Source organism: Pseudomonas sp. CMR5c, assembly GCF_003850545.1.
Classification (GTDB): Bacteria; Pseudomonadota; Gammaproteobacteria; order Pseudomonadales; family Pseudomonadaceae; genus Aquipseudomonas; species Aquipseudomonas piscis.
On sequence record NZ_CP027705.1, the window covers coordinates 6,721,107 to 6,776,649 of the forward strand.

53 protein-coding genes (2 of these 53 only partly in view) are annotated in these 55,543 nt (G+C 64.9%); 25 read left to right on the forward strand and 28 right to left on the reverse strand.

Going from position 1 to position 55,543, the window contains the following annotated elements; translation table 11 throughout:
- Positions 1 to 207: the 3' end of a LysR family transcriptional regulator gene (locus tag C4K40_RS31100; protein ID WP_053133507.1), read on the forward strand. Its footprint begins 756 nt before the window's first position; 207 of the gene's 963 nt are visible here — the last part of the coding sequence; its start codon lies off the left edge, out of view; the stop codon is at positions 205 to 207.
- On the opposite strand, the gene C4K40_RS31105 is transcribed toward C4K40_RS31100, so the two are convergent.
- Positions 149 to 361 (reverse strand): PA3496 family putative envelope integrity protein, encoded by a 213-nt coding sequence (locus tag C4K40_RS31105; protein WP_053133504.1) that lies wholly within the window; start codon positions 359 to 361, stop codon positions 149 to 151. The genes C4K40_RS31100 and C4K40_RS31105 overlap by 59 nt on opposite strands.
- Before the next feature lie 120 nt (positions 362 to 481).
- A complete protein-coding gene (locus C4K40_RS31110) occupies positions 482 to 2,218 on the reverse strand; it encodes a hypothetical protein (protein ID WP_053133501.1) in 1,737 nt (578 codons plus the stop codon).
- Positions 2,219 to 2,353: 135 nt separating this feature from the next.
- Here C4K40_RS31110 and C4K40_RS31115 point away from each other — a divergent pair, with 135 nt between their 5' ends.
- Positions 2,354 to 2,815 (forward strand): hypothetical protein, encoded by a 462-nt coding sequence (locus C4K40_RS31115; RefSeq protein WP_022641941.1) that lies wholly within the window; start codon positions 2,354 to 2,356, stop codon positions 2,813 to 2,815.
- Positions 2,816 to 2,831: 16 nt separating this feature from the next.
- Here C4K40_RS31115 and hexR read toward each other — a convergent pair whose 3' ends face one another.
- On the reverse strand, positions 2,832 to 3,698 hold the full coding sequence (gene hexR / locus C4K40_RS31120) for a transcriptional regulator HexR (protein ID WP_022641942.1): 867 nt from the start codon (positions 3,696 to 3,698) through the stop codon (positions 2,832 to 2,834).
- 168 nt (positions 3,699 to 3,866) lie between these two features.
- Positions 3,867 to 6,731: a bifunctional diguanylate cyclase/phosphodiesterase gene (locus tag C4K40_RS31125; protein ID WP_053133498.1), complete on the reverse strand. Its 2,865-nt coding sequence runs from the start codon at positions 6,729 to 6,731 to the stop codon at positions 3,867 to 3,869.
- 247 nt (positions 6,732 to 6,978) lie between these two features.
- Here C4K40_RS31125 and uvrD point away from each other — a divergent pair, with 247 nt between their 5' ends.
- The 4 genes from uvrD to C4K40_RS31150 all read left to right on the forward strand — a co-directional run bounded on the left by uvrD (position 6,979) and on the right by C4K40_RS31150 (position 11,452).
- Entirely contained in the window at positions 6,979 to 9,162 is a 2,184-nt protein-coding gene (gene uvrD / locus C4K40_RS31130; RefSeq protein WP_022641943.1) for a DNA helicase II, read from the forward strand.
- Positions 9,163 to 9,412: 250 nt separating this feature from the next.
- Positions 9,413 to 9,853 (forward strand): EamA family transporter, encoded by a 441-nt coding sequence (locus C4K40_RS31140; protein ID WP_053133496.1) that lies wholly within the window; start codon positions 9,413 to 9,415, stop codon positions 9,851 to 9,853.
- 179 nt (positions 9,854 to 10,032) lie between these two features.
- Positions 10,033 to 10,908 (forward strand): Tim44 domain-containing protein, encoded by an 876-nt coding sequence (locus tag C4K40_RS31145; RefSeq protein ID WP_053133493.1) that lies wholly within the window; start codon positions 10,033 to 10,035, stop codon positions 10,906 to 10,908.
- 136 nt (positions 10,909 to 11,044) lie between these two features.
- Complete coding sequence (locus C4K40_RS31150) at positions 11,045 to 11,452, forward strand: SMI1/KNR4 family protein (RefSeq protein ID WP_053133490.1); 408 nt, start codon at positions 11,045 to 11,047, stop codon at positions 11,450 to 11,452.
- A 72-nt stretch (positions 11,453 to 11,524) separates the two neighbouring features.
- Here C4K40_RS31150 and C4K40_RS31155 read toward each other — a convergent pair whose 3' ends face one another.
- A complete protein-coding gene (locus C4K40_RS31155; RefSeq protein ID WP_053133488.1) occupies positions 11,525 to 13,288 on the reverse strand; it encodes a cation:proton antiporter in 1,764 nt (587 codons plus the stop codon).
- A 351-nt stretch (positions 13,289 to 13,639) separates the two neighbouring features.
- Here C4K40_RS31155 and C4K40_RS31160 point away from each other — a divergent pair, with 351 nt between their 5' ends.
- Both C4K40_RS31160 and C4K40_RS31165 read left to right on the forward strand, forming a co-directional pair.
- Positions 13,640 to 14,125: an acyl-CoA thioesterase gene (locus C4K40_RS31160; protein WP_031320745.1), complete on the forward strand. Its 486-nt coding sequence runs from the start codon at positions 13,640 to 13,642 to the stop codon at positions 14,123 to 14,125.
- A 253-nt stretch (positions 14,126 to 14,378) separates the two neighbouring features.
- On the forward strand, positions 14,379 to 15,785 hold the full coding sequence (locus C4K40_RS31165) for an APC family permease (RefSeq protein ID WP_053133485.1): 1,407 nt from the start codon (positions 14,379 to 14,381) through the stop codon (positions 15,783 to 15,785).
- Between the two features lie 12 nt (positions 15,786 to 15,797).
- On the opposite strand, the gene pdxY is transcribed toward C4K40_RS31165, so the two are convergent.
- Positions 15,798 to 16,670, reverse strand: coding sequence for a pyridoxal kinase PdxY (pdxY, locus tag C4K40_RS31170; protein ID WP_053133482.1), 873 nt, complete (start codon positions 16,668 to 16,670; stop codon positions 15,798 to 15,800).
- A 117-nt stretch (positions 16,671 to 16,787) separates the two neighbouring features.
- Here pdxY and C4K40_RS31175 point away from each other — a divergent pair, with 117 nt between their 5' ends.
- On the forward strand, positions 16,788 to 17,177 hold the full coding sequence (locus C4K40_RS31175) for a DUF3301 domain-containing protein (RefSeq protein ID WP_022641948.1): 390 nt from the start codon (positions 16,788 to 16,790) through the stop codon (positions 17,175 to 17,177).
- A gap of 30 nt (positions 17,178 to 17,207) precedes the next feature.
- Here the strand turns inward: C4K40_RS31175 and C4K40_RS31180 are convergent, their stop codons facing one another.
- From C4K40_RS31180 to dksA, 4 genes are all read right to left on the reverse strand, one after another.
- Positions 17,208 to 18,170, reverse strand: coding sequence for a GTP-binding protein (locus C4K40_RS31180; protein ID WP_053133479.1), 963 nt, complete (start codon positions 18,168 to 18,170; stop codon positions 17,208 to 17,210).
- 152 nt (positions 18,171 to 18,322) lie between these two features.
- Entirely contained in the window at positions 18,323 to 19,024 is a 702-nt protein-coding gene (locus C4K40_RS31185) for a DUF1826 domain-containing protein (protein ID WP_022641950.1), read from the reverse strand.
- Positions 19,024 to 20,232 carry a zinc metallochaperone GTPase ZigA gene (zigA, locus tag C4K40_RS31190; protein WP_053133476.1) on the reverse strand — a complete coding sequence of 403 codons (1,209 nt, stop codon included), beginning with the start codon at positions 20,230 to 20,232 and terminating at the stop codon, positions 19,024 to 19,026. Before zigA ends, C4K40_RS31185 begins: the two co-directional genes overlap by 1 nt.
- A 30-nt stretch (positions 20,233 to 20,262) precedes the next feature.
- Entirely contained in the window at positions 20,263 to 20,667 is a 405-nt protein-coding gene (dksA, locus tag C4K40_RS31195; protein ID WP_053133473.1) for an RNA polymerase-binding protein DksA, read from the reverse strand.
- A gap of 120 nt (positions 20,668 to 20,787) precedes the next feature.
- Between dksA and C4K40_RS31200 the strand changes: the two genes are divergently transcribed.
- Entirely contained in the window at positions 20,788 to 21,162 is a 375-nt protein-coding gene (locus tag C4K40_RS31200) for a hypothetical protein (RefSeq protein ID WP_053133470.1), read from the forward strand.
- 7 nt (positions 21,163 to 21,169) lie between these two features.
- On the opposite strand, the gene C4K40_RS31205 is transcribed toward C4K40_RS31200, so the two are convergent.
- Complete coding sequence (locus tag C4K40_RS31205) at positions 21,170 to 22,390, reverse strand: N-acetylmuramoyl-L-alanine amidase (RefSeq protein ID WP_031320747.1); 1,221 nt, start codon at positions 22,388 to 22,390, stop codon at positions 21,170 to 21,172.
- Positions 22,391 to 22,519: 129 nt separating this feature from the next.
- Between C4K40_RS31205 and folE2 the strand changes: the two genes are divergently transcribed.
- The 7 genes from folE2 to C4K40_RS31240 are packed head-to-tail and all read left to right on the forward strand — an operon-like array spanning position 22,520 to position 28,170.
- A complete protein-coding gene (folE2, locus tag C4K40_RS31210) occupies positions 22,520 to 23,413 on the forward strand; it encodes a GTP cyclohydrolase FolE2 (protein ID WP_053133467.1) in 894 nt (297 codons plus the stop codon).
- Entirely contained in the window at positions 23,413 to 24,081 is a 669-nt protein-coding gene (locus C4K40_RS31215) for a metal ABC transporter ATP-binding protein (RefSeq protein ID WP_053133464.1), read from the forward strand. Before folE2 ends, C4K40_RS31215 begins: the two co-directional genes overlap by 1 nt.
- Positions 24,081 to 24,947 (forward strand): metal ABC transporter permease, encoded by an 867-nt coding sequence (locus C4K40_RS31220; RefSeq protein WP_053133461.1) that lies wholly within the window; start codon positions 24,081 to 24,083, stop codon positions 24,945 to 24,947. The genes C4K40_RS31215 and C4K40_RS31220 overlap by 1 nt, the downstream gene beginning before the upstream one ends.
- Positions 24,948 to 24,958: 11 nt before the next feature.
- The gene (locus C4K40_RS31225; RefSeq protein WP_053133458.1) at positions 24,959 to 25,843 is read left to right on the forward strand and encodes a metal ABC transporter substrate-binding protein; all 885 of its coding nucleotides are present in this window, start codon (positions 24,959 to 24,961) and stop codon (positions 25,841 to 25,843) included.
- Positions 25,840 to 26,283: a phosphoribosyl-AMP cyclohydrolase gene (gene hisI / locus C4K40_RS31230; protein WP_053133455.1), complete on the forward strand. Its 444-nt coding sequence runs from the start codon at positions 25,840 to 25,842 to the stop codon at positions 26,281 to 26,283. Before C4K40_RS31225 ends, hisI begins: the two co-directional genes overlap by 4 nt.
- Complete coding sequence (locus C4K40_RS31235) at positions 26,273 to 26,833, forward strand: carbonate dehydratase (RefSeq protein ID WP_022641958.1); 561 nt, start codon at positions 26,273 to 26,275, stop codon at positions 26,831 to 26,833. Before hisI ends, C4K40_RS31235 begins: the two co-directional genes overlap by 11 nt.
- A 2-nt stretch (positions 26,834 to 26,835) precedes the next feature.
- Positions 26,836 to 28,170, forward strand: a complete 1,335-nt coding sequence (locus C4K40_RS31240; protein WP_053133453.1) for a dihydroorotase — start codon at positions 26,836 to 26,838, stop codon at positions 28,168 to 28,170.
- Between the two features lie 16 nt (positions 28,171 to 28,186).
- Here the strand turns inward: C4K40_RS31240 and C4K40_RS31245 are convergent, their stop codons facing one another.
- Positions 28,187 to 28,711 carry a DUF3617 domain-containing protein gene (locus tag C4K40_RS31245; protein ID WP_022641960.1) on the reverse strand — a complete coding sequence of 175 codons (525 nt, stop codon included), beginning with the start codon at positions 28,709 to 28,711 and terminating at the stop codon, positions 28,187 to 28,189.
- Positions 28,712 to 28,853: 142 nt separating this feature from the next.
- On the opposite strand from C4K40_RS31245, the gene cls reads away from it, so the two are divergent.
- Complete coding sequence (cls, locus tag C4K40_RS31250) at positions 28,854 to 30,293, forward strand: cardiolipin synthase (RefSeq protein WP_053133450.1); 1,440 nt, start codon at positions 28,854 to 28,856, stop codon at positions 30,291 to 30,293.
- A 9-nt stretch (positions 30,294 to 30,302) separates the two neighbouring features.
- On the opposite strand, the gene cfaB is transcribed toward cls, so the two are convergent.
- From cfaB to hflK (C4K40_RS31290), 8 genes are all read right to left on the reverse strand, one after another.
- Positions 30,303 to 31,490 carry a C17 cyclopropane fatty acid synthase CfaB gene (gene cfaB / locus C4K40_RS31255; RefSeq protein WP_053133447.1) on the reverse strand — a complete coding sequence of 396 codons (1,188 nt, stop codon included), beginning with the start codon at positions 31,488 to 31,490 and terminating at the stop codon, positions 30,303 to 30,305.
- A 90-nt stretch (positions 31,491 to 31,580) separates the two neighbouring features.
- Positions 31,581 to 32,363, reverse strand: coding sequence for a DUF2063 domain-containing protein (locus tag C4K40_RS31260; protein ID WP_053133444.1), 783 nt, complete (start codon positions 32,361 to 32,363; stop codon positions 31,581 to 31,583).
- The gene (locus C4K40_RS31265; protein ID WP_022641964.1) at positions 32,354 to 33,199 is read right to left on the reverse strand and encodes a DUF692 domain-containing protein; all 846 of its coding nucleotides are present in this window, start codon (positions 33,197 to 33,199) and stop codon (positions 32,354 to 32,356) included. Before C4K40_RS31265 ends, C4K40_RS31260 begins: the two co-directional genes overlap by 10 nt.
- Before the next feature lie 62 nt (positions 33,200 to 33,261).
- Positions 33,262 to 33,513 carry a membrane protein gene (locus C4K40_RS31270; RefSeq protein ID WP_022641965.1) on the reverse strand — a complete coding sequence of 84 codons (252 nt, stop codon included), beginning with the start codon at positions 33,511 to 33,513 and terminating at the stop codon, positions 33,262 to 33,264.
- Positions 33,514 to 33,637: 124 nt separating this feature from the next.
- Positions 33,638 to 35,539 carry a heavy metal translocating P-type ATPase gene (locus C4K40_RS31275; protein WP_124421377.1) on the reverse strand — a complete coding sequence of 634 codons (1,902 nt, stop codon included), beginning with the start codon at positions 35,537 to 35,539 and terminating at the stop codon, positions 33,638 to 33,640.
- A complete protein-coding gene (gene hflK / locus C4K40_RS31280) occupies positions 35,536 to 36,594 on the reverse strand; it encodes a protease modulator HflK (protein WP_053137735.1) in 1,059 nt (352 codons plus the stop codon). The genes C4K40_RS31275 and hflK (C4K40_RS31280) overlap by 4 nt, the downstream gene beginning before the upstream one ends.
- Positions 36,591 to 37,640 carry a protease modulator HflC gene (gene hflC, locus C4K40_RS31285; protein WP_053137738.1) on the reverse strand — a complete coding sequence of 350 codons (1,050 nt, stop codon included), beginning with the start codon at positions 37,638 to 37,640 and terminating at the stop codon, positions 36,591 to 36,593. Before hflC ends, hflK (C4K40_RS31280) begins: the two co-directional genes overlap by 4 nt.
- Positions 37,637 to 39,577, reverse strand: a complete 1,941-nt coding sequence (hflK, locus tag C4K40_RS31290) for a protease modulator HflK (protein WP_053137741.1) — start codon at positions 39,575 to 39,577, stop codon at positions 37,637 to 37,639. Before hflK (C4K40_RS31290) ends, hflC begins: the two co-directional genes overlap by 4 nt.
- Before the next feature lie 246 nt (positions 39,578 to 39,823).
- Here hflK (C4K40_RS31290) and C4K40_RS31295 point away from each other — a divergent pair, with 246 nt between their 5' ends.
- Genes C4K40_RS31295 through C4K40_RS31320 form a run of 6 tightly spaced genes read left to right on the forward strand, consistent with a single transcriptional unit; the run spans position 39,824 to position 45,582 of the window.
- Positions 39,824 to 40,447, forward strand: coding sequence for a CDP-alcohol phosphatidyltransferase family protein (locus C4K40_RS31295; protein ID WP_053137744.1), 624 nt, complete (start codon positions 39,824 to 39,826; stop codon positions 40,445 to 40,447).
- A 10-nt stretch (positions 40,448 to 40,457) separates the two neighbouring features.
- Positions 40,458 to 42,215 carry a bifunctional alpha/beta hydrolase/class I SAM-dependent methyltransferase gene (locus C4K40_RS31300; RefSeq protein ID WP_053137747.1) on the forward strand — a complete coding sequence of 586 codons (1,758 nt, stop codon included), beginning with the start codon at positions 40,458 to 40,460 and terminating at the stop codon, positions 42,213 to 42,215.
- A complete protein-coding gene (locus tag C4K40_RS31305) occupies positions 42,215 to 43,570 on the forward strand; it encodes a phosphatase PAP2/dual specificity phosphatase family protein (RefSeq protein WP_053137955.1) in 1,356 nt (451 codons plus the stop codon). The genes C4K40_RS31300 and C4K40_RS31305 overlap by 1 nt, the downstream gene beginning before the upstream one ends.
- Positions 43,551 to 44,015 (forward strand): hypothetical protein, encoded by a 465-nt coding sequence (locus tag C4K40_RS31310; protein WP_053137750.1) that lies wholly within the window; start codon positions 43,551 to 43,553, stop codon positions 44,013 to 44,015. The genes C4K40_RS31305 and C4K40_RS31310 overlap by 20 nt, the downstream gene beginning before the upstream one ends.
- A gap of 9 nt (positions 44,016 to 44,024) precedes the next feature.
- Complete coding sequence (locus C4K40_RS31315) at positions 44,025 to 44,648, forward strand: 1-acyl-sn-glycerol-3-phosphate acyltransferase (RefSeq protein ID WP_053137752.1); 624 nt, start codon at positions 44,025 to 44,027, stop codon at positions 44,646 to 44,648.
- A 1-nt stretch (position 44,649) separates the two neighbouring features.
- Positions 44,650 to 45,582 (forward strand): phosphatidate cytidylyltransferase, encoded by a 933-nt coding sequence (locus C4K40_RS31320; RefSeq protein ID WP_053137755.1) that lies wholly within the window; start codon positions 44,650 to 44,652, stop codon positions 45,580 to 45,582.
- A gap of 60 nt (positions 45,583 to 45,642) precedes the next feature.
- On the opposite strand, the gene C4K40_RS31325 is transcribed toward C4K40_RS31320, so the two are convergent.
- Positions 45,643 to 46,116 (reverse strand): Lrp/AsnC family transcriptional regulator, encoded by a 474-nt coding sequence (locus tag C4K40_RS31325; protein ID WP_031320754.1) that lies wholly within the window; start codon positions 46,114 to 46,116, stop codon positions 45,643 to 45,645.
- 145 nt (positions 46,117 to 46,261) lie between these two features.
- On the opposite strand from C4K40_RS31325, the gene C4K40_RS31330 reads away from it, so the two are divergent.
- A complete protein-coding gene (locus C4K40_RS31330) occupies positions 46,262 to 46,891 on the forward strand; it encodes a LysE family translocator (protein WP_031320755.1) in 630 nt (209 codons plus the stop codon).
- Between the two features lie 45 nt (positions 46,892 to 46,936).
- Here the strand turns inward: C4K40_RS31330 and C4K40_RS31335 are convergent, their stop codons facing one another.
- From C4K40_RS31335 to glmS, 7 genes are all read right to left on the reverse strand, one after another.
- Positions 46,937 to 49,066 carry a hypothetical protein gene (locus C4K40_RS31335; RefSeq protein WP_053137758.1) on the reverse strand — a complete coding sequence of 710 codons (2,130 nt, stop codon included), beginning with the start codon at positions 49,064 to 49,066 and terminating at the stop codon, positions 46,937 to 46,939.
- Positions 49,053 to 50,255: a DUF3142 domain-containing protein gene (locus tag C4K40_RS31340; protein ID WP_031320759.1), complete on the reverse strand. Its 1,203-nt coding sequence runs from the start codon at positions 50,253 to 50,255 to the stop codon at positions 49,053 to 49,055. The genes C4K40_RS31335 and C4K40_RS31340 overlap by 14 nt, the downstream gene beginning before the upstream one ends.
- Positions 50,256 to 50,415: 160 nt before the next feature.
- On the reverse strand, positions 50,416 to 52,458 hold the full coding sequence (locus tag C4K40_RS31345) for a pyridoxamine 5'-phosphate oxidase family protein (RefSeq protein ID WP_053137761.1): 2,043 nt from the start codon (positions 52,456 to 52,458) through the stop codon (positions 50,416 to 50,418).
- Positions 52,459 to 52,479: 21 nt separating this feature from the next.
- Entirely contained in the window at positions 52,480 to 53,109 is a 630-nt protein-coding gene (locus C4K40_RS31350) for a glutathione S-transferase family protein (protein ID WP_053137764.1), read from the reverse strand.
- Positions 53,110 to 53,235: 126 nt separating this feature from the next.
- Positions 53,236 to 54,138, reverse strand: a complete 903-nt coding sequence (locus C4K40_RS31355; RefSeq protein ID WP_053137766.1) for a LysR family transcriptional regulator — start codon at positions 54,136 to 54,138, stop codon at positions 53,236 to 53,238.
- A 70-nt stretch (positions 54,139 to 54,208) separates the two neighbouring features.
- Positions 54,209 to 54,529: a hypothetical protein gene (locus tag C4K40_RS31360; protein ID WP_022641983.1), complete on the reverse strand. Its 321-nt coding sequence runs from the start codon at positions 54,527 to 54,529 to the stop codon at positions 54,209 to 54,211.
- Positions 54,530 to 54,833: 304 nt separating this feature from the next.
- A protein-coding gene (gene glmS / locus C4K40_RS31365; RefSeq protein ID WP_053137769.1) for a glutamine--fructose-6-phosphate transaminase (isomerizing) crosses the window boundary here: on the reverse strand, positions 54,834 to 55,543 show its 3' end. Its footprint extends 1,123 nt past the window's final position; only the last 710 of its 1,833 coding nucleotides appear in the window; the start codon falls outside the window, past its right edge — the gene reads right to left on this strand; its stop codon occupies positions 54,834 to 54,836.

Here is a 55,543-nt window from a genome sequence, read left to right on the forward strand (position 1 = left end):
CTTGAGTTGGCGACCGGCGGCTTGATCGAGCTGCCGGTCGAAGAGCTGCCATTGCTGCGCAGCTGGTGCCTGGTACAGGCCAAGGCCAAGCGCCTGTCACCGGTAGCGCATGCGTTCCTGGGATTCATCCGCAGCGAACGAGTGCAGATCAGCGGGCTGGTTGAGCGGTTTGACGGGAAGCTGCCGGAGCGGCCTGCCAGTAGTTGACGGCATCCTGCTCGGGATAGTCGTTGATTTCCTGTTGCAGGCGCCGCAGTTCGAAGCGGTGCTCGATCGCACGACGAAATTCCATGCGGCGTTGGTCTTCCTGCTGACGACGGGTCTTGACTGCGCTGTTGCTCTCTTCGTAAGGCCGGGCCATTTCGAGTCTCCCAATGCGAGTACGGAGGCTTCACGATGCGCCAGGCCGATGACAGTTGTACGTCACTGGGGTAACAGAACGATGAAGCTTGCAGCGCCCGACGAGCGGCGCCGCCCAGGCTCAAACGGCCTGTTGCGAGTCTTGCCGGTAACGTTCCGGATTCAGGGCCTGCAGGATGAGTTTCTTGTGGGCGTCCGGTAGCCGGTAGTACGCATGCAAGTAGGGGTTCAGCTGGAAGTACAGCTTGGGACCACCGAACAGCGTTTGCGCGTACAGGCGTTCATCGCGCAGCACTTCATAGGGCGTGGCGGTGTGCATGCTCAATACCGAGCGCACCCTGTCCTTGCTCTTGATCGCCTTGCAGATCAGCTTGCCGAACCGAGCCTCATCGCCCCCCTCTCCAAGCAACTGGAAGAACGCTTCCATGAATCCGTCGAGCTTTTTCAACGGATTGCAGTAAATCTCCCGGGACATCCGCGCCAGTTCCAACATGTCCCGATTGAACTCTCTGATCGAGGAAAACACCGCTCGCACCGGGGCGGGCCATTCAGGCTGCTCATTGAATGGGGTGAAAACCGTCGGCCAGGCCACATGCAATTCAGCGATCTGCGGCTCCGACTCGATCCTGTAGCTGATCAGGGGGTTCTGGTACCCGGGCACCATGGGCGTTTCCTGCATCACTTCCAGCGCGATGGCATAGGACGCGGCATAGAACCCCAGATGCCCCAACTGCTGTTTTTCCGCGTACGGCAAGACGCTCCGATAAAGCTCCAGGGCCTGTGCTGTCTCGCCCTGCTCCAGGGTCAGGGCGGCCCGTGCCTGCACCCCAAACGCCGCAAACAGTGGGTAGTCCGAGTGCCGCTCCAGCCTCGCGAACGCCTGTTCGATCACCACGGGGTCTCTGAGGTCTTCCTCCGAGGCCAGCATGAGTTGGTAGAGAGGCCCGAACCCCTCCACTGATCTTGCGGCGACTTGCCGGGAAAAGATGATGAATATGCAATCAAGATGGGAGTTATCACTGGCATCCGGTAACCCGGTAGCAATGAAGCCATCGAACAACCGGCTATGCGCCATGTAAAGCCGATCGGGTTCCCGGATTCCGCAGACACCCTCGTAGTGATGACGAAAACGCTCTATCAAAGTGCTCTTCGAATCGACCTGGGCAGCGCTGTACATCTCGGAAAAACGGTTGAGCGCAGTCGCCGCCCGGTACGCGCCGCCAATGGTGTCCAGCAGTTCCCGCTGCTGCGCCGCAGTCAGTTTGCTGGATGAAATTTCCGCCCCGAGGCTCTCGATCTCGGCGTTGATCGTGGAGAGTTTCTTATGGGATTTATCGCTGGTCTTATCCAGGGCATAGAAAAAATCCGCAGCTTCCACCGTGGCTGGAACCAGGCTTTTTACGTAGGCCTTCAGGGAGGAAGCCTGCAGGTCGCCAGCCCCGTGGCTGACCAGCAGTGTGTGGAAATGGTGGAGCGTCGTGCGCGGGGAAAGCTTGCCGTTCAACCGATGCAGAAGTATCGCCAGTTGCGGTAGCACCCACGTATCCAGGAACCGAGCGATCCCCGTTGGGTAGTCCTGGTAAGTGATGATCGGACGTGATTTCAGTATCGAGAAGATATGCTCGTATTGGCTCAGATAGTGCTGGAGCCTGGCGGTCAGCGCCTGGTCATCATGCACCAGGTACCTGAGCAAATCCGGTAGCAAACCCTGCTTCACGCCATTCGATTCCCGGTAGTACAGGTGCTGCCGGCCTTCATAGGAGCGAAGCTCGGAAAGGCCATTGGCAGTGGCAGTCACCAGCCCCGCCCCACGGCATAGCGTTTCGAAGACCTGTGCATACGTCGGAATCCTGACCATCTACCACCGCTCCCTGAAAAGTGGACATCGCCTCCGCGTATTTCCGGTAAACCGGAAAAACCGCGCTCTTTATTATCACCCTCGCAGCACTGAGCTGGACAAACCCATCCCTGTTTCCTTTTGGAGAGCACCACCATGGCCACACCCGAACACGAAGAAGCCCCCAACGCAGCATCTGCCGGGCAATCCACGATCTTCAGCCTGGACAAAGACGACGCCCTGGCCGCCCTCGCCGCCGGTCGGAGCCAGGAGCCGGCGCCCGACGCTGCGGCCGACCCTGATGACGTCGACGAAGTCATCGAAGAAATCGTCGAGCAACAGGATCTGCTGGAAAGAATCCATACCAACCTGAGCGCCAAGCAGCGGCGCATCGACGACCTGTCGGACGACGACACTGACTACGAAGGTTATGGCGAGGAGCTGGTACGGCTGGAGGAGGCCAACGAGCAGTTGCTGGCGGCGCAACAGCTGCTGGACTTCCAGCCGGACAATGCGGCCCTGGGCCAGGCCCGCAGCCTCAGCGAAAATGCGGCGGGGACCCTGGCGGAAGTGAAACCGGACGACCTCGACGACCAGGACGATACCTCGTTGCCCTAGGCGGGATGCTGCCGGCTCAGTCGTCCAGGGCTTTGACCGCCTTGGGCGACAGGCGCAGGCTGCGCAAGCTGCGTTTCACGCTCTTGAGGTGGTTGACCAGGCTCGGCCCGCGGGCCATGGCCACGCCCATGGCCAGGACGTCGATCACCACCAGGTGGGCGATGCGCGAGGTCAACGGGGTGTAGATCTCAGTGTCCTCGTGCACGTCGATGGCCAGGTTGACCGTCGACAGCTCGGCCAGCGGCGTCTGGCTCGGGCACAGGGTGATCAGGTTGGCCCCGCTCTCGCGCACCAGGTTGGCGGTGATCAGCAGGTCCTTGGAACGCCCGGACTGGGAAATGCAGATCGCCACGTCGGTGGGCTTCAAGGTCACCGCCGACATCGCCTGCATGTGCGGGTCGGAATAGGCCGCTGCGGTCAGCAGCAGGCGGAAGAACTTGTGCTGGGCATCCGCCGCTACCGCGCCGGAAGCGCCGAAGCCGTAGAACTCCACCCGCTGGGCCTGGGACATCAGGCTCACGGCCCGTTGCAGCTCCACCGGATCGAGCTTCTCGCGAACCTCCATCAGGGTATGCAGGGTGGTGTCGAAGATCTTCAGGCTGTAGTCGGCGACCGAGTCGTCCTCGTGGATCGCGAACTGGCCGAAGCTGGCCCCGGCCGCGAGGCTCTGCGCCAGCTTGAGCTTCAGGTCCTGGAATCCCGAGCAACCGATGGCCCGGCAGAAACGCACGATGGTCGGCTCGCTGATACCCACGCTATGCGCCAGGTCCGCCATGGAGCTGTGCATCACGGCCGCAGGATCGAGGAGCACGTGATCGGCGACCTTGAGCTCCGATTTGCGTAACAGATGACGAGACTGGGCGATGTGCTGCAACAGGTTCAAGGGCTGGGACTCATGGTTATCGGCAGGTGCCGGGAGATGTAGCGAGCTTGTAGTTATACTACAGGAAACGCCTTTTTGCCTGCTCAATGCATCAGGAAATTACCTGCCTACCCCCCATATTCAGCCGGCTACGCCTTATGTAGCCGTTTTTGCGCGTGGCCCCGGCCGCTAGCAGGACTGGGCCTGCAACAGCAGCGCAAGGCCCTGGGCGTCCACCGGGCGGCTGATCAGGTAACCCTGTACTTCGTCGCATTGTTCGGCCCGCAGAAAGGTCAACTGGGCCTGGTCCTCGACGCCCTCGGCCACTACCTTCAGGGACAGCCCGTGGGCCATGGCGATGATCGCCCGGGTGATGGCCGCATCCTCGCCACCTTCGGCCAGGCCACGGATGAACGCTTGGTCGATCTTCACGTAGTCCACCGGGATGCGCTTGAGGTAGCTCAGGGACGAGTACCCGGTGCCGAAGTCATCGATGGCCAGCTTGACCCCCAGGTCGCGCAGTTGCTGGAAGGTCGCGATGATGTGCTCGACACTGTCCAGCAGCTGGCTTTCGGTCAGCTCCAGCTCGAGAAGGTGCGGCTCCAGCCCGGTTTCCTCCAGGACCTGGCGCACCAGGCTCACCAGCTTGCCCTGGCGCAGCTGGTACACCGAAAGGTTCACTGAGACCCGGATCGGCTCCAGGCCCTGCTGCCGCCATTGGCAGGCCTGGCGGCAAGCCTGGCGCAGCACGAACTCGCCAATCGGGCCGATCAGCCCGGTTTCCTCGGCCAGGCCGATGAAGTCCCCCGGCGGCACCCGCCCCAGAACCGGATGTTCCCAGCGCACCAGGGCCTCGGCGGCGTTGAGCCGACCTGTGGCCAGGCACAGCTTGGGTTGGTAGAAGACCATCAACTGGTCATCCTCGATGGCCTTGCGCAGCTGGTTTTCCAGTTGCAGGCGTTCCAGGGTGCTGGCTTGCAGGCTTTCGGTATAGAACTGGAAGTTATTGCCGCCCAGGTGCTTGGCATGGGCCATGGCCATGTTCGCCTGGCTCACCAGCGCGGCGATTTCCCTGGCGCTGTCCGGCAGCATGCTGATGCCCATGGATGCGCTGACCACCAACTCATGGCCTTCGATGGTGATCGGCAGGCGCAGCTTGCTCAGCAGCCGGGTCGCGACCCGGGTCAGGCTCGACAGGCTGCCGTAGGCATCGAACAGCACGGCGAATTCGTCCCCGGACAAACGAGCGATGGTGTCGGCTTCCGGCAGGGCATTGACCAGCCGCCGGGCCATTTTCTGCAGCAGCTGGTCGGCCACTTCATGACCCAGGCTATCGTTGAGCAGCTTGAAGCGATCCAGGTTGATATGCAGCAGCGCCAGGCTGCGTCCGCCCTGGCGCACCCGCTGGTGGGCCTCGCGCAGGCGCTCGCGAAACAGCGAGCGGTTGGCCAAGCCGGTGAGCTCGTCATAGTGGGTGAGGTAGCGCATGCGCTCCTCGGATTCCCGGCGGGCCGAGAGATCGGCGAAGAAGCCCACGATATGTCGGACTTTTCCCCGCTTGTCGCGCACCACGTTCAGTTGCAGCCATTGCGGGTACAGCTCGCCGTTCTTGCGGGTCTCCACCAGTTCGCCCTGCCAGCTGCCATGCTGCTCCAGGGCCTGGTGGATCAGCGGGTAATGGCGCCGGGCATCGCGACTGCAGGACAGCTCCACCACGTTGCGCCCGAGCATGTCCTCGATCTGGAAGCCCGTGACCTGGCTGAAGGCCTGGTTGGCGGCGATCAGCGCATAGTCCGGGTCGAGGATGACGATGCCTTCGCTGGCGGCCTCGAACACCGTGGCCGCCAGGTTGCGCTGGACTTCCTGCTCCTTGTCGGCACTGATATCGCGGCGCGTGCCCACCATGCGCAGGACCCGGCCCTCGGGGCTGCGCTCCACCGCCCGGCCACGGTCCTCGACCCAGACCCAGTGGCCTGCGCCATGCAGCACCCGGTATTCCACCAGGTAATCCTCGCTGCGGCCCTTGAGGTGTTCCACCAGGGCCCGCTTGAGCACCGGCAGGTCCTCGGGATGCAGGCGCGGCTTGAGGTGGCTGAGCATCGCCGTGACTTCACCCGGCTCCAGGCCGAACAACTCCTTGAGCTGCGTGTGGTGGACCTCGTCGGTCTGCAGGTTCCAGTCCCACAGCCCCAGTTCGCTGGCCTCCAGGGCCAGGGCCAGGCGCGCCTCGCTCTTGCCCAGGGCCTGGTTGGCGGCGTCCAGCTCCAGGCTGCGCTGGGCCACCCGCTGCTCCAGCCCGGCCTGGGCCTGGCGCAACCGCTCCTCCACGTTGCGGCGCTGCTCGACCTCCCGGGCCAGCTCGCGATTGAGCTGGCCGCTGCGGTTCTGCGCATCCTGCAGGTGCTCGATCAGCGCCTGGTTCTGAAAGCGCCGCAACAGGCCGCGCTGGATCAGCCGATTGACCTGCCAGGCCACCACGCTCAAGGACGCCAGCAGGATCAGGCCCAGCCAGCCCCAGCCGCGCTGCTGCTCGTCACCGCCCCAGAACAGGTAGGCGATGGCCGGCAACAGGCACGGCAGGGTGAACGACAGGAAGGCCTGCAGGCTGACCGCATAGGCCACGCTGGCGGAAAGGATCGCGGCGCCGATCAGGCCGAAGACCCAGGCCTGCTGCAAGAAGCTGTCGGTGGGCACCAGGGCGATGCCGGCGCAGGCCAGGGTCAGGCCGCTGACCGTGGAGCCCAGCAGGAACATGCGTTGCCACACCGGTTGCGCCTGGCGGCTGGGTATCGCCGAATCGAAGGCCGCCACCTGGATCACCCGCAAGGCCACCAGGGCCAGCAGCCAGACCATCCATACACTCAGCAGCAGGTAGCGTGCGGGGCTCCACAGCAACCAGGTGCAGACCAGGCCGTTGAGCAGCATGAACAGGGTTGGCAGCAACGAGCCCTGGTACAGCAAGCGCGTGCGCTCCACTGCCATCTCCACGGCATAGTGCTGGCGGATGACCCGGGGCTCCATGAAAGGCCCCGACAGGTCGGGAATAGGTGTCATAGGCAGTGTTCTTATAATGGTGAGCCTGAAACGTCGCCGGAGCATACACAAGCAAAGCCGCGAGCCAAACTGCCCCAAGTCATAAAATCGATAAAACCGGCGGTGCCGTAAATGCCCCGCGAGGGTTCGCACCGAGAAGCGCCAGAGGCTGTGGCCCGTGACTGGCCGGTCGTCCCCCAACGGCTGTTTTATCGGCTAATGCGAAGCCGGGTTTGCCCGGGGTGGCGCGCGCCCCTAGAATGCGCCGATGCGCGATGATCTCTCCCTCTTGTTGAATTCCCTCAACGATGCCCAACGCCAGGCCGTAGCGGCCTCCTTGGGTCGTCAGTTGGTCCTGGCCGGCGCTGGTTCCGGCAAAACCCGTGTGCTGGTGCACCGTATCGCCTGGCTGATCCAGGTCGAGAACGCCTCGCCCCACTCGATCCTGTCGGTGACCTTCACCAACAAGGCGGCGGCCGAGATGCGCCACCGTATCGAGCAATTGCTGGGCATCAACCCCGCGGGCATGTGGGTCGGCACCTTCCACGGCTTGGCCCACCGCCTGCTGCGTGCCCACTGGCAGGAAGCCGGGCTGAGCCAGACCTTCCAGATCCTCGACAGTGACGACCAGCAACGCCTGGTCAAGCGGGTGATCCGCGACCTGGGCCTGGATGAACAGCGCTGGCCGGCCCGCCAGGCCCAGTGGTTCATCAACGGCCAGAAGGACGAGGGCCTGCGCCCGCAGCATATCCAGGCCAGCGGCGACCTGTTCCTGGCCACCATGCGCAGCATCTACGAAGCCTACGAGGCCGCCTGCCAGCGCGCGGGGGTCATCGACTTCTCCGAACTGCTGCTGCGCGCCCTGGACCTGTGGCGCGACCACCCGGGCCTGCTGGCGCACTACCAGAAGCGCTTCCGCCATGTGCTGGTGGACGAATTCCAGGACACCAACGCCGTGCAGTACGCCTGGTTGCGCCTGCTGGCCCAGGGCGGCGAGAGCCTGATGGTGGTGGGCGACGACGACCAGTCGATCTACGGCTGGCGTGGCGCAAAGATCGAGAACATCCACCAGTACTCCGACGACTTCCCGGACACCGAGGTGATCCGCCTGGAGCAGAACTATCGCTCCACCGCCGGCATCCTCAAGGCCGCCAACGCCCTGATCGCCAACAACACCGGGCGTCTGGGCAAGGAATTGTGGACCGATGGCGGCGATGGCGAGGCCATCAACCTGTACGCCGCCTTCAACGAACACGATGAAGCCCGCTACGTGGTGGAAACCATCGAGAGCGCGCTCAAGACCGGCCTGGCCCGCAGCGACATCGCCATTCTCTACCGCTCCAACGCCCAGTCCCGGGTGCTGGAGGAAGCCCTGCTGCGCGAACGCATCCCATACCGCATCTATGGCGGCCAGCGCTTCTTCGAGCGCGCCGAGATCAAGAACGCCATGGCCTACCTGCGCTTGCTGGAAGGCCGGGGCAACGACGCCGCCCTGGAGCGGGTGATCAACGTACCGGCCCGGGGCATCGGCGAGAAGACCGTCGAGGCGATCCGCGAGCATGCCCGCCACAGCGATGTATCGATGTGGGAAGCCATGCGCCAACTGGTGGCCAACAAAGGCCTGACCGGTCGCGCCGCCGGCGCCCTGGGGGCCTTCATGGAGCTGATCGAGAACCTGGCGGCCAAGACCCTGGACATGCCGCTGCACCTGATGACCCAGACGGTGATCGAGCAGTCGGGGCTGATCGCCTACCACGAAGCGGAAAAGGGCGAGAAAGGCCAGGCCCGGGTAGAAAACCTCGAGGAACTGGTCAGCGCCGCGCGCAACTTCGAGAACACCGAGGAAGACGAGGACCTGACGCCCCTGGCGGCCTTCCTCGGCCATGCCTCCCTGGAAGCCGGCGACGCCCAGGCGGACGAGCACGAAGACAGCATCCAGCTGATGACCCTGCACAGCGCCAAGGGCCTGGAATTCCCCTATGTGTTCCTGGTGGGCATGGAAGAAGGCCTGTTCCCCCACAAGATGAGCCTGGAAGAGCCTGGCCGTCTCGAGGAAGAACGCCGCCTGGCCTACGTCGGCATCACCCGGGCCATGCAGAACCTGGTCATGACCTATGCCGAGACCCGGCGCTTGTACGGCAGCGAGACCTACAACAAGGTCTCGCGTTTCGTACGCGAAGTACCCAAGGGCCTGATCCAGGAAGTGCGCCTGTCCAACAGCGTCAGCCGGCCTTTCGGCGGCGGTCAGTCCCAGAGCACCAGCAGCCTGTTCAGCGGCAGCGCGATCCCGGAAACCGGCCTGAGCCTGGGCCAGGCGGTACGCCACGCGGTGTTCGGCGACGGGGTGATCCTCAACTTCGAAGGCTCCGGGGCCCAGGCCCGGGTCCAGGTGAACTTCAGCGAAGGCAGCAAGTGGCTGATGCTGGGCTACGCCAAGCTGGAAGCCATCTAACAGGCCGTTGAGAAACTACCTGCGTTGCCATCGCTGCGTTAAAAACAGGCTGGTGCGCCAGCCCGGTCAAAATGCTCATTTACCACTCGTAAACTGCGCTTTTTCGCCTGTTTTTGCCTTGCGCTGGCTGCCTCGCCTACGTTTTTCAAGGGCCTGCTAATCTCCCGACAAGAGCCGGCATGCCGGTGAAGGCGCACTCTGCCCCTTCATCGACAAGCCGGGCCCATACCGCAATAAAGGAAGCACGAGCATGGGTTCAGGCTTTTTTTCATCGTGGACATTCTGGGCCTTGCTATCGGCCGTTTTCGCTGCATTGACGGCGATCTTCGGCAAAATCGGCATCGAGAACGTCAATTCCGACTTCGCTACCCTGCTGCGCACCGGGGTGGTGCTGGTGAGCCTGGCCTTGATTTTGTACGCAACGGGCCAATATCAGTCCCTGGAATCGATTTCTGCCAAGAGCTACCTGTTCCTGCTGCTGTCCGGGCTGGCCACCGGAGCTTCCTGGCTGTGCTATTACCGCGCCCTGAAACTGGGCCCCGCCTCGCTGGTGGCGCCGGTGGACAAGCTCAGCGTGGTGATCGTCGCGGTTATCGGCGTGGCCCTGCTGGGAGAGAAGCTCGATCTGCGGCAGTGGAGCGCCATCGGCCTGATCACCGCCGGCGTGGTGCTGCTGGCGGTCCGTCGCTGAACGGCTGCGGGATGGAACCGGACCGCCCTCGGACGGACAAATCCATATCGGCGAGCATGATTCCAGGCCGGGCCGGAGCAGGCTGGCCAGGCAAAAGCCCGAAACATTATGCCGCTCGCTACTGACACGTCACCTGTGCAATATGGCGCGCGTGACATCCACAAATGGGAATCCCCTTTATGAAACGTTTTCTTAGCATCGCCATGGCGTTGTGCATCGGCCTGACGATGAGCCTCGACGCCAACGCCAAGCGCTTCGGCGGCGGCAAAAGCGCCGGCGCTGCCCCGACCCACCAGACTCGCCAGGCGGCCCCCAGCGCACCGGGCGCTCCTGCCGCTGCAGCCACCGCTGGCGCAGCCGGTGCCGCGGGCGCCGCAGCCAAGGCTGGCGGTGCTTCGCGCTGGCTCGGCCCCCTGGCCGGCATCGCCGCCGGCGGCCTGCTGGCCTCCATGTTCATGGGCGGCGGCTTCCAGGGCATGCAGATCTTCGACATCCTGATCATGGCGGTCATCGCGTTCGTGATCTTCCGCTTCATCGCCGCCCGTCGTCGCAAGCAGCAGGAGCAGTTCGCCCCGGCTGGCCACGCGCCGATGCAGCGCGAAGCCTTCCAGCCCCAGGCGCCTGCCGGCGGCTCGATCTTCGGCGGCTCGGCGGCTCCGGCCGCACGCCCGGTGATCAACGCTCCGGCCTGGTTCAACGAAGAGCGCTTCGTCGAAGCCGCGCGCAACCACTTCCAGTCCCTGCAGCAACACTGGGACGCCAATGAAATGGACAAGATCGCCGAGTTCGTGACCCCGCAGATGCTGCAATTCCTCAAGCAGGAACGTGCCGACCTGGGCGACGGCTTCCAGTCGACCTACATCGACAACCTGCAAGTGCAGCTCGAGGGCGTGGACGACCGTGCCGACAAGACCATCGCCACCCTGACCTTCAGCGGTGTATCGAAGACTTCGCGCTTCGACCAGGGCGAAGCGTTCAGCGAAAGCTGGAACATGGAACGCGCCCAGGGCGACAACCAGCCTTGGCTGGTGGCAGGTATCCGCCAGAACGGCTGATTCATCCTGCTGTCACAGCTGTAATGCAAAACCCCGACTCAGGTCGGGGTTTTGCATTTCCCGATTGCACTTATAGCGAGCTACTGTATAAACCGCCGTCAACCAACCGCGCCATAGAGCTAAGAGGACCCAGGCCGTGGAAGAAGTCATCGAACAACTCCGAGAAGCCAACGAACCGGTACCCGTGCCCCTGGAGCTGCCGGACGAAGACCTGCTGGTGGAAATCGAGGAACAGCTGTTCATCAATATCCCGTTCGTCTTCAAAGAGTTCCTGTTGACGGTCAGCGATGTGGTCTACGGCAGCCTGGAGCCGGTCACCGTCACCGATCCGCAATCGCACACCTACCTGCCCGACGTGGCGGCGAACGCCTGGGACATGGGCGTGCCGCGGGACCTGATCCCGATCTGCCAGGACGGCGATGATTACTACTGCGTAGAAGAAGACGGCACCGTGGTGCTGTGGTCCGGCGAGGAAGAGCTGATCACCGAGGATTCCTGGGAATCGGTGTGGCACTGGGTGCGGGACGTCTGGCTGGAAAGCTGAAACCATGACGCCGTGACCAGCTCGGTCGCGGCTCCGGATCCCTCGCCAGTGCCCTGCTGGCGAGAGGCAGGGTCAATGCCCGCCACCATCCTTGCTCTGGTCGAAGGTCTCGATCAACGCCACCTGCATCCGTGTATGCACGCGGATGAACCAGCGCCACAGCAGCGCCACCACCGCCGCCGCCACGATCGCCACCAGTACCAGCAGCTCCAGGGTCGGCAGGATGCTCGCCGACAACGCCGACAGCAGCAGGAAGATCACCAGCAACGACAAGACCGGGATCACCTCGGCGATCACCCGCCGCACCCGCTGGGTATGCCGCCCGGCCATTTCCGCCTTCACCCCCATCTCCGCCAGCAGCATCGATAGCGCCTTGAGCTTGCGATAGGCGGCGATCAGGAACGGCAGCGACAGCAGCAGCGCACCACCCCAGATCAGCGCCTTCTGCCAGCCCGGATCACTGATCCAGTCCTGCAGGTAAGTGCCGATGCGCCTGGAGAAGTAACTGCCCGAAAAGAAGATTGCCACCACCAGCGCAAGGTTGACCCCTACCTGCAGCAGGATCTTGCGAATCATCGACGCCAACAGCGCGCCCTCGCCCTGGGGCTGGATACTGCGCAACCACTCGCCGTACATTCCCAGCACCCGGCTCAGTCGCTTGGGCAGCACCGCCGACAGCTTCAACGACAGCGGGTCGGCGGCCTTGATCAGGTAGGGGGTGAGCAGGGTGGTAATGGCCGAAACCGCCACCGCCACGGGATAGAGGAAGTCGCTGGTGACCTGCAGGGTCATGCCAAGGGCGGCGATGATGAATGAAAACTCGCCAATCTGTGACAGCCCCATCCCTACTCGCAACGAAGTACGCCCATCGTTACCCGCGATGAAGGCGCCCATGCCGCAGGACAGCATCTTGCCCAATACCACCGCCACGGTGATCACCGCGATTGGCCAGGCGTACTGGAGAAGAATCTGCGGATCGATCATCAGGCCGATGGCCACGAAGAAAATCGCGCTGAACAGGTCGCGAACCGGTTCGATCAAGCGTTCGATCTTCAGCAACTGACGGGACTCGGCCATGATCGCGCCGATCAGGAACGCCCCCAGCACCATGCTGTATTCCAGGCGTACCACCAGCAGGCAGAATCCGAAGCACAAGCCCAGCACGGTGATCAGCAGCATCTCGTTGCTGTCGAACTTCGCCACGTAGGCCAGCAGGCGCGGCACCAGCAGGATGCCGATCACCAGCGCCACCACCATGAACAGCGACAGCTTGCCCACCGTGGAGAACACCTCGCCGGAACTCACCGTGCCGCTGACCGCGATACTCGACAGCAGGGCGATGATGCCGATCCCCAGGATGTCCTCGACGATCAGCACGCCGAAGATCAGCTGGGCGAAGCGTTCGTTCTTCATCTTCAGGTCGTTGAGCGCCTTGACGATGATGGTGGTGGAAGAGATGGCCAGGATCGCCCCGAGGAACAGCGAATCCATGGTGCTCCAGTCGAACCAGCGGCCGATCTCGTAGCCGATCCAGATCATCAGGACGATTTCCAGGAACGCCGCGATGAACGCCGTGGCGCCCACCTTGAACAGCTTGCGCAGGCTGAATTCCAGCCCCAGGCAGAACATCAGGAAGATCACCCCGAGCTCGGCCAGGGTCTTGATGGTCTGCTCGTCGTGGATCAGCCCGAAAGGCGGGGTATGGGGCCCGATGATGAAGCCCGCGGCGATATAGCCCAGCACCACCGGCTGCTTGAATCGATGAAAGAGAACGGTCACCACACCCGCGACCAGCATGATCACGGCCAGGTCCTGAATGAAACTGATGGCATGCATGACCTAGGTTCTCCTTGAATGTTGGACGGGGGCCATCCTCGGGGAGAGCGTTTGAAAAGCCGCCTGCGCTGGCGTCAGTCGCTGCCTTGTCAGTGATCCCTGAAAAAGAAAGGTCCGATCTGTCGAAAGAAAGTGCTCTGCAAGAGCGATGAAAAACCCCTGGAACGGGTGTTTTGCAGGGTAACACTGCGACTTCCAGGCGGAAGGCGGTGCAATATATGGAAACAGATCCACCGGAGCGTGACGGCGCGGCACAGACCGGCGTCCCGTTATCGATGGCTTGAAATCCCTTTGGAGCAAGCGCCCGAGAGAGGTGCTCCAGCAACCCCTGCCCTGACCCGTGAGCGTGCTATGGAACCCGGAAACGCCCAACTGTCGATGACAGTATTGATGACCCCCGACATGGCCAACTTCTCTGGCAATGTCCACGGCGGCACCCTGCTCAAGTACCTCGACGAAGTCGCCTACGCCTGCGCCAGTCGCTATGCCGGCCGCTACGTGGTGACCCTCTCGGTGGACCAGGTGATCTTCCGCGAGCCGGTGCATGTCGGCGAGCTGGTGACCTTCCTGGCCTCGGTCAACTACACCGGCAACACCTCCATGGAGGTGGGCATCAAGGTGGTGACCGAGAATATCCAGGAGCGCTCGGTGCGCCATACCAACAGTTGTTTCTTCACCATGGTGGCGATGGACGATCAGCGCAAACCGGCCCCGGTTCCACCGCTGCAACCACAGACCGCCGACGGCAAGCGCCGCTACATCCAGGCCCAGCAGCGCCGGCAGATCCGCCAGGAACTGGAAAAGCGCTACCAGGAGATCAAGGCCGACGGGCCATGATCGCCAACCGCTGATCCCGCCGGACCACGGACGGTCCCCCTGCCCCCGAACAGCCAGCGCTCTCCCCCCTCGCTCCAGCCCCCATTTCCCCAAGGCCGTATATACGGTCATCCCGAATGGCCATATCGATCCCTTTTTGACCACTTAGAGGGTTATACCGGCCCGATAGCGCTGCCAGAATCATCGTGCAAGGCACAAACGCACTCCCTGCCCCGGGAGCCTTCGAGCCAACGAACGCGTGAGAACAATAACAATGCCCAGCGCCAATCCCCTGCCCAGCAGTCCGTCCTTGTCGTCTGCCAACAACCTCGGCGACTTCACCCACAGTGCCCAAGGCACCGCGCTACGGCGCATCCTCGGCTTGCCGGCCCTGGTGTTCTTCGGCCTGGTGTACATGGTGCCGCTCACCGTCTTCACCACCTACGGCGTGGTCACCCAGATGACCGGCGGGCGTACCGCAGCCGCCTACGTGATCACTCTCCTGGCGATGCTCTTCACCGCCCGCTCCTACAGCGTGATGGTCAAGAAATATCCAATTGCCGGTTCGGCCTACTCCTATGCCAGCTTGAGCTTCGGCCCGGGAATCGGCTTTCTTGCCGGCTGGTCGCTGCTGCTCGACTACCTGTTCCTGCCGATGATCAATTACCTGGTGATCGGTTTGTTTCTCAACCTGGCCTTCCCCGCCGTGCCCGCCTGGGTGTTCGTGGTGGCGACCATCGTCCTGATGACCCTGCTGAACATCCGGGGCATCGGCTCGGTATCGAGCATGAGCAACCTGATCGTCTGCGCCCAGCTGGTATTCGTCGTGGTGTTCCTGGCCCTGGTGGTGCGCCAGTTGGCCGGCGCCCCGGAGCTGGACCTCGGCGCTCCGTGGAGCGGCGATGGCAGCCAGCCCGGGCTGTTGCCATTGATGGCGGGAGCGGCGATGCTGTGCCTGTCGTTCCTGGGCTTCGACGCGGTGTCGACCCTGGCCGAGGAAACCCGCGACCCGCGTCGGGACATCCCCCGGGCCATCCTCATCACCACCCTGGGCGCCGGCCTGCTGTTCATCCTGCTGGCCATGGCCAGCCAGCTGGCATTCTCCGGCAGCCGTTTCGACAACGCCGACTCGGCCGCCAGCGAAGTCATGCTGCGCACCGGCGGACGCTTCCTGGAAATGTTCTTCACCGCCACCTACGTGGCTGGCGCAGCGGGCTCGGCGCTGGCGTCCCAGGCTTCGGTCTCGCGCATCCTGTTCAGCATGGGCCGCGACGGCATCCTGCCGCCACGGGTGTTCGGCACCCTCTCGGAGCGCTACAAGACGCCGGTGACGGCGATCATGCTGATTTCGCTGGTATCGCTGCTGGCAGTGGTGATCGACCTGACCACACTGGCGTCGATGATCAGCTTCGGCGCGCTGGTGGCGTTCTCCGTGGTCAACCTGGCAGTGATCAAGAGCCACCTGGGCCAGGGCCAGCCACGCAGCGCCGAGTACCTGCTGCGCTATGGCTTGCTGCCGTTGATCGGCTTTGGCCTGATCGTCTGGCTCTGGACCAGCCTCTCGGCCCTGACCCTGGGCATCGGCCTGGCCTGGTTCGCCCTGGGCCTGGGTTACCTGGCCGTACATACCCGGGGCTTTCGGCAACCGGCGCCAACGGTGCAATTCTCCGAGCAAGCCTGAGGCAGGGGCCGATCAAATGCCGATCGGCACGGCCTCGAAACGTACCCGGGGATGGGCGATACGGTCCTGGGCGCGCACCAGTTCTAGCTCGTAGCTGGCGCAGGCCTGGGTTTCCAGCAGCACCTCGTGCACAGCCGCGGCGGTGAACTCGAACGCCGCCACCAGGCTGTCGCCCAGCAGCACCCGGGCCAGGAACAGGCCCGAAGTAAAGTCGCCCACCCCCACCGGCTGACGCGGGAAGGCCAGCAGCGGACGCCGCAGGTGCCAGCTGCCGTCGGCGGTCACCAGCAGCATCTCGAAGCCGTCGGCCAGCTTGCCGGGATAGTCCAGATGCTTGACCAGCACGGCCTTGGGCCCCCTTTCCAGCAGCGAGCGAGCCATGGCCAGGCAATCGAACAACGATTGCGGCTTGCGCCCGCAGAAGCTGTCCAGTTCCAGCTGGTTGGGGCAAAGGAAATCTGCCATGGCCGCCGCCTCGTCGAGCAGGAAGTCGCTGACTTCCTCCGGCACGATGCAGCCCTTCTCCGGGTGGCCCATCACCGGGTCGCACAGGTACAAGGCCTTGGGATTGACCGCCTTGATCCGCGCCACGCCGCTGAGGATCGCCCGGCCCTGGGCCGCGCTGCCCAGGTAGCCGGAGAGGATCGCGTCGCAGTTGCCCAGCTCGCCGATGGCGGCGATGCCCTCAACCAACTCGGGAATCTGCCTGGGCGCCAGCACTTCCCCGGCCCATTGGCCATACTGCGTGTGGTTGGAAAACTGCACCGTGTTCAAGGGCCAGACATTCACCCCCACCCGCTGCATGGGAAATACCGCAGCGCTGTTACCGGCGTGGCCGAAAACCACATGGGACTGGATCGCAAGCAGGTGGGGCGTACGTTTCATGCAGGATTTTCCATAGAACCGGGAGAATTCAAGCCGCGCAGTATGCGACTAAACGCAGCCTGTACGACAGACCGGAGACGCAGTTAAGCTGATGTCACTTCGTTGGAGCACACCTTCATGCTGACCCTTGAAAACATCTTTGTCTTGATGTTGCTGGCAACTGGCGCTGCCTGGTTGTGGCACAACCACGGCCTGCGCGAGCGGGCACTGGAGCGGGTCAAGCAGCATTGCGCCCGGCTCGATATCGAACTGCTGGACGGCAACGTGGCCCTCAAGCGCATCGGCTTCGTCAAGGATGCCAAGGGCCGCCGGCGCCTGGCGCGGATCTACAATTTCGAGTTCACGGTGACCGGCGAGACCCGCCATTCGGGGACCATCACCCAGTTCGGCGCCCATAGCGCGCATATCGAGCTGGCGCCCTATCCCTTTGAGGTCAAGGAGCCACTGCCCAGCGCCGAGATCATCGAACTGAGCCAGTGGCGCGAAGAGCACCGCAAGCGTAACTGATCACTTCTTGAACAGCCCTCGTTCGCGCCGCTACAGGCGGCACTGCGCCAGGCTGGCTTGCAGCGCGGTCACATCCTGAGGCTCTGCGAAGATCAGCTCCAGGCGCGAATCCCGCCGCCACTCGCTGGGCAGCCAATTGAATGGCGAATTATCCAGGCCATTGCCCGAACGCCAACCCTCGGTGCTATGGATCACCAGCTTGGCCCGACGCCAATCGAGGTTCTGTAGCCAGTGATCGATCCGCGCCAGGTCGAACTGCTGGCCCGGATGCCAGCGCCAACCGATGCTCCAGCCATCCTCCTGGGCCTGGCTGAGGCAGATCGGCTGCGTCGGATCACTCCACACCGCTGGTAGTTGCGCCAGGCCATGGGGCAGCTCGGGCGGCTCCAGGGCAGCCTGGGCAGTGACGCTCAACCCCGGCAGCTCGGCCAGCGGCAACGCCGCGTGGCGTGTCCAGAACAGCGGCCGCCCCGGCAGCAACTCCAGCACCCGCAGCCGATCGTCGGCGCTGAGCAGTTCATCCTTGTTCAATACCAGCAGGCCCGCTTCGGGCAGCGCTTGCGACTGCGCCGCCGGCAACGGCTGGCCCGCAGCCAGGGCCTGGGCGTCGAGCACCAGCACGCATGGCTGCAAAGCCAGCACGCCTTGCCAGGGCGCCTGCGCCAGCTGCTTGAGCAGTTGCACCGGATGACCGAGGCCGGAGGGTTCGATGAACAGCCGATCGGGCTGGGCCTTGCGCAGCAGACGCCCCAATCCGACCTGGAACGGCGCACCGCTGACGCAGCACAGGCAGCCACCGGCCACCTCACCAAAGGCGATACCGTCGTCATCACGGCTGAGCAAGGCTGCATCCAGGCCGATCTGGCCGAACTCGTTGATCAATATCGCCCAGCGTTCGTTGGCCGGCCGCTGCTCCAGCAGATGGCGAATCAGGCTGGTCTTGCCGGCGCCCAGGGGCCCGGCAATCACGTGGGTGGGGATGTTCTGCAGCATGGGGGAGAAATCCGAAAAAGCCGTGAAGCGATGCTACGCCCTTCCCGGCCCTGGCGAAAATCCGCTCGCCTGTAGCCTTCTGCGCACAAGCGCTACCTGGGGCCCGGGATAGCCCCGGCGCCGAAGCTTGCGCAACCTGCGGCAGCGGCCTGTCAGCCCAGCCAGTCCAGGGTCAGGATCAACCGGCGCTCGCCGGGCGCTGGCTGCGGGGAGCGATGAATCAGGCCGAAGCCTTCGTTGCCATGCCACTTCTCTCCCTTGAACAGCGCGACCGCGCCGCTGGCGATCTGCTGGATCAGCACCGGATCCCGGGGCTCAGCCTCGGGTTGGCCCAGTTGCCGGCGATCCATTGCGCCTTCGCGCAGCCATTGGCTACCAATACCGGCATAGGTGGTGATCAGGCGCATCGGTACATGATCGACGTGGAAACGCGGACACATGGCCTTGTCCAGCACCCGCAAGCGCAAACCTACGCGGCGGGCGCCCAGCAGGCAGGAAAAAGCACTGACCAACCAGGAAACATCGGCGATAAAGCCGTCATATCCCTGCAAATCGCTGAATCCTGACGCCAACCCGCGCAAATTCGGCACCGCGTCCTCGTCGGCCAATTCCAGGCTCAGGGACTCCGCCAGCGGCTCGTTCAACGACAGCAGCAGCTCGCCGAAATCTGCGATATGCGCCGGCAACCGGCGCTGCCAGAGGCCGAGGTTGACCTCATCGGCGAGCACTTCGGCCAGCACCGCCGGGGTCGAGCCGATCGCCGGTCGCCGGGCCGCCCTCGCTCGTCCGGCCAGCAGGGGCCAGGCCGCTGGACGCCTGGCCAACGGCGTCAATGGCACGCCCAAGGCCAGCATCAGGCGGCCTCCTCGTCATGCCAGGGGCCAAACGGATCGGCCAGCAAGCTCCAGGCCTCGACGCCCAGGGCCATTTCCCCGTCATCGAGCAGGCATTGGTCCAGCTCGGCGGTGAGTTGGGCAAAGTCGATGTCCTGGCCGATGAACACCAGCTCCTGGCGGCAGTCGCCGGTGGCGGGAGCCCAGTTGTGCATGATCGCCGCCGTGCCTTCCTCATCCTGGGGCCAGTGCTGCTTGGGCACGAAGCGCCACCAGCGGCCGGCGAAGCCATGGCGCATCAGGCCACCGGCCTGGGACCAGCTGCCCGCCTCCTGGTACTTGCTGGCGAGCCAGAAGAAGCCCTTGGAGCGCAGCAACTTGCCGTTGCTCCAGGGCCGGTTGATGAAATCGAAGAAGCGCTGTGGATGAAACGGTCGCCGGGCCCGATAGGCACTGGAGGCGATACCGTATTCCTCGGTTTCCGGCACGTGTTCGCCCCGCAGTTCCTGCAACCAGCCCGGCGCCTGGGCCGCTCGCTCGAAGTCGAAGCGGCCAGTATTGAGGATCTTCGCCAGCGGTACTTGGCCCATGACCATGGGGATGATCTCTGCCTGGGCATTGAGCCGCGCCAGGATCGCCAGCAGTTCCTGGCGCTCTTGGCTGCTGATCAGGTCGATCTTGCTCACCAGGATCACATCGGCGAACTCCACCTGCTCGATCAGCAGGTCGGTGATCGAGCGCTCGTCTTCCTCGCCCAGGGTTTCCCCCCGCGAGGCCAGGCTGTGCGCGGCCTGGTAATCCACCAGGAAGTTCATGCCGTCGACCACGGTGACCATGGTGTCGAGCCGCGCGATGTCCGCCAGGCTCTGGCCGGACTCATCTCGGAAGGTGAAGGTTTCCGCCACCGGCAACGGTTCGGAAATACCGGTGGACTCGATCAGCAGGTAGTCGAAGCGGCCGTCCCGGGCCAGCTTGCCCACCTCCTCCAGCAGGTCTTCGCGCAGGGTGCAGCAGATGCAACCGTTGCTCATCTCCACCAGTTTTTCTTCGGCGCGATTGAGGCTGACATCACGCTGCACTTCGCTGCCGTCGATGTTGATTTCACTCATGTCGTTGACGATCACCGCCACCCGCAGGTTGTCGCGGTTGCGCAGCACATGATTGAGCAAGGTACTTTTGCCGGCGCCGAGAAAGCCGGACAGCACGGTAACGGGAAGACGTTCGGTCATGGGTGGTTCCTCATCAGGTTCGCGGCTGGCTCAAAGCGCCCGTTGATGGCGTTCGCGCAGCTCTTGGCGTTCTTTGGCTTCGATACACAAGGTGGCGGTGGGCCGTAGCAGCAAGCGCCGCAGGCCGATGGGCTCGCCGGTATCGCGGCACCAGCCGTATTCGCCACGGGCCAGGCGCTCCAGGGCTTCATCGATCTTGTCCAGCAGCTTCTTTTCCCGTTCCAGCAGGCGCAGTTGCCATTGATGCTGTTCCTCGGCGCTGCCGATATCCGCCGGGTCGCTGTGGACCTCCTGCTCGCGCAGCAGGTCGAATTCGCCGCAGATGCGTTCCTGCAATTCATTGCGCTGTGCCAGCAGCAGTTCGCGGAAGAAGCCTTGCTGGGCTTCGTTCATGTAGTGCGTATCGGGCTGGGCGAGCAGGTCTTGTTCAGTCATGGCGGGTCACGGATCGGGCTTGTTTTAATGTTATATTATAACAATGCAGTTTCGCCAACCTTCTCTTGCCCGACATGACGAAGGGCGCGATGCTGCGCTCCTGCCGCCTTGAGAATCGCCATGCGTCCATTCCTGCCTGCCCTGCTTTGCGGCTTGCTGCTCACCGGCCACGCCGCAGCCGCCGCCCCCGACAGCCTGGCCAACTGCACCCGCAGCGCCAACCTGCTGGCCTGCGTCGATCCGCTGGGCAACGCCTATAGCGTCGCCACCGCCGGCAACACCCTCTACCTGCGGGGCTTCGAAGTGATCGGCAAGCGCTACTGGGCCCAGACCAGCAGCCGCTACGGCCAGCTGACCTTCTTCACCGGCCTGGCCTCCGACGGCGAGGCCTGGGTCGGCTACAGCCAACGGGTGGGCTGGACCACCCGCAACCGGTTCTCCAGTTCCGGCGGCAGCCGTGGGCAGTTCACCTGCAGCCGCATCACTGGTTGCTGAGGGCGGCCTAGGCCTGATGGTTCCTGGTTTCCTGGAGCCAGGCCATGTAGCTGTTGACCGGCGGGTTCTTCTCGAAATAACGCTGCAAGCCCTGGAACAGGCCATCGGCGATCGCCTGCTGGTGCCGCGCGGTCACCAGGCGCTGACTGTCACGACTGTTGGAAATGAAGCCGGTCTCTACCAGGATCGATGGCACGTCCGGGGACTTGAGCACCGCGAACCCGGCCTGCTCCACGCGCTTCTGGTGCAGGCTGGTGATCCCCGACAAGCTATCGAGCACCGTGCCGCCCAACTGCAGGCTGGCGGCGATGGTGGCGTTCATCGACATATCCAGGATCACCCCCGCCAGCATCGGGTCCTTGTCCTTGAGATTGAGCAAGCTGCTGGCCCCCAGCAGGTCGACACCGTTTTCCCGCTGGGCCATGAAACGCGCAGTGGCCGATGTCGCCCCGCCTTCGGACAGGGCGAACACCGAGGCCCCGGAAGCGGTCAGGCGCGGCGCGGCATCGGCATGTACCGAAATGAACATGTCGGCCTTGTGCTTGCGGGCGATCTCCACCCGCTTGCGCAGGGGCACGAAGAAGTCGTCATTGCGCACCAGCTTCACGTCGAAACCCTTCTCGCGCTTGAGCCGCTTGGCCAGCAGTTGGGCGATGGACAGCACTACGTCCTTCTCGCGCTCGCCCCTGGCGCCCACGGCTCCCGGGTCCTTGCCGCCATGCCCAGGGTCCACCACCACGATGATGTCGCGCTTGGGATGGGCCCGGTCCGCCGGGGCCTGGGGTTTGGCAGCAGGGACCGCGGCTGCGGCGATGCCGGGAGCGACCCGGGTACTGCTGGCCAAATCCAGCACCAGGCGATGACCCTGGCCATCCTGGGGCGGCAACAGGAAGCTGTTGAGCTGCACGGGCTGGTTCAAGTCGAGGACGATTCGCGTGTCGCCCTGGCCGAAGTGTCCGGACCGGATCGAGCGGATCACCGTGTTGGCCAGGGCCAACTGGCTGAAGTCACCATTCAGGCGCGCGCCGCTCAGGTCGACGATCAGCCGCTCGGGAGCGCTCAGGGTGAAGGTCTTGTAGTGCACCGGACCACTCAGATCCAGCACCAGGCGCAGCTTGTCGGCGGAGTTCCACAGCCGCGCACTTAGGATCTGCGTAGCCCCGACACTCCAGGGGAACACCAGGGCCGTACCGGCCAACAACAGGTTGAGCAATTGACGTCTATGCATGGCGACTACCGCAGATAAAGGAGCGTCCGTACTCACAAGGCAGGGTGAATGACCGTTGAGGAAAAACTTTCCATCGACTGTATTGTTATAATATAACATGTCGAATCTTTTCCAACGACGGACCTGCTCATGAACGCGCTGACTCTGCCGGATATCGCCGCGCAGGCCTCACGCCAAGCCTTGCCACTGGACTGGGTCGGCATGTGTGGCATCGCCTTACCTGTAGTGATAGATGGCCAGCGAACCGCCGCCCTGGCCGACGCCGGGGTCAGCCTCGACGATGGCGAGGCCCGGGGCATCCACATGTCTCGCCTGTACCTGGCCCTGGAGATGCTGGAGCAGCAGAACCTGAATCCGGCCTTGCTGCGTCGGGTGCTGCAACGCTTCCTCGACAGCCATGAAGGCCTGGCGCAACACGCCTACCTGCGCCTTCACCTGGACCTGCTGCTCAAGCGTCCAGCCTTGGTCAGCCCATTGGCTGGCTGGAAGCGCTATCCGCTGAGCATCGAAGCGCGTTTGAAAAATGCGATGTTCCACGTGGAACTAAAAATCGACGTGTCCTATTCCTCAACGTGCCCCTGCTCTGCAGCGCTTGCTCGGCAGCTTATCCAGCAGCAATTCGTCGACGACTTCGCCAACAAGACCTTGCAACATGCCGAAGTCCTGGCCTGGTTGGGGTCGTCCCAAGGCATCGTCGCCACGCCCCACAGCCAGCGCAGCCACGCTGAACTGCGCCTGCAACTGGACAACTTCGTCGACGAATTACCGCTGATCGCGGTGATCGACGACGCCGAGAACGCCCTGGGCACCGCCGTGCAAACCGCCGTAAAACGGGCCGACGAGCAGGCCTTTGCCCTGGCCAACGGACAGAACCTGATGTTCTGCGAAGACGCCGCTCGCCGCCTCAACCTGGCCCTGCGCCGCTCTCCCGGAATCAACGCCTTCGTCCTGCGAGTGGTACATGCAGAAAGCCTGCACGCCCATGACGCCGTGGCGGAAAGCCGCTGGAACTGGGAGGCCTGATGCTGCGCTGCCACGCCTTGCGCTGGGGGCCGCCAGGCCAGCCCCTGACTCCACCGCTGGATCTGCATCTGGCGAGCGGCAGCCTGAGCGCGATCATTGGCGCCAACGGCTCGGGTAAAAGCAGCTTGCTGAAAGTCTTCGCCGGCCTGCAAAAGCCGCTCTCGGGAAAGGTGGAGCGCAGCGAGCCCGGCCGTGGCGGCCTGGCTTTCCTGCCCCAGCAACAGCACCTGGACCGGCAGTTCCCCATCAGCCTGGCGGAACTGGTGCTCGCCGGCCTGTGGGGCAAGCGCGAGAGCGCTGCGCGCCGGGCGTACAAACTTGAAGAGGTGCTCATCGACTGGCAACTGCAAGGCCTGGAGAAACGTCCGTTGATGGCCCTGTCCGGCGGAGAGCTGCAACGCGCTCTGCTGGCCCGGTTGACCCTCACCGAAGCGCCCTTGCTGTTGCTGGACGAACCCCATGCCGCCCTCGACGAGTCCGGGCAGGCCCTGCTTTGGCAGCACCTGCATCGTTGGCACGCCCAGGGCCGCACCCTGGTGGTGGTCTGCCATGACCTGCCCGCGGTGCGCCAGCATATTCCCCAGGCCCTGCTGCTCAAGCACAGCGGCTGTGTGTTCGCCCCCAGCCATGAGCTGATCACCCACAGCCCGCCCGGGCAGGTGGCTTGATGCACCTCATCAGCCACCTCTGGCACCCCTTCAACGAGTTCATGTTCATGCGCCGAGCTTTGCTAGGCGGCCTGCTCCTGGCCTGTAGCACCGCTCCCCTGGGTGTGTTCCTGATCTTGCGGCGCATGAGCCTGATCGGCGATGCGGTGGCCCACGGCATTCTCCCCGGGGCGGCCCTGGGCTTCTGGTTCTCTGGCCTGAGCCTGTCGGCACTGACCCTCGGGGGGCTTGGCGCGGGACTGGGCATGGCCGGGTTGGCGGCCTGGATCACCCGGCGCACCGGGCTACGGGAAGACGCCAGCATTGCGGCCATCTACCCGATCTCCCTGGCCGCCGGCGTGTTGATTCTGGGGCTGGCCGGAAAGCGCCTGGATCTGCTGCACCTGTTGTTCGGCTCAGCCCTGGCAGTGGATGGGCCGACCCTGGACGGCATGTTGATCGTCTCGGTCGTCAGCCTGCTGGCCATGGCCCTGATCTACAGGCCACTGCTGCTGGATACCCTCGATCCGCTGTTCCTGCGCAGCGTCAGCCGACTCGGCCCCCTGGCCCATGGACTGTTCCTGACCCTGGTGGTGCTCAACCTGGTGATCGGCTTCCAGGCCATCGGGGCCTTGATGGTGGCGGGCCTGATGATGCTGCCAGCCGCCGCTGCGCGTTTCTGGAGCCGGCGCCTGCCAGCACTGGTCGGTATCAGCGCAGCCCTGGGCTGCCTGTCGGTGTGGCTCGGCCTGTTGCTGTCGTTCCACTACTCGCTGCCCAGCGGCCCGGCCATCGTGCTGATAGCCGGCGGCTTGTACTTGCTGTCGGTGGTGTTCGGTCCGGTCCACGGCCTGCTGCACCGCCCGCCCCTGCCTTCATCCCTGTGAGGTTCTTGCCGATGCGCGCCCTACTCGTGCTGTCCAGCCTGCTGCTGTCCCTGTGCTTATCCAGTGCCCAGGCGGCGGACAAAATTGCCGTGGTCACCAGTTTCAGCATTCTCGCCGACATGACCCGCGAGGTCGGTGGCGAGCACGTACGGATCAGCAACCTGGTGGGTGCCGACGAAGACGCCCACACCTATGAACCCACGCCGGACGATGCCAAGGCGCTGCTCGGTGCTCGGCTCATCATCAAGAACGGCCTGGGCTTCGAACCCTGGCTCGACCGCCTGGTCGCCAGTACCGCTACCCCGGCCACCGTGATTACCGCCAGCCGTGGCGTGATCCCGCGCAGCCTGGAAGAAGACGGCGAGAAAATCCCCGACCCTCACGCCTGGCACAACCTGGCCAACAGCGAACTTTATGTTAACAACATCACCAAGGCGCTGATCGCCGCCGACCCGGCCCATCGCAGCGACTACGAACGCAACAGCCAGGCCTACCTCAAGCGCATCTACCAGCTGCTGGCCGAAGCCAAGGCCAAGCTCGGCGCCCTGCCGCCGGGCAATCGGCGGATCGTCACCTCCCACGATGCCTTCGGTTACCTGGGCCAGGCCTACGGTATCGAGTTCCTCGCACCCCAGGGCCTGTCCACCGAGCGTGAGCCCTCGGCGGCGGAAGTCGCCGCGCTGATCACCCAGATCCGCGCAGCCAAGGTCAAGGCGGTGTTCATGGAGAACATCAAGGACGCGCGCCTGCTCAAGCAGATCGCCGCAGAAAGCGGCGCGCGCATCGGCGGCACCTTGTATTCCGATGCGCTGGCCGCCAGTGGCCCGGCGAGCACCTTCACCGGCCTGTTCCAGGCCAATCTCGACACCCTGTACCAGGCCCTGAGCCAGCCATGAACCCGACTCCACCGCTATCGCTGCTGGACCTGGAAGCTGCACCCCGGGGCAGCCGCTGGCCATTGGCCGAGGTGCTCGATGCCCTGCCCTGGAACGCCGACGGCCTGATCGCCGCCATCGCCCAATGCCACGACAGCGGCGCCGTGCTGATGCTGGCCTGGATGAATCGTCAAGCCCTGGCCGAGACCCTGGCCAGCGGCCAGGTCTGCTACTGGTCGCGTTCACGCCGCTGCCTGTGGCGCAAGGGCGAGAGTTCCGGGCATCGCCAGCGCCTGGTGGAGGCTCGCCTGGATTGCGACGGCGATGCCGTGCTGTTGCGGGTGCAACAGAGCGGACCGGCCTGCCACACCGGGCGCCCCAACTGTTTCTACAACGCCATTCGCGATGGCGCGGTGGAAGTCATCAGTTCTCCCTTGAAGGACCCGCGCCATGATCCGTAAGAACCCATCCGGCGACCTGCCGGTGATCGCCGAATCCGCCTACGTGGACAAGACCGCCATCATCTGCGGCAAGGTGGTGATCGGCGAGAACGTCTTCGTCGGCCCCTATGCCGTGATCCGCGCCGACGAGGTGGATGCCGACGGCCAGATGGAAGCCATCACCATCGGCGCCAATTCGAACATCCAGGACGGCGTGGTGATCCATTCCAAATCCGGCGCGGCGGTGACCATCGGCCAGTACAGCTCCATCGCCCACCGCTCCATCGTCCACGGTCCGTGCGTGGTCGGTGATCGGGTGTTCATCGGTTTCAACAGCGTGCTGTTCAACTGCGTGGTCGGCGACGGCAGCGTAGTGCGCCACAACTCGGTGGTGGACGGACGCGACCTGCCCCAGGGTTTCTACGTACCCTCCACCACCCGTATCGGGCCCAAGACCGACCTCGGGCAGTTTCCTCCGGTGAGCGTCAGCGCCTCGGAGTTTTCCGAGGACGTGGCGCGTACCAACGTCGACCTGGTGCGTGGCTACAAGGCCCTGCAGAACGAGTTTTGAACATGGGCCGAATCCTCATCCGCAACGCCCGCCTGGTGAACGAGGGCCGACAGTTCGAGGCCGACCTGCTGGTACACAACGGTCGCATCGAAACCATCGGCAGCCTCGACCACCTGAGCGCCGAGCTGGAGATCGACGCCCAGGGCCAGTGGCTGCTGCCGGGCATGATCGATGACCAGGTGCACTTTCGCGAACCCGGCGCGCCGGACAAGGGCAGCTTGCACAGCGAGTCACGGGCGGCGGTGGCCGGCGGCATCACCAGCTTCATGGACATGCCCAACACCTCGCCCGCGACCCTGACCCTCGAGGCGCTGGAAGACAAGCAACGCCGCGCGGCCAAACACTCGGTGGCCAACTACGGTTTTCACTTCGGGGTCAGCAACGACAACCTCGACATCATCGCCGCCCTCGATCCCACTACCGTAGCCGGGGTCAAGGTGTTCATGGGCGCTTCCACCGGCAACATGCTGGTGGACGACCCCCAGGTGCTGGATCGCTTGTTTCGCCAGGTGCCGACCATTCTCCTGGCCCACTGCGAACACACGCCGAGCATCCAGGTCCGCCAGCAACGCTGGCAGCAGTTGTATGGTGAACAGATTCCCGCCGCCGCCCATCCACGCATCCGCGACGCCGACGCCTGCTATCGCTCCTCATCCATGGCCGTGGCCCTGGCCAGGCGCCACGGCACCCGCCTGCATGTGCTGCACCTGACCAGCGCCCGGGAACTGGCGCTGTTCGAGGACCGGCCCCTGGCACAAAAGCGCATCACCGCCGAAGTCTGCGTGCATCACTTATTGTTCGATGACCGGGATTACTCACGCCTGGGGCACCTGATCAAATGCAACCCGGCGATCAAGTCCCAGGCTGACCGCGACGCACTGCGCCAGGCCCTGAACAGCCAGCGCCTGGATGTCATCGGCACCGACCATGCGCCCCACACCTGGGCGCAGAAGCAACTGCCCTACACCCGGGCCCCTGCCGGGCTGCCGCTGGTGCAACACGCGCTGCCGGCGCTGCTGGAACTGGTGGCCGACGGCGTGCTGCCGCTGACCACCCTGGTGGAAAAGACCAGCCACCGGGTGGCCGACCTGTTCGCCATTCCCGACCGTGGCTACTTGCGAGAAGGCTACTGGGCCGACCTGGTGCTGGTTCGCCCGGAACCGTCAGGCCAGGCGGTGGACGAGCAACCGATCCTGGCCCGCTGCGGCTGGACGCCCTTCAGTGGCCAGCACTGGCGGCATAGCGTGAGCACCACCCTGGTCTCCGGGCAGCTGGCCTGGCACCAGGGCCGCTTGAACGAGGATTGCCAGGGCTTGCCCCTGCGCTTCACCCGCTAGCCGCCCTGCCCTGGGCTCAGGAAGCGCGCGGCTTGACCGTGCCGCAATCCTGGCCGAGCCACACTGCACGGGTATCCATGCTGCCTTTCTGCTGCATGCCGGTGGCGTTGAAGGTGCCGATCACGTTGGTGGTGAATTCACGGTCGCTGATGAACTTCGCTACGCCACTGCCCTGGGCCTTGGGACAGCTGAAGCGAAACTTCCACTGGTTGCCGTTGCGCTCGGTGACTTGCTGCTGGCAACCCGATTGCGGGTCCTGCAGCGGGATGGTGTCGGACTTCACCTGCTCCGGGGTCAGGCAAACGCGAATACCCTTGCCGCCCATGGTCACGCCCTGCTTTTCCAGCATGGCCCGCTGCTGCGGGGTCATCTGTTGCTGCAGCTGGCCGAGGATCAGCGACAGGTCCGGCAGGTTCTGGTCATCGATCTTCATGTTGCTGCTGGTCAGCTCCCACAAGCCCGGCTGCAACACCTGCGCCTGCGCCACCACCGGCAGCGCCAACCCCGCAGCCAAGGCCCAACCCAGTAAACGAAGTTTCATCGAATGACTCCTAGACAATAGTGGCCGTTAGACTTCGGCCAGGGCCCGGCGTTGCATGGGCAAGAAAATAGCGACATTCGCCCAGGATCGTGGTCTGTTAACGGATACCCCGGCATCGAATCTTCAGGAGCATGGCTGCCCCATGGATTATTTTGGCCCACACCCTTTCGGTTATCTCATCGCACTGCTGCATTTTCTCGGGCTGATCGCCGCAATCCATGCAGTGCTCACGGTCCGCACCGCCCAAGGCGCCATCGCCTGGGCCCTGTCGCTGCTGTTCATGCCCTACCTGACGCTGATTCCCTACCTGGTATTCGGCCGCAGTACTTTCGATGCCTACATCCAGGCCCGGCGCCAGGCCAACGTGGAAATGCACAAGGCCATCAACGACCTGAACTGGCGTCCCTGGGTCGAAGAAGCCCTCACCGCCCGCGCGTCCAAGGCCTACGCCGCACTGCGGGCCATGCCCAAGCTGGGGCGCATGCCCTGCCTGGCCAATAACCAGGTGCGGCTGCTGGTCAACGGCGATGCCACCTTCGAGGCGATCTTCAATGCCATCCGCCGCGCCCACAAGGCGGTGCTGATCCAGTTCTTCATCATCCACGACGACGAACTGGGCCGGCGCCTGCAGCGCCTGTTGCTGGAGAAGGCCCGGGAAGGCGTGACAATCCACCTGCTGTTCGACCGCATCGGCAGTCACTCGCTACCGGCCAGCTATGTGCAGACCCTGCGCGACGCTGGAGTCCAGGTACACGCCTTCGCCACCCGCAGCGGCTGGCTCAACCGCTTCCAGGTCAACTTCCGCAACCATCGCAAGATCGTGGTGGTGGACGGCATGCTGGGTTTCGTCGGTGGGCATAACGTGGGCGATGAATACCTGGGCCTGAAGCCGCCCCTGGCGCCCTGGCGCGATACCCATGTGCAGGTCGGCGGCCCGGTGGTGGCCTGCCTGCAGGAGTCATTCGCCGAAGACTGGTTCTGGGCCACCCGCGAGCTGCCGCCGCTGATCCTGCCGGACACCTACCCCGATGGCGGCGTGCTCTGCCAGCTGCTGGCCAGTGGCCCGGCCGACGCCTACGAAACCTGCTCGCTGTTCTTCGTCGAGGCGATCCACGCCGCCACCGAACGGGTGTGGATCACCAGTCCGTATTTCATTCCCGATGAAGCGGTGTTCGCCGCCCTACGCCTGGCGGTATTGCGCGATGTGGATGTGCGCATCCTGCTGCCGGCACGCCCGGATCATCGCATCGTCTATGCTGCTTCCAGCCTGTACGCCTTCGAGGCGGTGCGCGCCGGAGTGCGGGTGTTCCGCTACCAGCCCGGCTTCCTGCACCAGAAAGTGGTGTTGATCGACAACGAGATCAGCGCCATCGGCAGCGCCAACCTGGATAACCGTTCGTTCCGGCTGAATTTCGAAGTGATGCTGCTGACCGTGGACGAAGGCTTCGCCACTCAGGTGCAGGACATGCTGGAAGCCGACTTCGCCAGGGCGCGGGAAGTGGCCAAGGAAGAAAGCCGCCAGACCCACCGCCTGCAACAACTGGGCATGCGGGTCGCGCGGCTGATTTCTCCGATCCTGTGAAGACGGCCCTTATGGGTTGTAGAGGTCGTCGCGGGTCCATGGCAGTTCATGGCTACCATCGGCGTGGGCTTTGACCGCAAGAATCTGGTGCAGGTTGATCCAGCCCTTGGCGAAGGCGTAGGCGCAACCTGCCAGGTACACCCGCCAGATCCGCAGCGCCTGCTCCGGCACTTGCTTGGCCGCGGCTTCCAGGTTGTCCTCCAGGCGCTCGCTCCAGTGATCCAGGGTGCGCGCGTAATGCATGCGCAGGCTTTCCACATCGACGATTTCCAACCCGGCCTCGCTGATCTGTGCGGAGATCATCGACAGGTGCGGCAGCTCGCCGTTGGGGAAGACATAACGCTCGATGAAGTCCCCTGCTCCCCGGCCAACGGGGCGGCCGTCGGTGTGCTTGGCGGTGATTCCGTGGTTCATCACCAGGCCGCCTTCACGCACGGCGCCGAACAGGGTCCGGCAGTATTCCGGCAGGTTGGCGTGGCCCACGTGCTCGAACATGCCGACGCTGACCACCTTGTCGAAGCGGCCATCCTGGGGCAGGTCGCGGTAGTCCAGCAATTGCAGTTCCACCAGGTCTTCCAGGCCCTCGGCCTTGACCCGCTCACGGCCCAGGGCCAGTTGCTCCTTGCTCAGGGTGATGCCGAAGACCTTGGCGCCGAACTCGCGGGCGGCATAGCGGGCCAGCCCGCCCCAGCCACAGCCGACGTCCAGCAGGTAGTCGCCCGGTTGCAGCCGCAGCTTGCGGCACAGGTGGCGGAACTTGGCCTGCTGGGCTTGCTCCAGGGTCTCGCTGCCGGTCTCGAAGTAGGCACAGGAATACGCCATGTCGCTATCCAGCCAGAGCTGGTAGAAGGCATTGGACAGGTCGTAATGGTAGGAAATGGCGGCGGCATCGGTGGCCTTGTCGTGCAGCGAACGCACGGGCTGGTCGCCTTCGTCGTCATCCAGCAGGGCCTGGCTCAGCTCGTCGCAGACCCGGATGACTTCGCTGATGGAGCCCTCGAGCTCCAGCTTGCCCTCGACGAACGCGCCCCCCAGCGCATCCAGGCTTGGGTGGGTGAGCTGCGCGACCAGCTGTGGGTCCTTGACCACGATGGTGACGTTGGGCTCGGGCCCGAGATTGAACTCATGGCCGTCCCAAAGTCGCAGCCGCAAGGGCAATTGCAGATTCTGTAAGGCCGGTGGAAGTTGCGCGAGCATGGAAAATCCCCCCTTGTTCAGACGTCTGGAATGAGGGTAGACCATCCCTGAAAATTAGCAGGCTATCGATCTGATAGCGGTTTTCTATGATCAGCTGTGCTGCACCAAGCCATCCTCGACCCACTGTTTCAGCCAGGACGCCGCCTGCAATGGGGCTCCCTCTTCATAAGTGACGGCCAGCTCGGCACAGAGTTCCGCGAAACTCCACTGCCCTGCGCTCATGCCCCGCAGTGCCCGGGCCTCGTCAGTTGCCAGGCTGCGATACCGGCAAATCCGCTGCGCACGCCACACCAGGCAGACCTGCTCTTGTTCAAGTAAAGCAGGCAGGGGGAAATCCGCCCGGTCCTTGACCGCCCGCCACTGCGCCAGGCTGTTGTAGCGCAGTGCCAGCCACTGCACGCATGGCGCCAGGCGCAATTGCAAACCGGGCCATTGCCCCGGCGCCAGGGCCGCCATGGCCGCTATATCCAGCACCGCCGCCTCAGGGGCATCGAACGCCAGGGTGAAGGCCCATTCCAGGCGCGCCAGCTCGGCCAGGGGCAGGTCCTGCTCGGCCGGCAGATGCTCCTGGAGAAAATCGGCGAACCCCTGCCCCAGCCAGCGCAGGCTGAAATGCCGGGACGGCGAGCGCTCCAGGTAGGCAGCGACCAGGGCGCTGAACTGCTGGTCGCCGAGCCAGTGGCGGATGCTGGGGAAGTCGCTATCCATTACCTCCTGCAGTCGGGCCCGATAGGCGTGGTGGTAGATCGCCAGGCCGCTGGCGACATCCAGGCTCGGCCCGCCCACCAGGCTGTGCTGCAACCCTGGCTCGGCCACTGGCTGCCCGCCCAGCAGATAGCGCTCGAAAGCCCGCTGCCAATCGTTCAGGCGCATCGCTGCCTCCCGGCCAGGGCTTGCTGCCCCAACTCCCGGGCCTTGCCCAGTTCGGCGAGCAACTGCTCAAGTGGCGGCAACTGATCGTCACGCTCCAACAATGTCGCCACCGGCCCCAGGTGTTCGAGGGTGCGCTGGTACAGCGCCCAGACCGGATCGCACACTGGCTGGTCGTGGGTATCGATCACGTAGTCACCATGGTCCTGGTGGCCGGCCAGGTGCAGTTGGCGTATTCGCTTGGGCGGCAGCCCCTTGATGAACTGCCAGGGATCGAAACCATGGTTGCGCGAGCTGACATAGACATTGTTCACGTCCAGCAGCAGCTCGCAGCCACTGAGCTGGCTCAAGGCCGAGAGGAATTGCCACTCGCTGAATTCGTCGTTCGCGGCCCGCACATAACTGGAGACGTTCTCCAGCACCAACGGCCGCTCCAGCACCTCCTGCACCTCACGCACCCGGCCGGCCACGTAGTGCAGGCTTTCCTCGGTATAGGGCAACGGCAACAGGTCGTGCAGGTGATGGGCATTGCCCCGGCTCCAGCACAGATGGTCGGAAATCCAGGCCGGACGTACTCGCCCGGCCAGCGTCTTGAGCTGCGCCAGGTAATCGTGGTCCAGGGAGTGGGGGCCGCCGATGGACAACGACACCCCGTGCATCACGATGGGGTAGCGCTCGGCGATGGCATCCAGGTAATACAGGGCCTTGCCGCCCTGGACCATGAAGTTCTCGGACACCACCTCGAACCAGTCCACCGCTGGGTGCTCATCGAGGATCTGCTGGTAATAGGCACTGCGCAGGCCCAGGCCATAACCCAGGCAAGAAGGAACATCGGACATCGCCAACTCCTCGCCGAGTGGCCGCAGCGGGCGTCCCCACCGCGGCAGCACTCGATCGCCGTTTACTCGCCGACCTTGCCGCCGGCCTTGTCACAGGCCGCCTGGGTCATGATCTTGAAGCCCTGGCCCTTGCAGGCGCCCATGCCCTTGCAGGCATGGTCCTTGGTCTTGCAGTCGTTCTGGCCTTTGCAACCGTTGACACCGTAGCAGTGCACCTGGGCATCGGCAGCCATCGCCTGGGTGGCGACGCCGGCGAACAAGCCAGCAGCAGCGAAAGCCAGGGCGGCGCCGGCAGCGGTTTTCTTCATGTTCATCTTGGGTTTCCTCTAGTAGTCGATCGCAAGGGTGGTGCCGGGGCGGCCTGGGCAGCCCCGTCATGTCACTAGAGAAAGGAAGGCTCCCGGCGTTACAGCCGGGATAAAAATAAATGCCGCCTGGTCAGGACTTGGCCAGGGGCTCCTGGAAACGCAGCAAGCGCCCGGCATTGCCCAGCACCAGCAAGGTGCTGAGGTTGTGCAGCACGGCGGCGATCATCGCCCCCGCGGCTCCCAGCCAGCCGAATGCGGCGAAGGCGACGATGGCCAGGGTCCAGCCCAGGCCGATGACCACATTGGCCTGCAAGGTACGCCGGCATTCACGGCTCAAGCGCACGCAGGTGCCCAGGCGTCGCAAGTCGCTGCCGATCAGCACCACGTCGGCCGAGGCCAGGGCGATATCGGCACCGCCCGCCCCCATGGCCACCCCCACGACCCCAGCCTTGAGAGCCAGGGAATCGTTGATACCGTCGCCGACCACCATGGGTCGGAAGCCCTTGTCGATCTCTCCCAGCACACGCTCGAGCTTGCCCTGGGGCAGAGCCTGGGCCTCGACATCGCTGATGCCCACCTCCCGCGCCAGGCTGTCCGCCACGCTTTGCCGGTCGCCGGTGAGCAACAACTGGCGGCCCAACCCCAACTCCCGCAGTTCTTGCAGGGCCTGGGCCGCTTCGGGCTTGACGCTGTCGGCCAACAACAGCCAACCGAGGAACTCACCATTGAGCGCCAACCCGGCGATCGGCCCGTCATGGGTCGGCACCGGACTGGTGTCGATCCCCAACTGGATGAACAGTTCGGGCCGGCCCAGGGCCGCCTGGCCTTCGTCGGTGCGCGCGACCACCCCCAGGCCCTGGCGCTCATGAATATCCCCAAGGGCCCACTGCTGCTCTGGCGGCACCAGTGCTGCCAGCGCCCGGCTGACCGGGTGACTGCTGGCCGCGCCGAGGCTGGCGGCAAGGCTGAGCAGTGCCCGACGGTCCTCCAGGGGGGTGTCCACCGCTTGCAAGCGCAGGGTGCCGAAGGTCAGGGTGCCGGTCTTGTCCACCACCAGGGACGTCAGATCCGCCAGCTCTTCGAGAAACGCCGAGCTGCGAATCAGGATGCCGTGCCGCGCCGCCACGGCGATCCCGGCGATGGCGGTGGCCGGCGCCGAAAGCACCAACGCACAAGGGCAAGCCGCCACCAGTACGGCGAGCATGGCCTGGGCATCGTTGGTAATGAACCAGGTCACCGCCGCCAGCAGCAGCACCAGCACCAGATAGCTGCCGGCATAGCGTTCCAGCAGGCGGGTAATGGGTGGCTTGGCGCGTTCGGCGTTCTGCATCAGGGCGATCACCTTGCCCAGGGTCGACTCCTCGCCAGTGCGAGTCACTTCCAGGCGCAGCAGGCCATCGAGGTTGATCGCGCCCCCGAATACCTGCATGCCCACGCTCGCTTCCAGTGGCACCGATTCGCCGGTGATAGGCGCGGTGTCCAGGCTCGCCTGGCCCGATACCACCACGCCGTCGGCAGGCACCCGGTCCCCGGCGCGCACTTCCACCAGGTCGCCGGTCCTGAGGCTGGCGTTATCCACTTCCTGCACGCTGCCATCGGCCTGTACCTGCCGCGCCTGGCTGCGGGTCAGGCGGCCCAGGGCATCGATGGCTTCCTGGGAACCGATCACGCTGCGCTCTTCCAGCACATGGCCGAAGATCATGATGATCGGCAGCAAGGCGGCGGTCAGCAGGTCTCCCGTGGCCCAGGCGCCGAGCATGGCCAGGGCGATCAGTTGGTCGGTGATGCCGTGCAGGCTCGGATAGCGCAGGCTGAACCAGGCCGAACGCAATACAGGTACGGCCACCAGCAAGGAAGCAACGCCCAGCAACAACTGGCTGACACCGACTTGCTCGGGCGCCAGCCAGCGCCATGCCAGGCCCAGGCCCAGCAAGCCGAGGGCGAGCATGGCCAGGGTCAGTTGACGGGCGGCGCTGCGCTGTTCAGCGCTGGTCAACATGCTGGCAGGCGCCGCATGGGTAGAAGCGGTCATCGTTCAGCTCCCTGGATGATCAAGCGGGAATCGTCTTTGGGGTCGACCGTCGTCACCGAGCCCGACTGGCGCAGAATCTGCGGCAGGCGCTCACGATAGATGCGCAGCAGCATCTGCGGGTCGCTGCCATTGCGTTGCTCCTGGGCCAGGCTTTGGACCGTGGCGGTCTGCGCCCGGGCCAGGGCCAGGCGCTCGCTCGCCTGGGCGTGGGCCACTTGCAGGCTGCGGTCGGCTTGCTGGTTGGCGCCCTGGGTGAGTTTTTCCGCTTCGGTACGCGCGTTGGCCACGGCCTTGTCGGCCTGCTGGCTGGCCGTCAGCACGGCATTGAAAGCGTTGACCGCAGGCTCGGGCAGGCTCGACTGCACGTCGACCCGGGTCGCTTCGATACCTATGCCCTGGCCAGTGGCGGCCAGCTCGGCCAAGCGCTGGTTGATCCCCTGGAGCAGATCGCCACGCAGCCGCTCACGGCGTTCGGCGGCCTGGTGATCGCTGCCGAGCAACTCCGGACGTGCCACCAGGATGGTGTCCAGGTCGCGGGCCGCAGCCAGGCTAACGGCGCTGCGGGTCGCCAGGCGGTCCAGGGCCGGCAGCACATGCTCGCCTTGCAAGACATAGGCATAAGGATCGCTGACCTTGTAGAACACCCGGACGTCCAACTGCACCACGCCGGCGTCGCCGGTTAGCAGGTAGCCCGAACCGGCCAGGGTATCGTTCAACGGCGTGGCCAGGGTCGCCACCCGGTCTCCTTGCACTGCGGCTTGGGAGCGCAACAGTCCCTCGATGCGCCGCTCCAGTACCCGGTCGGCGGCCGGCAACAACACCACCTGCTCGAAAGGCCGGGGCCAGGCCAGCAGCAGCCCGGCATTCTGCACCCGGGCCAGGGCACCGAAATGCATGACCAGGGCGCGGTCTTGCGGATCGATCTGACGAACGTTGGACAAGGCCCAAGCCAATGCAGCGAGGATGGTCACCACATACAGGCCGATGAATGCCAGGCGCCCTGCCTGGATCCATGGGCTATCCAATTGATTTGTTCCACGTGGAACGCTGTTCATGGCTGCGTTCCAGACGCTTTGTTCGGCAAACTCGGCGGCCCATCCACCAACACCCGGAACGGCGCGGCATCGGTACGCAGGATCAGGCGAGTGCTCGGATTGACCACCGTGCCCAAGGTGTCCAGGGAGCGCAGCAGGTTATACAGCTGTGGCGAACTGGCGTAGGCACGGCCGTAGATCTGCGCCGCTTCGACCCTGGATTGCGCTTCTATATCAGCCGCCTTCACCGTGGCGTCGGCTTGCACTATGCGTGCATCGCGCTCGGCAGCGGAACGGATCTGCGCCGCTTCGCGCTTGCCCACGGCAGTGCGTTCGGTGGCGATGGTTTCACGCTCGGCGCGCATGCGATCCACCGTAGCGGTGAGGGTCACCGACGGCAGGGTCAAGCGCTCGATACCCACCTGCACCACTCGCACGCCGTAGGTGGACAGCAATTGCTGGTCGATCTGCTGGCGCAGCCGGCTTTCGAAATCGCCAATGCGGACCTTGCCGGCATCGGTGTTCACCAGATCGGCCAGATCGAAGCTGCTGGCGGTGGTTTCCAGGGCCGAACCAACGAAGGTGCGAATCTGCCGCGCCGCTTCGTCCGGCTGGTTCTGCACCGCCCGCATGAAGCGTTGCACATTATCCGGGTCGCCCTGTACCCGCCAGGCCACATAGGCCTGGACGATGATCCGCAGGCCATCACGGGTACCTACGTCCTGCAAGCCGCTGGAGGTGGTACGCAGGCGCAGGTCCACCGGGATCGCCGCTTCGAAGGGCGCCGGCCAGCGCCAGTTCAGCCCCGGCTCCAGCAGGACCCGGGCCGGGTTGCCGAAACGGGTGATCACCGTGGCTTCGCCGGAACGCACCTGCACCAGGCTCGCGGCCGCCAGGGCGAACGCCACCAGCGATGCCGCCCAGCCCATGCGCCGCCAGGGAAAGGGCCCTTCCTGCGCTGGCGCGCCATGGTGATGGTGGTGATGCCCATGATGGTGGTGATGGCCGTGCCCATGGTCGTGGCCGGCGTGCTCGGAGTGGGAATGGGTGTGGGAAGACTGGCTCAATGGGCGGCTCCTGGCTGGGCGGCTTTACGCGGCGCCAGCGGGTCGGCGGGCAAGGTGAAGGTACGCAAGTCGAGGGTTGGCGCACTGTCGCCACCCAGACGGTGATCGAGGATCAACAACTGGGCCTTGCCCAGGCCCTGGATCAGTTGGCCGAAGTACTGTTCCAGGATGAAGGCCTGGCCCGCACCGGCGTAGGCCTTCTGCTCGGCGGCGAACCGCAGGTCGGCCGTCTGGGCCTCGGCCTGGATCTCACGCGCCGTGGCCCGCGCCTTATCGTTGACTTCGCTGGCTTGCAATTGCGCCTGGTTGGTTTGTTCAGCCGCGGCTCCACGCTCCCGGGAAATCAGCGCCTGGGCGCCAATCTGCGCGGCCTGTACACCGTGGTAGGCATTGGCTGCACCAGCCGGTGGGTGAATGGCCTCGACCACGGTGGCGAGAATCTCCACGCCACTGTCGAGCCTGGACAGATCGGCCTGCACCGCGTGGCCGATATCCTCGGCCAGGCGCGTGCGGTCTTCGCCCAGCAGGCCATCGAGGGTGCGCGAGGCGAAATCGTGCACCAGTACCCGGCTGGCGGTACTGCGGATCAGCGACGGCACATCGTTGCTGTTGTAGGTCGCTGCCAGCGCTGCTGCGTCATCCAGGCCGATGCGGTAAACGAAGCGCACGTCCATGTTGACGATCTGGAAGCTCTGCTGGTGGTCATCGCCACTGGCGATCACCTGGGATTTGTCATTCACGTGGCTGGCGTCCCACAAACGATTGGCAATCGCCGGTGCCGGCCCTTCCGCCGCTGCCGGCTCGATCGGTTGCGGGGTTTCGCCCACGCTGGTGGCCAACTCATGGACCACGCCGTTTTCCACCGTCAGCACCCGCCCCAGGGGCCAGGGCAAACCCAGGTGCAGGCCTGGGCCGAAAACCGTTACCGGCTTGCCGAAACGCTCGTAAATACCGCGATTGTGCAGCGAAATCTCATGAACCCCGGTCAATAACCAACCTACCGCAAGGATCAGCGCCAGTACCGGCAGAAACGCCCGACGCATGTAGGCAAAGGCCCAGACCTGGCGCAAATCGATACCGAACCTGTTGTGCAGTTCGTTTTGCAGGCTGAGCAGCGGTTGCGGCGGCCAGCGCAACAAGTCGGCGACGAAGCTATGGGCCAACAGCCGTGGCTCAAGGGCCTCACGCTGGGGACTGAACAACGACAACAGCGCCCGTAGCAGCAACTCACCAGCCACCAATGCTGGCAACAGGCCCATCAATACCGCCAGGCGCACCGGCCACAGGGCGCTGTCGCTGCCGAACAACAAGCACAAGGCGCCCACCAGCAAGCACAGGATGGCCACCCGCAGCAGCTGCGCCACGGCTCCGGCCTCCGGCCATTCACTCGGGTGCTCCTGGGCCAGCTGGCGTTCCAACACCAGCAAGGCGAAGGCCAGCAACAACAGCAGCACGGCGACGACACTGGCGCTCAGGCCCAGGGCCGTGGCGGGCAGCGCCAGATTGAAGACCTGCGCCAGGCAGTACAGGGCCAGCAGCGACCAGCCAGCGAGCCACAGGGTCGGGGCGCCGATCTGCTGCAACAGGCGCCGGGCACGGGCGCCCAGGATGGAAGCGAAGAACCCGGCAGGCGCCGTCTCGGACGTCTCCACCGGCGTCGGTGGCACCAGCACGTCCTCCCGCCAGCGGCTCACCCAGCACGCCGACTGCAGGCCCGCCACCACCACCAGCAAGGCACAGGACAGGTTCACCAGCACTACCGGCCAAAGGGTCAGCGCGGCGAACAAATCGACGAACAGCGCCGCCACCAATCCCAACACCGCCAGCCCCAGCAGGCCACCGCCCCAACGCTGCAAACGCCCGGCGTGGAACGCCGCGCGCTGGAAGCGTGGCAAGCCGGCCACATCCACCCTTTGCGTCTCAAGATCGACCTGCATACCACCCCGCCGCTCTGCTCCGGCCCTGTGGAGGGACCCACCGCCGAAATTTTTGGATACAACTCGTTACTGTATAACGATTCTGGTGAAATTTTTGTCGCCCGCCATGTCTTTTCATCCAATGCATGCGTCGTAGAACCGAAAGATCGCTGTTTGCTCAAATGCCACAACTTGTGATGTCGGCCCCCGGCATTTACGGCAATAATCCAGCCCTGCTTCCCGCGTGCGACAAGGAAACGTCCCATCATGCTTTCGATCTACCAGCTCAAACCACGCTTTCAGAACCTGCTGCGGCCATTGGTGCAACGCCTCTACGCCAACGGCACCACGGCCAACCAGGTCACCGTGCTGGCCGCGGTGGTTTCCCTGCTGGTGGGCGCGCTGGTGGCCTTGTTCGCCAACCACGCCTGGCTCTTCGCCCTGATCCCCTTGTGGATGATCCTGCGCATGGCGCTCAACGCCATCGACGGCATGCTGGCCCGGGAATTCGGCCAGCAGTCGCGCCTGGGCGCCTACCTCAACGAACTCTGCGACGTAGTGGCCGACAGTGCCCTGATCCTGCCCTTCGCCCTGCTGCCCGGAGTCAACCTGGCGCTGGTGCTGGCGGTGACCCTGCTGGCGTTGTTCAGCGAGTACGCCGGGGTACTGGGGCCGATGGTCGGCGCCTCCCGACGCTATGACGGCCCAATGGGCAAGAGCGACCGGGCCTTCGTCCTCGGCGTGCTGGCCACCGGCATCGCCCTGGGCTGGCTCGGCGCCCTGTGGATAAACGCCGCGCTGGCGCTGGTCGCCGCCTTGCTGGTCTACACCCTGATCAACCGGGTCCGCCAGGGCCTCAAAGAAGTTCAGCACAACGCTCCCTCTGCATAAGGAAATGGCTATGCGCGAAGCCCAACACCAGACGTTCCGGACCCATGATGGTGTCGAACTGTTCTACCGCCACTGGCCAGCCACCGAAGTGGCTCCTGGCGAGCCGCGCCAGGCGGTGATGCTGTTCCACCGCGGCCACGAGCACTCCTGGCGCATCGCCCACCTGGTGGACGAGCTGGACCTGCCGCACATCGATTTCTTCGCCTGGGATGCCCGTGGCCACGGCCAGTCGCCGGGTGCCCGGGGTGACAGCCCGAGCTTCGCCACCAGCGTGCGCGACGTGCAGACCTTCTGCGACCACCTGGGCAGCGCCCACCAGATCGCCGAAGAAAACATCGCCGTGGTGGCCCAGAGCGTCGGCGCGGTGATTGCCGCCACCTGGGTCCACGACTACGCGCCGCGGATCCGCTCCCTGGTGCTGGCCTCCCCGGCCTTCAAGGTCAAGCTCTACGTACCGTTCGCCCGTCCCGGCCTGGCCCTGATGCGGCGCTTTCGCGGCAACTTCTTCGTCAACAGCTACGTCAAGGCGCGCTTCTTGAGCCACGACCCGCAACGAGTCGAGAGCTATGACAGCGATCCGCTGATCACCAAGGCGATTTCGGTCAACGTCCTGCTGGGCCTGTATGAAGCGGCAGACCGGGTGGTGGCCGATGCCCAGGCGATCCAGGTGCCGACCCAGCTGCTGATCTCCGGGTCCGACTTCGTGGTGCATCGCAAGCCCCAGGAGCAGTTCTTCGAGCGCCTGGGCAGCCTGCGCAAGGAAAAGCACATCCTCCCGGGCTTCTTCCACGACACCCTGGGCGAAAAGGAACGCGCCCCGGCCATGGCCAGCATCCGGCGCTTCATCCTGCATAACTTCACCCTTCCTTTGCAGCGCCCTGCCCTGCTGGACGCCGACCGCCTGGGCGCCACCTGCGCCGAATCCGAGGCCCTGGCCGCGCCGCTGCCACGCAACTCCCTGCGCGACCTGTACTGGCGGGCTACCCGCGCCAGCATGCGCCTGGGCAGCCAGTTATCGGCGGGGGTCAAGCTGGGGTTCGACACCGGCTTCGACTCCGGCAGCACCTTGGACTACGTCTACCGCAACCGCCCAACCGGACATACCCCGGTGGGGCGCTTGATCGACCAGAACTACCTGAACTCCATCGGCTGGCGCGGCATTCGCCAGCGCAAGCTGCATGTGGAAGAACTGCTGCGCCTGGCCATGGAACAGCTGCGTGGGCAAGGCAACGAGGTGCGCATCGTGGATATCGCCGCCGGCCATGGCCGCTACATCCTCGAGGCCCTGCAAGGCGTCGCGCCGCTGCCGGAATCGATCCTGTTGCGCGACTACAGCGATATCAACGTGCGCGACGGCAGCGCCCTGATCCAGGAAAAAGGCCTGGGCGACATCGCCCGCTTCGTCAAAGGCAACGCCTTCGATCGTGACGATCTCGCTGCCCTGGACCCCAAGCCGACCCTGGCGGTGGTTTCCGGCCTGTACGAGCTGTTCGCCGACAACCAGATGGTCGGCGACTCCCTGGCCGGGCTGGCCAGCGCCGTGGAGCCTGGCGGCTACCTGGTGTACACCGGCCAGCCCTGGCACCCGCAGCTGGAGCTGATCGCCCGGGCCCTGACCAGCCACCGCGAGGGCCAGGCCTGGGTCATGCGCCGCCGGACCCAGGCAGAGATGGACCAACTGGTGGAGGCCGCAGGCTTTCGCAAGGTGACGATGCGCGTGGATGAATGGGGCATCTTCAGCGTATCCCTGGCGCAGCGGGTGCAATGATGGCCACAGGCGCCCTGCCGGCGCGCGAACCCGGATTGCTCAAGCCCGCGGTGCTCTGGCTGCTGTTGCTGGCACCGTTGTTCTTCGGCACCTATGGCTTCGCCACCTGGGTCACTGCGCAGCGCGACGACGTCGCCAGCCTGGTCTTCGACTGGGAACGACACATGCCGTTCTGGGCCTGGACCATCGTCCCCTACTGGTCCATCGACCTGCTCTACGGCCTGTCATTGCTGCTGCCGCGCAGCCGCGACGAACTCAAGCGCCACGCCCTGCGCCTGCTCAGCGCCCAGGTGATCGCCGTCAGTTGCTTCCTGCTCTGGCCGCTGCGGTTCACCTTCCCCCGGCCGGAACTGGACGGGCTGTTCGGCTGGTTGTTCGCGGTGCTGGCGGGTTTCGACAAGCCCTTCAACCAGGCGCCGTCCCTGCACATCGCCCTGCTGGTGGTGCTGTGGGTCTGCTATGCGCGGCATATCCACGGGGCCTGGCGCTGGCTGGTGCATGGCTGGTTCGCGCTGATCGGGATTTCGGTACTGACCACTTATCAACACCACTTCATCGATGTGCCCACAGGCGCCCTGGCCGGCTGGCTGTGCGTCTGGTTGTGGCCGCTGGATCGTCCCAGCCCGCTGGCCAGCGCCCGCTTCAGCCATGACCCGCAGCGCCGCCGACTGGCCCTGCGCTATGCCCTGGGAGCTGCGACATTCACCCTGGCGGCCTGGGCCTGGGACGGCATCGGCCTGTGGCTGCTGTGGCCGGCGGTGGCGCTGCTGCTGGTGGCGGTGAACTATGCCTTGCTGGATGCCGCCGGCTTCCAGAAACGCGCCGATGGCCGCCTGAGCCCCGCCGCCCGCTGGCTGCTGGCGCCTTACCTGGCAGCGGCGTGGATCAACTCGCGGTTGTGGACAAGAAATCATCCACAACCGGACCAGGTTGTGGATAACGTCTGGCTGGGACGCTTGCCGACGCCGGCCGAACTGGACGCCAGCCCGTTCGCCGCGGTGCTCGACCTGTGCGCCGAGCTGTCCCTGGACGGCCGCTCGCTGGCGGCCTACCAGAGCCTGCCGCTGCTCGACCTGTGCGCACCGAGCCCGGCCCAATGCCTGGCCGCGGCCCAGGCCATCGAGCACCAGCGCCAGTACGGCGCGCTACTGGTGTGCTGCGCCCTGGGTTATTCGCGCAGCGCCACGGCGATTGCCGCCTGGCTGTTGCACAGCGGACGCGCGGCCACGGTAGACAGCGCCCTGGTCCAGTTGCGCAGGGCGCGGCCGCAAATCGTCCTGCATGCCGCCCATCGCCAGGCCCTGGAAAGCCTGGCCAACGCCAGGAGCCCAGCCCATGCCCACGCTCACCACTGACATGCAGTTGTACAGCGTCGCCAGCCTGCTGCGCCGAGGCCAGGTCCTGGACCAGTTATCCACAGGCCTGACCCTGCTCGGCGGCTTGTATGGCCTGGGCCAGTACCTGCTCGCCAGCGTTACCCTCGCCGGGCTGCTGCTGAGCCTCGCCCTGGTGGCCCTGGGGGTTGTGGAAAAGTACCTGGCACTGCGGGTGGCCTTCGATGCCGACCTGTTCCAGCGGGTGGCCGACGCCCCGACCTCCCTGGAGCACAGCACCCGCGCCCTGGACCAGGCCCTGGGCAGCCTCGGCCTGCAGCCCGTCGAGCACGGCGGACGGCCCTGGCACGAACGCAGCCAGGGTGCCCTGGGCCTGCTGCGGCGCCAGGCGCTGCTGCTGGCGACCCAAGTGCTGGTGCTGTTGAGCGTGATCCTGATCAGCCCCTGGCTGGCCTTTGCCGGATAAGGAATGCCCATGTTCGAACCCCTGGTTGCCAATCTCATCACCTCCGCCGCCCGCAGCATCACCGGCGCCCGCAGCCTGTGGCTGGGCTCGGCGCCACAGGCGGTGCAACGCATCTACTTCGCCAACCACAGCAGCCACGGCGACTTCGTGCTGCTGTGGGCCTCGCTGCCGCCGGCACTGCGACGCCTGACCCGTCCCGTGGCCGGCGCCGACTACTGGCAGAAAAGCGGCGTGCGGCGCTACATCATCAACCGGGTGTTCAACGGCGTGTTGATCGACCGCGAGCGCAAGGAGGCTGTGGATAACAATCCCCTGCAGCCGATGCTCGATGCCCTGGAGCAGGGCGATTCGCTGATCATCTTTCCCGAGGGCACACGCAATCCGGAAGACGGCCTGTTGCCGTTCAAGAGCGGCCTGTATCACCTGGCCAAGCGTTATCCACAGGTGGAGGTGATCCCGGTGTGGATCGCCAACCTCAACCGGGTCATGCCCAAGGGACGCTTCCTGCCCTTGCCGCTGCTGTGCACCACCAGTTTCGGCGCGCCCCTGGCGGTGGAAGACGGCGAAAGCAAGGAAGACTTTCTCGAACGCAGCCGCGCCGCGCTGCTGGCCCTGGCTCCGGAGCACGCCTGAAATGGATAAGCAGACCCTGATGTTGTTCGGCGGCATTGGCGCCATCCTGGTGCTGGCCTCGCTGATCGGATTGATCCTCAAGTGGCGTACCCGGGGCAGCCCCAACCCGGTGATCGACAACCTCAACGCGCGGATCAACGCCTGGTGGGTGATGGTGCTGGTGATCGGCATCGCCTTCTGGCTCGGCACCGCGGCGGTGATCCTGCTGTTCTATGCCGTGTCGTTCTATGCCCTGCGCGAGTTCCTGACCCTGACCCCGACCCGGCGCAGCGACTACCCGGCGCTGGTGGCGGCGTTCTACCTGGCCCTGCCCCTGCAGTACCTGTTGATCTATTCGGACTGGTACGGGCTGTTCTCGATCTTCATCCCGGTGTACGTGTTCCTGCTGCTGCCGATCCTCGCCTCCCTGGGCGGCGACAGCACGCACTTCCTGGAGCGCGCCTCCAAGGTCCAGTGGGGCCTGATGATCGCGGTGTTCTGCGTATCCTTCGTCCCGGCCCTGCTGACCCTGGACATCGCCGGCTACGAGGGCCGCAACCTGCTGCTGATCGCCTACCTGGTGATAGTGGTGCAGCTTTCGGACGTGTTGCAGTACGTCTGTGGAAAACTCTTCGGCAAGCGCAAGATCGCCCCCAACCTGTCGCCGTCCAAGACCGTCGAGGGTTTTGTCGGCGGCATCCTGCTGGCCTCGCTGATCGGCGGCGCGCTGTGGTGGATCACCCCGTTCAGCATCTGGCAGTCGTTCCTCATCGCCCTGCTGATCAACCTGCTGGGTTTTGCCGGCGGCATCGTGATGTCGGCGATCAAGCGCGATCGCGGGGTCAAGGACTGGGGGCACATGATCGAAGGCCACGGCGGCATGCTCGATCGCCTGGACTCGGTATGCTTCGCCGCGCCGATCTTCTTCCACCTGGTGCGCTACTGGTGGACCTGACCGGCCACTAGCAGCTTGCCCTGTGGCGAGCGTGCGCAAGCACCCTCGCCACGAACCAGGTCAGCCCGGCAGATGGCCCAGCGGCAAGGGGCCTGGGGTCTTCACCGTGTGGATCGCGAAGTTGCTGCGGATATCGCTGACCCCCGGGATCTTCAGCAGATGGCCGGTAAGAAAGCGGTCGTAACCCCGCAGGTCGGGCACCACCACTTGCAGCAGGAAGTCCGACTCGCCGGATACCAGGAATGCCGAGATCACCTCCGGCAACTGCAACACCGCCTGGCGGAAGGCTTCGGCTTCCGCATCGTTGTGCCGCTCGACCTTGACCCCGACGAACACCGTCAGCCCAAGCCCCACTTCATCCCGGGCCAGGACCGCCTGGTAGCCGCGGATCACCCCGGCCTCCTCCAGCATCCGTACCCGGCGCAGGCAGGGCGATGGCGACAGGCCGATCTCCTCCGCCAGTTGCACATTGCTCAGGCGGCCGTCGCGCTGCAGGGCGGCGAGGATCTTGCGGTCGTAGGCGTCGAGTTTAATGTTTGGCATATCCGGCTGGTCCTTTGGCTGAATCCTGGAAGATTATGCCAACTTCTGCTTCTTTGCTGGCTGATTACGCAAGCACCTGCCCTGCCCTCCAGCCCTAAACTGTGGGCACCGACTCGACAACGAATGGGGGTGCAAGGTGGCGCAACTGTGGATGTTTTTCCTGGCCCTGGCGGTGGTCTACCTGCTGCCCGGGCCCGACATGATCCTGCTGTTGCAGACCGGCGCCCGCCAGGGCAAGGCCCAGGCATTGGCCACGGCCCTGGGCCTGGCCATCTCCCGGGGCTGCCATGTGGCCCTGGCGGCCCTGGGGTTGGCAGCGCTGTTCAAGGCCGCGCCCTGGACCTTCGACGTGGTGCGCCTGGCCGGTGCGGCCTACCTGCTGTGGATCGGGATCCAGTGCCTGAGGAGCAACCTGCTGCCCGCGCTGGACGGCAGCGGCGCGGCGGCCACGCCCTTGCGCTGGCGCCAGGCGATCCAGCGCGGAGTGCTGACCAACCTGCTGAACCCCAAGGCCCTGCTGTTCTGCTCGGTGCTGTTGCCGCAGTTCGTCGATCCCCAGGCCGGGGCGGTGGCGCCACAGTTCATTACCCTGGGCGTGTTGCTGGTGGGCGTCGGTGGGCTGTTCGACTGCTGCTACGCCCTGGCCGGCGCCGGGCTGGGTCGCTGGATGCAACGCAGCCCTTCGGCGCAACGCCTGCAGCAATGGCTGTTCGGCAGCCTGCTGATCGGCTTCGCCCTGCGCCTGACCTTCGTCCAGCAAGCCTGATTTGGCCATAGGGCATCAGGCAAGCCGTACGACCCGATCTGGCGGCTATGCCTTCCGGCGGCGGATCAGGTAGGCGCCGCCCAGCAGCAGGAGCGCCGCGCCACCGGCGCTGGCCAGCTTGTGCTGCCCGAGGCTGGAGCGGGTGGCGTCGATCCACTGGGTCACATAGCGCTTGTTGGCGCTGCCGAAGTCCGGCTCCTGGCAGTTCATGCCGAAGTTGCCGGCCCACTCCACGAACGGCCCATGCTCTACGTAGCGCTTGTAGTAGTCGATCTCCAGGTCCGAGCCCCGTGTCCAGCGCGCAGCCTTGCACAGCACCGCAGCGAAGGCCTGGCTGGTGTGCGGCAGGTAATCCGCCGCGCGGTTGCCCAGTTCCCCGGCCACGTAGCGATAGTGATAGCGCACATCAGGATCGGCGGTACTGGCCTGCTGGCGCTGTACTTCGTCGGCGCTGAGGAAAGGCCCGGCCTGCACCGGTGGGATCTCCAGGTTATAGCTGCCCCAGAGGCTGTGGTAATCCGGCCCCATCTCGTAGCCAAGGATCTCCATGCCCGAGGTCCGCGCCAACTGACCGGCCTGGTAGTAGGCCTCGGCACGGCGGGTAGGCAGCCAGGCCGACTCGGCCCGCTCGCGATACTCGCCGTAGGCCTTGGCGATGGCCTGGCGCTCGGGACTGTCGAAATAGCCCCAGCCTTCCTGGTAACGGCCTTCGCGCAGCAGGCGCCGTCCCAGCAGCTCGCGTAGCTGCGCGGCGATCGGCAAGTGCTCGTAGTAGTCGTCCGCCTTCTTGGGCGTCGGTGGCGGCGCCGGGACCTGGGCGTCGACGAAACGCTTGAGTTCATCCACGGTCAACACCCGCTCCGCCACGGTCGCCGCGTCGTGCCAGTAGATCTCGCCACTGCGGTAGAGCAGCTCGAACGCCTGTACGTAGTCGCCACGCTCCAGGGCCAGCACGGCGCTTTCGCCTTCTACCCGGCAGCCCGGCTTGAGGTCTTCGTAGTTGCCATCGTAGTCGCCGCGAAAGCCCCAGTTCTCGTCCCGGGGAAAGGCCGCGGAGGCCTTGGCGTAGGCGGCCGCGGCGGCCACCTTGTCGCCGTCGCGCACGGCCATCTTGGCCCTCAGCCACCAGGCCAGGCCGCCATCGCCGGCGTGCTCGAGCAAGAGCTTGGTGGTGGCGAAATCGCCATTCTGGTAATTCAGCGCCGCCAGCCGGTCGGCATTGTCGAAACTGCCGGCGGTGCCCTGGCTCAAGAGCTTGATCAGGTTGCGCTCGGAGTCCGGCTTTTCGCCAAAGGACCAGCCCTGGTGGGACACCAGCGAAGCGGTGAGCAGGCGCGCCACCGCAGGCTTCTTGAGTTGCTCCAGCAACTGCTCGTCCGGCAGGCTGCCCAGCTCGTTCACCACTTGTTTCAGGGAGCTGTAGCCAACCTCCGAGCCCTGCAGGCTCTGGCTGGCATACAGGTCGATGGCCTGGCTCCAGTCACCCTGGTCCTTGAGGATCCGGGCCTCTTCTCCGAGGCTGGCGATGCCCAGTTCCAGCGGGTCGCTGAAGCCGTCGACGCTCAGCTGGCGCGCCTGGATGAATGCCTGGCGCGCCGCCTGCAAGGTCTCGCGCCGGCCCTGCTCGTCCAGTTCGTTGGCTTCTGCATGGATGGACCTCAAGGCCCGGCCCAGGGAATAGGCGGCCCAGGTACTGCGCAATGCGCGCTGTTGAGTCGGCAGCTCCAGCACCTTGCGGAAATACTCCGCGGCCAGTTGGCTGTCCCCGGCATTGAAAGCCACCGCACCGGCGGTATAGAGGCGGATCTCGGCCGGCAAGCTGGCGCCCTGCTGCTCGGCGGCGCGGCCGTCGTCGAGCTTGCGCAACTGGCCGACCAGGGTCCGCTGCGCCTCGTCCAACCCCTGTTGTTCCGCCCAGTTACGCTGCTGCACCTCGTAGCTCTCGGGCAGGCTGTAGTCGGAGTTGAAGGCGTCCTTGGCCACCGGCTTGAGCCCGGCAACGGCCTGGCCCAGGCGGCTGATCTCGAACTTGAAGCTGCCTTCGGGCAGTTCCGCCAGGGTTTGCGGACGGTCCGCAAGCAGGCGCATGGGGAAAGTCGGCCCGCACGCCAGGGCCGGAGCCAGGGGCAGGAACAGACTCAGGCACAACAGGTGGCGAGATCTAGGGACGAACATGCACAGCTCCTTGGTCAATTTTCGTACAGCGGGCCCAACCCACGGCCCGGGTGCCACCTGCCGCCAGGCGGCCGGTCTGCTGGCGGGTCAGTAGCAGCTGGCCGTCGTGCAACTGGGCGGTATAGCCACCCAGGCCATCGAATCCGTCGCATTGGGCAACGGCCAGGGACAGTTGTTCAGGCAGGAGACGATCGAGGTTGCCCGAGTTGCTCAAGCGAATGTCGAACAAGCCATCCTGCTCAGTCAGGCCGATGTCCAGCCGGCTGGCCAATACCTCGCCCCGGGCCACCGCCTTCAGGGTATCCAGGCTCCAGGCCCGGACATCACCCTTGAGCGGCAGGCGAAACCAGATCAAGCCGGCCAGGTGCGCCGGAGGATCGTTGCGCAGGGTCTTGGCCAGCAGGCTCAGTTGTTCGGGGTCGGCCATCAGTTCGCGACGTTCGCCGCGCTGGGCGATGGGCGCCTCGCTCTCCACCAGCGGCGCGCCCTCGCCGCCTGCCAGCAGGGCCACTCCATAGGCGGGTAGAGCCAGGTAGAAGGGTTTGTCGGTGACCTGCGCCCAGCGTCGGGCCCATTGCTCGGCTTGCCCGGGGTCGAACAGGCCCTTGCGCGGGTCGCTCACCGCATGCACCTGGAGCACGCTGCCATCGACCTGGGCCAGCAGCCTCGGCAATTCAGAGCTGCCAAGCCAGGCCGGAAGCGCGGTGATGCTCAGGGCCAGGGAAGCCGGTAACCGGGCCCGCAAGCGCGCCAGCAACGCGGCATAACCCGGCAGCCGCGCGGTGGCGGCATCGTGATCGATCTCCAGGCCGGCCAGGACCAGGCCCTGCCCTTGCCAATCGGCCAGCAGTTGCTGCACCTGGGCGAGGATTTCGTCCTGGTCCAGCGCTGGCAATTGCCCATCGAGGCGAACCACCGCGATCAGCCGTCGGCCATCCTGGCGCAACATATCGGCATCGATCCGCGCCCGACTCCAGCCAGCCTGTGGAAAAGCCTGCAAGGCCAGCACCCGGACTGTGGAAAAGTCTGCCCGGGACCCTGCCAGGGCCGCAGCGTGGGCCGGGGTCCACTGGCGTTGCCAGATGTACAGCTGTTGATCCAGCGCGGGCGCCTGCTCCTGGCGGCAGGCGCTGAGCGACAGCCCGCAAAGGAGCACGGCGCAGAGACGGAGCAGAACCCGGGGGAGCATGGATCGTTGATTCCCTTTAACGCTGAAAACCCTGGAACATCACCGGGTCGATAGGCCCGGCAACCGCTACCCGCAGCCTGCGGCAGCGGCGAGAAAATTCGCGTCAGCCTACGCAGGGGGCGGGTTGGCGGCAATCGTTGGGGAGGATTTTTTCTTCGCTCTACAGATCCAGCACCAGGGGGGAAGATGAGTTATCCACAGCAGCGGGAACCGCGCAGCAGATCAGCACCTGCCCGGCTTCCGGCAACTGCGCCGGGGGCTGTGGATAATTGACCTGGCCACTGAGCAGGCGGGTCTGGCAGGTGCCGCAAGAACCACCCCGGCAACTGAATTCCGGGTGCAGGCCGGCGCGCTCCGCCAGTTGCAGCAGGCTGCCGCCAGCGGGTTGCCAGTGATGTACCAGGCCAGAACGCTCAAAGCGCACCGGCACCGTGCTCGTGGCCGCCGCCGGCTGCTGCAACGGCACGGCCTGGGCATCGGGCCGCCGACGCAGGGTCGAGGGACCGAAGGTCTCGGCATGGATCTGCCGATCGTCGATATCCAGGTCCCGCAACTGGTCGTACAACGCCTGGGTGAAGGCGCCAGGACCACACAGCACGAAATCCACAGCGTCGTAGTCATCCAGTTGCAGATGCTCCAGCACCAGCCGGGTGTCGATCCGCCCCTGCCGATCGAAGGTCACGCCCGGCTGTGCCGTCGCCTCGGGCTGGCTAAGCAGGCGCAGTACCTGCAGCGCCTCCCCGGCTTGCTCACCGAGGGTTCGCAGCTCCCCGGCAAAGGGCTGTTCGGCAAGAGTACGCGAGCCCAGGAACAACCAGGTGGGGCGCATGCGCCGGGTACGCAGGCCTTGGTAGACCACCTCGCGTAGCATCGACAGCAAGGGCGTGATACCCACCCCGGCCGCCAGCAGTACCAGTGGTCGCAGCCCGTGGGGGTCGATGCTGAACTGGCCCTGGGGCGCCCTGGCGTGCAGCAGGTCGCCCACTTCGACCTCATCGTGCAGGTAGCTGGACACCCGCCCCTCGCGCTTGACGCTGATACGCAGGAATCCATCGGACGGGGCGCTGGACAGGCTGTAGGTGCGGATCAGCGGCTGCGGGTCGAGCCCGATCCGCAACGGCAGGTGCTGGCCGGGCAGGAAAGACGGCAAGCCCGCGCCGTCCGCCGGTTCCAGGTAGAACGAACAGATGCTGTGGCTTTCATCCTCGATCCGCACCACCCGCAGCGGCCGCCATTGCTTGCCCAGGGCCTGGGCCCGCAGGCGCGCCTCGGCCTCGAGCCAGGAGCCGGTCAGCAGGCTGTTGGGGGACACCCCGCGCAACGGCCCACGCAGGGACAAGGCCGCCGGGCGCCGCACCATGCGCTCCACCTGGACCCGCCACAGCCGCTCGGCCCCCTGGAAGGCACTGACCAGTGGACCGTCGAGGATGATCTGGGTGGAGCCGGTGAGTTGCAGCAGCTCGCCGCTGTGGAAATCGATGAACAACAGGCCGGCCCGAGGGTTGAGCAGCAGGTTGCCCAGGGTGTTGAAATGCAGGTTGCCGGCGAAATCCGGGATGGTCAGGCAATCGCCCTCGACCCGGACGAAACCGGCCTGGCCGCCACGGTGGGATACATCCACCGAACGCTGGCCCTCCAAATCCACGTAGCTGGCGACGAAGAAGGTGTCGGCGGCAGCGATCAATGCCCGCGCCGCATCGTCCAGGCCCCGGTGATGCTGGGCCGGGCGGCTGGCGGGGTCGTCCAAGGGCACCTGTTGCAGCTCGCGCAGCTGGATGTACTGCGGGCAGTTGCCGAAGGACTGCTGCACCCTCACCTCGAACCCCTGGGCGTCGAGGTTGGCAATCTGCCCGTTGAGGCGGTTACGCCGCCGGGTATGCAACTCGATCCCCAACAGGCCCAGCGCTGCTCCCTCGTGCAACTGCAACGGGTCATCGCTGGCCGGCAGGCTGTCCAGGCGCAGCCGGGTATCCTGCGGGGCCCGGGCAAAACCGGGCGGCCCTTCGAGAATGCTCGCCCAGGGGCTGCCATCGGCATCCACCGCGCCCACCAGGATGAATGGCAGCTGTTGATAGAACTGCCGATGCTGGTCGGGCATGGCCTGGCGGATGACCTTGGCCCCGAAGGCTTCCATGCGCTCGGCCACCCCGGCCTGGGCCTGCAGCTGCCGTTCACCGGCGTGCCAGGGCGACTGGGTGCTCATGCAAACCTCCCTCGGGGCGCCTCAGGCGCTTTTCAGGCCCGCCGCCGTGGATGGCATGGCGACGAAACCCGGCAGGGCTTCGATGCGTTCCAGCCAGGCACGCACATGGGGGTAGTCGGCCAGCGACACGTTGCCCTCCGGCGCGTGGGCGATGTAACTGTAGCCGGCGACATCGGCGATGGTCGCCTGCTGGCCGACCAGGAACGGCCTGCCGGCCAGTTCCTGGTCCATGACCTTGAGCAGGACATGGGCGCGGGCGATGACTTCCTCGGGGTTGAAGGTTGCGCCGAATACGGTGATCAAGCGTGCCGCCGCCGGCCCGAAGGCGATCGGCCCCGCGGCCACCGACAACCAGCGCTGCACCTGCGCCGCTCCCACTGGATCGGTGGGCAGCCAGCGGCCATCGCCATAGCGCTGCGCCAGGTACACCAGGATTGCGTTGGAATCGGCGATCACCACGCCCTGGTCGTCGATGACCGGCACCTGGCCAAAGGCGTTGAGGGCCAGGAACTCGGGCTGCTTGTGGGCACCCTTGGCCAGGTCGACGAAAATCGTTTCGACCGGCAACTCCAACAGGGACAGCATCAGCTCGACGCGGTGGGCATGGCCGGAGCGGGGAAAGTTGTAGAACTTGATGGCGGGCTGGGGCATGGACGACTCCACAGGCAGGTGCACGGTCGAAGCACCGCGCTGGAGGGGCTATCTTCCTGCCAGGGCAAAAACAACAGAATCACCAGAAATCACAAACCATCATTTCATCGGGTGAAACAATCTTGCTCAAGGATTGAGCGATGGATGCTCACGCAGGGCCTGTACCGCGAAATCGACGAAGCTGCGCACCCGCGCCGGCGCCTTGCGCCCACCCTGGTACACCACATGGATGGGCAAGGGAGGCTGCTCGAAGGCCTCGAGGACGATTTCCAGCTGCCCTGCCGCGACCTTGTCGGCCACTTGATAGGACAGCACCCGGGTCAGGCCCAGCCCCAGGCTGGCGGCGGTGATGGCGGCCTGGCTGGCGCTCACCAGCAAGCGAGGCTCGGGGCGAATGCTCAAGGCGCGACCGGCGACGTTGAACTGCCAGTTGCGCGCCTGGCCAATGGAAGACGGAGCGATCACCGGCGCCTGGCGCAAGTCTTCGGGGTGCTGCGGTCGGCCATGGTTGGCCAGGAATGCCGCAGAGGCGCAGATCACCCGGCGTACCTCACCGACGCGGATGCTGTGCTGGCCGCTGTCCGGCAGCTCGCCGATGCGCACTGCCACGTCGATGCCCTCGTCCACCATGTTGGCCATCCGATCCACCAACAAGGCGTTGACGCTGACCTGTGGATAACGTTGCAGGTAGCGCACCAGCAGCGGGGTGACGAAGAGTTCGCCGAACAGCACCGGCGCAGTCAGGCTCAGTTGGCCCCGGGGCTGGGCATGGATGCCGGCAGCCGAAGCCTCGGCATCCTGGACCTCGGCGAGAATGCGTCGGCAATCCTCCAGGTAGCGTTGCCCGGCTTCGCTCAGGTGCACGTTGCGCGTGGTACGCACCAGCAACTGGGTGCCGATGCGTTGCTCCAGGGCCGCCACGGCCCGGGTGACGCTGGCCGCCGACAGGTTCAGACGCCGCGCCGCGGCAGCGAACCCCTGCTCCTGGGCGACACAGACGAACACCTGCATTTCCTGAAATCTGTCCATGGCCTATCTCGAATGACGGCGCCCAGCCGACAGGCGCCACGAGCCAGCAGCATAATCCACCGCCATGGCGTCAGGGGGCGCACCAGGTCTGCACATCGTGCCGATGGAATCCCGGGCACCGGTTGTTTTTGGCGATCAGCCTATACGGCTGGTCTTCAGCGTAGGAAAAGTAGAAGTAGTACTGCCGATCCTCCCCGTACAACCAATAGGAAGAAGAGCCCTGGTTGATCAGGGTCGGTTCAAAGGTCCAGATCGAGGACTCCGCCGGAATGAAGTTGTCCCGATCCATCAGCAGCAACAGGCCATTGGACAACACCGGCGTCAGCGTCCCCAGCCCCAGGACAACCAGGATCAGCACGATTATCCATCCATGAATCAGGCGAAGCTTCATTGGTTTTCCATCCGCTGGATAAAGATATCGACCTGGGAGCAGGCCAGGGCGCCACAGCTGTGAAGCTGCCTAGTTTTTCGAAAACCCGGCGCAAGCCGATCCTGCGCCACTCAAGCAGGTCTTTTGGCAGGGCTCGGCCAGGATTATCCACAGTCCAGGTAGCGACGTGAATCCATGGGGTTCAGTGAAAAAGCCCTGGGAAGAGGTAAAGGCGCATGAATAAAAAAGGGAGCCTGGACAGGCTCCCTGTTGGTTGCAGCAGTTGCCGTTATCTACAGCCGGGTGATACCCAACTGTGGATAACTCACTCCACCGTCACCGATTTGGCCAGGTTGCGTGGCTGGTCGACGTCGGTGCCCTTGAGCACGGCTACGTAGTAGGACAGCAGCTGCAATGGGATGGTGTAGAGGATTGGCGAGAGAATGTCGTGGATGTGCGGCATGTGGATAACATGGGTGCCTTCGCCATTGGTCATGCCCGACTTCTCGTCGGCGAACACGATCAGCTCGCCACCACGGGCGCGGACTTCCTGCAGGTTGGACTTGAGCTTCTCCAGCAGTTCGTTGTTCGGCGCTACGGTGACCACCGGCATGTCGTTATCCACAAGGGCCAGTGGGCCGTGCTTGAGTTCACCGGCCGGGTAGGCTTCGGCGTGGATATAGGAAATCTCCTTGAGCTTCAAAGAGCCTTCCATCGCTACCGGGTACTGGGCGCCACGACCGAGGAACAGGGTGTGGTGCTTGTCGGCGAACAGCTCGGCGGTCTTCTCCACCACGCTGTCCATGGCCAGGGCTTCGCCGAGGCGGACCGGCAAGCGCCGCAGCTCTTCCACCAGTTCGGCTTCGACACCGGCGGCCAGGGTGCCACGTACCTGGCCCAGGGACAGGGTCAGCAGCAGCAGGCTCACCAGTTGGGTGGTGAAGGCCTTGGTGGAGGCCACGCCGATTTCGCGACCGGCCTGGGTCAGCAGGGTCAGGTCCGATTCACGCACCAGGGAGCTGATGCCGACGTTGC

Excerpts from the sequence above, each read along its gene's own strand:
- C4K40_RS31345 (WP_053137761.1), bottom strand. The coding sequence starts at position 52,458 with ATGAGCACCCAGTCGCCCTGGCACGCCGGTGAACGGCAGCTGCAGGCC.
- hflK (WP_053137741.1), bottom strand. The coding sequence starts at position 39,577 with ATGCAGGTCGATCTTGAGACGCAAAGGGTGGATGTGGCCGGCTTGCCA.
- C4K40_RS31110 (WP_053133501.1), bottom strand. The coding sequence starts at position 2,218 with ATGGTCAGGATTCCGACGTATGCACAGGTCTTCGAAACGCTATGCCGT.
- C4K40_RS31220 (WP_053133461.1), top strand. The coding sequence starts at position 24,081 with ATGCACCTCATCAGCCACCTCTGGCACCCCTTCAACGAGTTCATGTTC.
- C4K40_RS31300 (WP_053137747.1), top strand. The coding sequence starts at position 40,458 with ATGCGCGAAGCCCAACACCAGACGTTCCGGACCCATGATGGTGTCGAA.
- C4K40_RS31305 (WP_053137955.1), top strand. The coding sequence starts at position 42,215 with ATGGCCACAGGCGCCCTGCCGGCGCGCGAACCCGGATTGCTCAAGCCC.
- C4K40_RS31360 (WP_022641983.1), bottom strand. The coding sequence starts at position 54,529 with ATGAAGCTTCGCCTGATTCATGGATGGATAATCGTGCTGATCCTGGTT.
- C4K40_RS31320 (WP_053137755.1), top strand. The coding sequence starts at position 44,650 with ATGGATAAGCAGACCCTGATGTTGTTCGGCGGCATTGGCGCCATCCTG.
- C4K40_RS31310 (WP_053137750.1), top strand. The coding sequence starts at position 43,551 with ATGCCCACGCTCACCACTGACATGCAGTTGTACAGCGTCGCCAGCCTG.
- C4K40_RS31175 (WP_022641948.1), top strand. The coding sequence starts at position 16,788 with ATGCTGACCCTTGAAAACATCTTTGTCTTGATGTTGCTGGCAACTGGC.
- C4K40_RS31125 (WP_053133498.1), bottom strand. The coding sequence starts at position 6,731 with ATGACACCTATTCCCGACCTGTCGGGGCCTTTCATGGAGCCCCGGGTC.
- C4K40_RS31205 (WP_031320747.1), bottom strand. The coding sequence starts at position 22,390 with ATGCATAGACGTCAATTGCTCAACCTGTTGTTGGCCGGTACGGCCCTG.
- C4K40_RS31235 (WP_022641958.1), top strand. The coding sequence starts at position 26,273 with ATGATCCGTAAGAACCCATCCGGCGACCTGCCGGTGATCGCCGAATCC.
- C4K40_RS31265 (WP_022641964.1), bottom strand. The coding sequence starts at position 33,199 with ATGTCCGATGTTCCTTCTTGCCTGGGTTATGGCCTGGGCCTGCGCAGT.
- C4K40_RS31350 (WP_053137764.1), bottom strand. The coding sequence starts at position 53,109 with ATGCCCCAGCCCGCCATCAAGTTCTACAACTTTCCCCGCTCCGGCCAT.
- hisI (WP_053133455.1), top strand. The coding sequence starts at position 25,840 with ATGAACCCGACTCCACCGCTATCGCTGCTGGACCTGGAAGCTGCACCC.
- C4K40_RS31155 (WP_053133488.1), bottom strand. The coding sequence starts at position 13,288 with ATGCATGCCATCAGTTTCATTCAGGACCTGGCCGTGATCATGCTGGTC.
- pdxY (WP_053133482.1), bottom strand. The coding sequence starts at position 16,670 with ATGAAACGTACGCCCCACCTGCTTGCGATCCAGTCCCATGTGGTTTTC.
- C4K40_RS31145 (WP_053133493.1), top strand. The coding sequence starts at position 10,033 with ATGAAACGTTTTCTTAGCATCGCCATGGCGTTGTGCATCGGCCTGACG.
- C4K40_RS31180 (WP_053133479.1), bottom strand. The coding sequence starts at position 18,170 with ATGCTGCAGAACATCCCCACCCACGTGATTGCCGGGCCCCTGGGCGCC.
- zigA (WP_053133476.1), bottom strand. The coding sequence starts at position 20,232 with ATGACCGAACGTCTTCCCGTTACCGTGCTGTCCGGCTTTCTCGGCGCC.
- C4K40_RS31340 (WP_031320759.1), bottom strand. The coding sequence starts at position 50,255 with ATGCTCCCCCGGGTTCTGCTCCGTCTCTGCGCCGTGCTCCTTTGCGGG.
- C4K40_RS31225 (WP_053133458.1), top strand. The coding sequence starts at position 24,959 with ATGCGCGCCCTACTCGTGCTGTCCAGCCTGCTGCTGTCCCTGTGCTTA.
- C4K40_RS31240 (WP_053133453.1), top strand. The coding sequence starts at position 26,836 with ATGGGCCGAATCCTCATCCGCAACGCCCGCCTGGTGAACGAGGGCCGA.
- uvrD (WP_022641943.1), top strand. The coding sequence starts at position 6,979 with ATGCGCGATGATCTCTCCCTCTTGTTGAATTCCCTCAACGATGCCCAA.
- C4K40_RS31295 (WP_053137744.1), top strand. The coding sequence starts at position 39,824 with ATGCTTTCGATCTACCAGCTCAAACCACGCTTTCAGAACCTGCTGCGG.
- C4K40_RS31355 (WP_053137766.1), bottom strand. The coding sequence starts at position 54,138 with ATGGACAGATTTCAGGAAATGCAGGTGTTCGTCTGTGTCGCCCAGGAG.
- C4K40_RS31335 (WP_053137758.1), bottom strand. The coding sequence starts at position 49,066 with ATGTTCGTCCCTAGATCTCGCCACCTGTTGTGCCTGAGTCTGTTCCTG.
- C4K40_RS31245 (WP_022641960.1), bottom strand. The coding sequence starts at position 28,711 with ATGAAACTTCGTTTACTGGGTTGGGCCTTGGCTGCGGGGTTGGCGCTG.
- C4K40_RS31270 (WP_022641965.1), bottom strand. The coding sequence starts at position 33,513 with ATGAACATGAAGAAAACCGCTGCCGGCGCCGCCCTGGCTTTCGCTGCT.
- hflK (WP_053137735.1), bottom strand. The coding sequence starts at position 36,594 with ATGAACAGCGTTCCACGTGGAACAAATCAATTGGATAGCCCATGGATC.
- C4K40_RS31275 (WP_124421377.1), bottom strand. The coding sequence starts at position 35,539 with ATGACCGCTTCTACCCATGCGGCGCCTGCCAGCATGTTGACCAGCGCT.
- C4K40_RS31115 (WP_022641941.1), top strand. The coding sequence starts at position 2,354 with ATGGCCACACCCGAACACGAAGAAGCCCCCAACGCAGCATCTGCCGGG.
- C4K40_RS31105 (WP_053133504.1), bottom strand. The coding sequence starts at position 361 with ATGGCCCGGCCTTACGAAGAGAGCAACAGCGCAGTCAAGACCCGTCGT.
- cls (WP_053133450.1), top strand. The coding sequence starts at position 28,854 with ATGGATTATTTTGGCCCACACCCTTTCGGTTATCTCATCGCACTGCTG.
- C4K40_RS31165 (WP_053133485.1), top strand. The coding sequence starts at position 14,379 with ATGCCCAGCGCCAATCCCCTGCCCAGCAGTCCGTCCTTGTCGTCTGCC.
- C4K40_RS31215 (WP_053133464.1), top strand. The coding sequence starts at position 23,413 with ATGCTGCGCTGCCACGCCTTGCGCTGGGGGCCGCCAGGCCAGCCCCTG.
- folE2 (WP_053133467.1), top strand. The coding sequence starts at position 22,520 with ATGAACGCGCTGACTCTGCCGGATATCGCCGCGCAGGCCTCACGCCAA.
- C4K40_RS31315 (WP_053137752.1), top strand. The coding sequence starts at position 44,025 with ATGTTCGAACCCCTGGTTGCCAATCTCATCACCTCCGCCGCCCGCAGC.
- cfaB (WP_053133447.1), bottom strand. The coding sequence starts at position 31,490 with ATGCTCGCGCAACTTCCACCGGCCTTACAGAATCTGCAATTGCCCTTG.
- C4K40_RS31260 (WP_053133444.1), bottom strand. The coding sequence starts at position 32,363 with ATGCGCCTGAACGATTGGCAGCGGGCTTTCGAGCGCTATCTGCTGGGC.
- C4K40_RS31160 (WP_031320745.1), top strand. The coding sequence starts at position 13,640 with ATGGAACCCGGAAACGCCCAACTGTCGATGACAGTATTGATGACCCCC.
- C4K40_RS31200 (WP_053133470.1), top strand. The coding sequence starts at position 20,788 with ATGCGTCCATTCCTGCCTGCCCTGCTTTGCGGCTTGCTGCTCACCGGC.
- C4K40_RS31185 (WP_022641950.1), bottom strand. The coding sequence starts at position 19,024 with ATGCTGGCCTTGGGCGTGCCATTGACGCCGTTGGCCAGGCGTCCAGCG.
- dksA (WP_053133473.1), bottom strand. The coding sequence starts at position 20,667 with ATGACTGAACAAGACCTGCTCGCCCAGCCCGATACGCACTACATGAAC.
- C4K40_RS31140 (WP_053133496.1), top strand. The coding sequence starts at position 9,413 with ATGGGTTCAGGCTTTTTTTCATCGTGGACATTCTGGGCCTTGCTATCG.